Origin of the sequence: Psychrobacter sp. UBA3480 (assembly GCF_002377945.1) — a bacterium.
Taxonomy (GTDB): domain Bacteria; phylum Pseudomonadota; class Gammaproteobacteria; order Pseudomonadales; family Moraxellaceae; genus Psychrobacter.
The window spans coordinates 98,750-156,420 of sequence record NZ_DFQV01000002.1; the positions used below are offsets into that span (position 1 = coordinate 98,750).

At 43.8% G+C, this 57,671-nt stretch carries 41 protein-coding genes, 1 tRNA gene and 1 pseudogene (2 of these 43 running past the window's edge); 19 read left to right on the forward strand and 24 right to left on the reverse strand.

Annotation, left to right across the window (positions count from 1 at the left end):
* The 8 genes from B2863_RS01015 to B2863_RS01050 all read left to right on the forward strand — a co-directional run.
* Positions 1-1,045, forward strand: the 3' end of a protein-coding gene (locus B2863_RS01015) for a hypothetical protein (RefSeq protein WP_296206896.1). It extends 1,481 nt beyond the left edge of the window; 1,045 of the gene's 2,526 nt are visible here — the last part of the coding sequence; the start codon falls outside the window, past its left edge; the stop codon is at positions 1,043-1,045.
* Positions 1,045-1,278 (forward strand): hypothetical protein, encoded by a 234-nt coding sequence (locus B2863_RS01020; RefSeq protein WP_296206898.1) that lies wholly within the window; start codon positions 1,045-1,047, stop codon positions 1,276-1,278. Before B2863_RS01015 ends, B2863_RS01020 begins: the two co-directional genes overlap by 1 nt.
* Before the next feature lies 1 nt (position 1,279).
* Positions 1,280-1,702 (forward strand): hypothetical protein, encoded by a 423-nt coding sequence (locus B2863_RS01025; RefSeq protein ID WP_296206900.1) that lies wholly within the window; start codon positions 1,280-1,282, stop codon positions 1,700-1,702.
* A 2-nt stretch (positions 1,703-1,704) separates the two neighbouring features.
* Complete coding sequence (locus B2863_RS01030) at positions 1,705-1,839, forward strand: hypothetical protein (RefSeq protein WP_265089082.1); 135 nt, start codon at positions 1,705-1,707, stop codon at positions 1,837-1,839.
* 302 nt (positions 1,840-2,141) lie between these two features.
* Positions 2,142-2,435, forward strand: coding sequence for a hypothetical protein (locus B2863_RS01035; protein ID WP_296206901.1), 294 nt, complete (start codon positions 2,142-2,144; stop codon positions 2,433-2,435).
* 72 nt (positions 2,436-2,507) lie between these two features.
* The gene (locus B2863_RS01040; RefSeq protein ID WP_296206902.1) at positions 2,508-6,323 is read left to right on the forward strand and encodes a tape measure protein; all 3,816 of its coding nucleotides are present in this window, start codon (positions 2,508-2,510) and stop codon (positions 6,321-6,323) included.
* Between the two features lie 46 nt (positions 6,324-6,369).
* Positions 6,370-6,762 carry a hypothetical protein gene (locus tag B2863_RS01045; RefSeq protein ID WP_296206903.1) on the forward strand — a complete coding sequence of 131 codons (393 nt, stop codon included), beginning with the start codon at positions 6,370-6,372 and terminating at the stop codon, positions 6,760-6,762.
* Between the two features lie 63 nt (positions 6,763-6,825).
* Positions 6,826-7,407: a M15 family metallopeptidase gene (locus B2863_RS01050; RefSeq protein ID WP_296206904.1), complete on the forward strand. Its 582-nt coding sequence runs from the start codon at positions 6,826-6,828 to the stop codon at positions 7,405-7,407.
* Positions 7,408-7,833: 426 nt separating this feature from the next.
* Here B2863_RS01050 and B2863_RS01055 read toward each other — a convergent pair whose 3' ends face one another.
* The 4 genes from B2863_RS01055 to B2863_RS01070 all read right to left on the reverse strand — a co-directional run bounded on the left by B2863_RS01055 (position 7,834) and on the right by B2863_RS01070 (position 10,763).
* Complete coding sequence (locus B2863_RS01055) at positions 7,834-9,039, reverse strand: tyrosine-type recombinase/integrase (RefSeq protein WP_296206906.1); 1,206 nt, start codon at positions 9,037-9,039, stop codon at positions 7,834-7,836.
* A 174-nt stretch (positions 9,040-9,213) separates the two neighbouring features.
* Positions 9,214-9,289: transfer RNA gene (locus tag B2863_RS01060), tRNA-Arg, on the reverse strand.
* A gap of 73 nt (positions 9,290-9,362) precedes the next feature.
* Positions 9,363-10,169 (reverse strand): hypothetical protein, encoded by an 807-nt coding sequence (locus B2863_RS01065; protein WP_296206908.1) that lies wholly within the window; start codon positions 10,167-10,169, stop codon positions 9,363-9,365.
* Positions 10,170-10,235: 66 nt separating this feature from the next.
* Positions 10,236-10,763 carry a hypothetical protein gene (locus tag B2863_RS01070; protein WP_296206910.1) on the reverse strand — a complete coding sequence of 176 codons (528 nt, stop codon included), beginning with the start codon at positions 10,761-10,763 and terminating at the stop codon, positions 10,236-10,238.
* A 440-nt stretch (positions 10,764-11,203) separates the two neighbouring features.
* Here B2863_RS01070 and B2863_RS01075 point away from each other — a divergent pair, with 440 nt between their 5' ends.
* The 3 genes from B2863_RS01075 to recD all read left to right on the forward strand — a co-directional run bounded on the left by B2863_RS01075 (position 11,204) and on the right by recD (position 22,597).
* Positions 11,204-15,694 carry an exodeoxyribonuclease V subunit gamma gene (locus B2863_RS01075; protein WP_296206912.1) on the forward strand — a complete coding sequence of 1,497 codons (4,491 nt, stop codon included), beginning with the start codon at positions 11,204-11,206 and terminating at the stop codon, positions 15,692-15,694.
* 76 nt (positions 15,695-15,770) lie between these two features.
* Complete coding sequence (locus tag B2863_RS01080) at positions 15,771-20,312, forward strand: UvrD-helicase domain-containing protein (protein WP_296206913.1); 4,542 nt, start codon at positions 15,771-15,773, stop codon at positions 20,310-20,312.
* Between the two features lie 74 nt (positions 20,313-20,386).
* Positions 20,387-22,597 (forward strand): exodeoxyribonuclease V subunit alpha, encoded by a 2,211-nt coding sequence (gene recD, locus B2863_RS01085; protein ID WP_296206916.1) that lies wholly within the window; start codon positions 20,387-20,389, stop codon positions 22,595-22,597.
* A gap of 105 nt (positions 22,598-22,702) precedes the next feature.
* Here recD and B2863_RS01090 read toward each other — a convergent pair whose 3' ends face one another.
* Positions 22,703-23,266, reverse strand: coding sequence for a hypoxanthine-guanine phosphoribosyltransferase (locus tag B2863_RS01090; protein ID WP_057760160.1), 564 nt, complete (start codon positions 23,264-23,266; stop codon positions 22,703-22,705).
* Positions 23,267-23,368: 102 nt separating this feature from the next.
* The gene (locus B2863_RS01095) at positions 23,369-24,037 is read right to left on the reverse strand and encodes a hypothetical protein (protein ID WP_296206918.1); all 669 of its coding nucleotides are present in this window, start codon (positions 24,035-24,037) and stop codon (positions 23,369-23,371) included.
* Between the two features lie 302 nt (positions 24,038-24,339).
* Here B2863_RS01095 and B2863_RS01100 point away from each other — a divergent pair, with 302 nt between their 5' ends.
* The 3 genes from B2863_RS01100 (at position 24,340) to B2863_RS01110 (ending at position 27,539) form a co-directional block, all read left to right on the forward strand.
* Positions 24,340-26,022 carry a carbon starvation CstA family protein gene (locus B2863_RS01100; RefSeq protein ID WP_057760164.1) on the forward strand — a complete coding sequence of 561 codons (1,683 nt, stop codon included), beginning with the start codon at positions 24,340-24,342 and terminating at the stop codon, positions 26,020-26,022.
* Positions 26,023-26,137: 115 nt separating this feature from the next.
* Positions 26,138-26,449 carry a cory-CC-star protein gene (locus B2863_RS01105; RefSeq protein ID WP_179799197.1) on the forward strand — a complete coding sequence of 104 codons (312 nt, stop codon included), beginning with the start codon at positions 26,138-26,140 and terminating at the stop codon, positions 26,447-26,449.
* 73 nt (positions 26,450-26,522) lie between these two features.
* Entirely contained in the window at positions 26,523-27,539 is a 1,017-nt protein-coding gene (locus B2863_RS01110; protein ID WP_296206920.1) for an ArsA family ATPase, read from the forward strand.
* Positions 27,540-27,564: 25 nt separating this feature from the next.
* Here B2863_RS01110 and B2863_RS01115 read toward each other — a convergent pair whose 3' ends face one another.
* From B2863_RS01115 to B2863_RS01125, 3 genes are all read right to left on the reverse strand, one after another.
* Positions 27,565-29,040: a DUF3482 domain-containing protein gene (locus B2863_RS01115; protein WP_414706864.1), complete on the reverse strand. Its 1,476-nt coding sequence runs from the start codon at positions 29,038-29,040 to the stop codon at positions 27,565-27,567.
* Positions 29,041-29,481: 441 nt separating this feature from the next.
* A complete protein-coding gene (locus B2863_RS01120; protein ID WP_296206924.1) occupies positions 29,482-30,453 on the reverse strand; it encodes a sterol desaturase family protein in 972 nt (323 codons plus the stop codon).
* A gap of 200 nt (positions 30,454-30,653) precedes the next feature.
* Positions 30,654-32,054, reverse strand: coding sequence for a DUF2868 domain-containing protein (locus B2863_RS01125; RefSeq protein ID WP_296206925.1), 1,401 nt, complete (start codon positions 32,052-32,054; stop codon positions 30,654-30,656).
* Between the two features lie 206 nt (positions 32,055-32,260).
* Here B2863_RS01125 and B2863_RS01130 point away from each other — a divergent pair, with 206 nt between their 5' ends.
* Entirely contained in the window at positions 32,261-33,052 is a 792-nt protein-coding gene (locus B2863_RS01130; protein WP_296206927.1) for an SDR family oxidoreductase, read from the forward strand.
* 38 nt (positions 33,053-33,090) lie between these two features.
* On the opposite strand, the gene B2863_RS01135 is transcribed toward B2863_RS01130, so the two are convergent.
* The 12 genes and pseudogenes from B2863_RS01135 to B2863_RS01190 all read right to left on the reverse strand — a co-directional run bounded on the left by B2863_RS01135 (position 33,091) and on the right by B2863_RS01190 (position 48,332).
* The gene (locus B2863_RS01135) at positions 33,091-34,617 is read right to left on the reverse strand and encodes a bifunctional 2-methylcitrate dehydratase/aconitate hydratase (protein WP_296206929.1); all 1,527 of its coding nucleotides are present in this window, start codon (positions 34,615-34,617) and stop codon (positions 33,091-33,093) included.
* 143 nt (positions 34,618-34,760) lie between these two features.
* Positions 34,761-35,387 carry a GNAT family N-acetyltransferase gene (locus B2863_RS01140; protein WP_201568970.1) on the reverse strand — a complete coding sequence of 209 codons (627 nt, stop codon included), beginning with the start codon at positions 35,385-35,387 and terminating at the stop codon, positions 34,761-34,763.
* Between the two features lie 71 nt (positions 35,388-35,458).
* On the reverse strand, positions 35,459-37,312 hold the full coding sequence (locus tag B2863_RS01145; protein ID WP_296206932.1) for an ABC transporter ATP-binding protein: 1,854 nt from the start codon (positions 37,310-37,312) through the stop codon (positions 35,459-35,461).
* 38 nt (positions 37,313-37,350) lie between these two features.
* Positions 37,351-38,604, reverse strand: a complete 1,254-nt coding sequence (gene prpF / locus B2863_RS01150) for a 2-methylaconitate cis-trans isomerase PrpF (protein ID WP_296206933.1) — start codon at positions 38,602-38,604, stop codon at positions 37,351-37,353.
* A gap of 80 nt (positions 38,605-38,684) precedes the next feature.
* Complete coding sequence (locus tag B2863_RS01155) at positions 38,685-38,945, reverse strand: Txe/YoeB family addiction module toxin (protein ID WP_037025847.1); 261 nt, start codon at positions 38,943-38,945, stop codon at positions 38,685-38,687.
* 119 nt (positions 38,946-39,064) lie between these two features.
* Positions 39,065-39,313, reverse strand: a pseudogene (locus tag B2863_RS01160) (type II toxin-antitoxin system Phd/YefM family antitoxin); the annotation flags it as partial.
* Between the two features lie 228 nt (positions 39,314-39,541).
* A complete protein-coding gene (acnD, locus tag B2863_RS01165) occupies positions 39,542-42,199 on the reverse strand; it encodes a Fe/S-dependent 2-methylisocitrate dehydratase AcnD (protein ID WP_414706858.1) in 2,658 nt (885 codons plus the stop codon).
* 269 nt (positions 42,200-42,468) lie between these two features.
* Positions 42,469-43,596 carry a bifunctional 2-methylcitrate synthase/citrate synthase gene (prpC, locus tag B2863_RS01170; protein ID WP_296206938.1) on the reverse strand — a complete coding sequence of 376 codons (1,128 nt, stop codon included), beginning with the start codon at positions 43,594-43,596 and terminating at the stop codon, positions 42,469-42,471.
* Between the two features lie 108 nt (positions 43,597-43,704).
* Positions 43,705-44,364: a DUF2059 domain-containing protein gene (locus B2863_RS01175; RefSeq protein WP_296206940.1), complete on the reverse strand. Its 660-nt coding sequence runs from the start codon at positions 44,362-44,364 to the stop codon at positions 43,705-43,707.
* A 100-nt stretch (positions 44,365-44,464) separates the two neighbouring features.
* On the reverse strand, positions 44,465-45,358 hold the full coding sequence (prpB, locus tag B2863_RS01180) for a methylisocitrate lyase (protein WP_114700000.1): 894 nt from the start codon (positions 45,356-45,358) through the stop codon (positions 44,465-44,467).
* Positions 45,359-45,729: 371 nt separating this feature from the next.
* Positions 45,730-47,016, reverse strand: a complete 1,287-nt coding sequence (locus B2863_RS01185; protein ID WP_413786743.1) for an NRAMP family divalent metal transporter — start codon at positions 47,014-47,016, stop codon at positions 45,730-45,732.
* A 284-nt stretch (positions 47,017-47,300) separates the two neighbouring features.
* Positions 47,301-48,332 (reverse strand): LysR family transcriptional regulator, encoded by a 1,032-nt coding sequence (locus B2863_RS01190; RefSeq protein ID WP_296206942.1) that lies wholly within the window; start codon positions 48,330-48,332, stop codon positions 47,301-47,303.
* Between the two features lie 241 nt (positions 48,333-48,573).
* Between B2863_RS01190 and B2863_RS01195 the strand changes: the two genes are divergently transcribed.
* Positions 48,574-49,524 (forward strand): hypothetical protein, encoded by a 951-nt coding sequence (locus B2863_RS01195; RefSeq protein WP_296206943.1) that lies wholly within the window; start codon positions 48,574-48,576, stop codon positions 49,522-49,524.
* 94 nt (positions 49,525-49,618) lie between these two features.
* A complete protein-coding gene (locus B2863_RS01200) occupies positions 49,619-50,062 on the forward strand; it encodes a hypothetical protein (RefSeq protein ID WP_296206944.1) in 444 nt (147 codons plus the stop codon).
* 107 nt (positions 50,063-50,169) lie between these two features.
* Here the strand turns inward: B2863_RS01200 and B2863_RS01205 are convergent, their stop codons facing one another.
* Entirely contained in the window at positions 50,170-51,081 is a 912-nt protein-coding gene (locus tag B2863_RS01205; protein WP_296206946.1) for a LysR family transcriptional regulator, read from the reverse strand.
* Positions 51,082-51,238: 157 nt separating this feature from the next.
* Here B2863_RS01205 and B2863_RS01210 point away from each other — a divergent pair, with 157 nt between their 5' ends.
* Together B2863_RS01210 and B2863_RS01215 are read left to right on the forward strand one after the other, a co-directional pair.
* Positions 51,239-52,429 carry an MFS transporter gene (locus tag B2863_RS01210; protein ID WP_296206947.1) on the forward strand — a complete coding sequence of 397 codons (1,191 nt, stop codon included), beginning with the start codon at positions 51,239-51,241 and terminating at the stop codon, positions 52,427-52,429.
* A 54-nt stretch (positions 52,430-52,483) separates the two neighbouring features.
* Positions 52,484-53,623 (forward strand): MFS transporter, encoded by a 1,140-nt coding sequence (locus B2863_RS01215; RefSeq protein WP_296206948.1) that lies wholly within the window; start codon positions 52,484-52,486, stop codon positions 53,621-53,623.
* A 142-nt stretch (positions 53,624-53,765) separates the two neighbouring features.
* Here B2863_RS01215 and B2863_RS01220 read toward each other — a convergent pair whose 3' ends face one another.
* Both B2863_RS01220 and ppc read right to left on the reverse strand, forming a co-directional pair.
* Positions 53,766-54,932 (reverse strand): TauD/TfdA family dioxygenase, encoded by a 1,167-nt coding sequence (locus B2863_RS01220; protein WP_296206950.1) that lies wholly within the window; start codon positions 54,930-54,932, stop codon positions 53,766-53,768.
* 257 nt (positions 54,933-55,189) lie between these two features.
* On the reverse strand, positions 55,190-57,671 hold the 3' portion of the coding sequence (gene ppc, locus B2863_RS01225) for a phosphoenolpyruvate carboxylase (RefSeq protein WP_296206954.1). Its footprint extends 299 nt past the window's final position; 2,482 of the gene's 2,781 nt are visible here — the last part of the coding sequence; its start codon lies beyond the right edge, outside the window; its stop codon occupies positions 55,190-55,192.

Genomic DNA, 57,671 nt, shown 5'->3' on the forward strand with positions numbered 1-57,671 from the left:
TAACAAGGGAGTTATATTCGTGACAAACAGTGTGTCATTAGTGCGCTCAGACGATGGGCGTGAGATTAAGATGTTAGGCTTTAGCGTGGGCATTGATAGTAACAGTTATACATGGTCGTTTAGTGCGACTGTGCCGCTGTCTGAGCTGTCAAAAGTCAATACGGCATATGAGCAGCAGATAGGCGTAGAGTTTACCTGTAACGGCAATCTGTGGCGATTTATACTTGATAGCTGTGATGATAGCGTGTCGTTTGGTGAAAGTTCATTAACGATCAAAGGCAAGTCACGCGCCATGCTATTAGCGCACCCATACGCTACGCATCGTGGCTTTAAGTACGACACAGCTATGAGCGCAAGACAGATTGCTGAGGATGAGTTAAACCGCTTTGGCGTACCGTCAGGGTTTACGCTTGATTGGCAGCTTGCAGGGGTTAACGGTTGGAATATACCTGCCAATACTTACAGCTACTCAAATAAAACGCCTATTAATTCACTGCAGTGGATAGCCGAAGCAGCAGGTGGGTTTATCAATGCTCATATGAGTGAGGATATTATCCATGTACTGGCTCATTATCCAATACCATCATGGGAATGGGCAGCGCAGACACCTAGTATTGAGTTGCCAATGTCGCTTATCACCAGTCGCAGTCGGGGCCGTGTCAACAAGCCTGCATACAATGGGGTGACAATATACGGTGAGAATGACGGCGGTATCGCCGCTCTAATCAAGCGTACAGGTACGTCAGGCGGTTATCAGCCGCCAATGGTTACGAGCGACTTAATGACTGACCAAGACGCTGCTATTAGCCGCGGTAAGATGATACTGAGCGATACTGGTGATATTGGTAATATTGATATATCAATGCCGCTAGTTGCTGATGTAGGTGTATTATTGCCTTCCACGTTGGTTGGTGTTAATGATGGCGAGTCATGGATAGGTAAGGTTAGCGGAACGACCATTACTGGCAGACTCAATAGCAATCGAGCACTGGAAATTGAACAGGTTGCTGGGTTTGAGCGTCATTTCGATAAGGAGTCTGTCTAATGGCTAGCGGTAACCTATGGCAGTTATTCAAAAACGTGACAGAGCAAGGTGCTAAGCAATTGGCCACTGTCATTGATCGTAATGGCTCAAACTATACCGTCACCATGCAGGGCGGCGGCAACACCATCGTACAATCAAGTGCAGCTTACGAGCTGCAATCTAAAGTATTCATACGTGATGGGCAGATAGTCAGTGAAGCACCTGATTTACCCTTTGTTGAAATAGAGGTTTAGTATGACAGACAAAACAGATAAAGTGATCCGCGTCGCTGATACTGATATTACTATCAAGCGCGTCAAAGTTAAAAACTTAAACGAAGTGACACGGGCATTTACACCTTTTGTCGCTGAGTTTGAGCGTATTGTAAAAGCAAATAAGGGACTGCCTGAGAGTGAGCTACTAGCACTCATTGGCAGCTACACGGATGAAACGGTCATACTGGCATCGGTACTAACAGACCAAACGCCTACCTTTTATCGAGAGCTTGAGCCGCTTGAAATGCTCACAGTGATGCAGGAGGTCGTCGCCCATAGTGGCGATTTTTTTATGCGTCAGATTTTCATACCCCTAAAAAGTCTGGGAGCACAGTTAGCCTTACTTGGTTCGACAGCTTACTACCATTCTACAAAATCGGACTCAGAGAGCACGATGTCTTAGATATGGCGTTTGGCGAATGGTGGGAGTTATCCAAGGCGCTAGCCAAAGATAAACAGCAAAGCATTAAGGATATGGCTATTGCAATGCGAGTATCACAAGCAGACGCGAAAGGTTGGAAAGAGTTTATGAAAAGCTAGCGTAACAATGCTTAATCAACTAAAATTGAGTAAATTAATAATATGATGTAGGCGGAGAACATGGCTAAGGTTGTCGAGCAGAGTCTGGCGTTTTGTCCGAACTGTCAAAAGAAAACAATGCACTACAAAGAGACTAAGAAGTTAAGTTGGCTCATGCACCTTGTTTTAATAATTATTACGGCTGGTTTGTGGCTTGCGTTTCTTGTAATAACAATGATTTGGCATATGTTTACTAAAAAGATTGGTGGTAAGAGAACTTGCTCACAATGCGGTTTGGATCACTGAATAAAATAGAGGTAATTATGATAGACATAAACCGCATGACGTTGAAAGAATGGCCTAAAGCTCACGAAGTTTGGGGTGATGATGGCTTTGAGCGCATCAATAAATTGCTAGATAAAGCTGTGCATTTGGTTGGCAGAAAAGCACCAAATGAGGTTGCACATTATGCTGGACTATCTGAAAATAAAAGTAAGACGGGTAAAACACCAGTCGTTTTTATCGATTGCGATAGTTTGAACCGCTACCACATTAGCGAGCGTCATATTAAAGATGGCAAGCTGCCAAAACCTGATAGGGCAAGCGCCTTTAAATAACAAAACGAATAAATCAACAAGCTCACTTTAATTAGTGGGCTTTTTTTATGCCCAAAATTTGAGGTGCGCCGTATGGCAAGTGATTTAGATTTTAACGTGCAGTTGCGCGTACTCAACGAAAATTTTAACGCGGGTATTAACCAGGCGCGTGATAAGTTCACAGAATATGCCCAGTCGGTTGAGCGCAATATTTCTCAGATGGTCACCGATACTGAACGCGCTGACAAGATGCTTACTGATCTAGGTAATGTTGACGCCAGTCGCTTAACGGCTGAGCTAAAAACAACAGCCGATCAACTAAGACAGATGGGCGCAGGTGCCAATTTATCAGGTGACCAAATTGAAGCAGCAATGCGTACAGCAGCGCAGCAAGTAGGTAAACTTGATCAAGAATTGGTTAATGCAAGATTGGAAGCGACAAGGCTTGGTCAGACTGATGCATCACCTGAACAGATAGAGCAAGCAACAGCTAGCGTTGCTCGACTTGAACAAGAGCTTAACGAGGCGAAATCAGCCAGTACAAGCCTTGCAGGTGAGTTAGCAGGTGCAATGAATCGCGCTAGTACTACAGCTGACGGTGCTCGCAATGCTATCTATAAAATGGCTAACGTGCGAGTGCCCGAAACCATACGCGGTGAGATTGACCAGATTAGTCGCTCATTAACCAACTTTCAAAACAACTCTGGTCGCCCTGCCGCTGAAATTGAAAGAGTAACAAGATCCGCACAAGAGCAAATCAGACGGCTTGAGCAAGAGTTGCGCGGTGTCGACGATCAAGTACAGCGCACAGAGGCGGGAACCAAGAAGCTAAGCGGTGGTGTTAATAACCTTAAGGGTGCATTTGGTAGTTTGCAGGGGATATTGGCAGCGGCTGGGCTTGGTATCGGGGTTGCTGAAATTATTCAGGCAGCTGATGCGTTTGTATTGCTTGAAGCTCGTATCAAGATTGCTACTGGCGAGGGTGTCAACTTCATCACTGGCTTTGAGGGTGTTAAGCAGATAGCTAACGAAACATTCTCAAGCATTGCCAATACGGGTGAATTGTTTGCACGTATTACGCAAGCATCTACCACATTGGGCTTGGCTCAGGGCGAGATACTGTCAGTTACCAAGACGATTAACGAAGCAATTAAACTATCAGGTGGAACGGCTGCAAGTGCGGACGCGGCTATCATTCAGCTTGTGCAAGGTTTGCAGTCAGGCGTATTACGTGGCGAGGAATTTAACTCTATCATGGAGCAGTCACCGCGGCTTGCTCAAGCAATGGCTGATGGTCTTGGTGTGACTCGGGGCGAACTACGCAAGATGGCAGGTGAGGGCAAACTGACATCAGAGGTTGTCATTGATGCTGTACGTTCGCAGACCAAAGTTATTGAGGATGAGTTTGCGACACTGCCTGTCACGTTTGGCGACTCCATACAGCTACTTAAAAACACCATGTTTGAATTTGTTGGCAGTTTAAATGAGACCGTCAATCAATCTGGTCGAATGGCTGCAGCTGTTCAGTATATTAGCGATTCAATCAAGGATATTGACCCATCGACAATTGCAGCGGTAGAAAATCATTTTGATTCGCTATTGGTAACGCTTGGAGATACCTTTTCGGCAGTCAAAGATATTTATAGCGCTATTAGTGATATGACCAGTGCGTTAGCTGGCGGCAATGAGGATGTAGGTTTATTTACTCGACTATTAGGCATAGCCTCTGTTAGTTTGGGCATTATGAGTGACGGCTTTAAAGGCATATCTATTCTAGCTAACAGTGTTTTTGGCACTATATCTCAAATAACAGGTGGTATCTTAGAAGGTTTCTCAGCGCTCAAAGGTCAGACATCGCAACGTGCTGCTGAGTTATACCAGTTAGCCGATGAGCTGCACAAAAAGTCTGAACAGCAGATGATGGATTTTGAGTCATCGTCTAGCAAAGCATGGACTGCGATGAACAAGACCGCTCAAGAAAAATCTGAGGAGACAGTCGCAAAACTTGTCGCTGGTTACGACGAAATGCAGGCCAAAGGCTCTTATACGGCAGAAGCCCTAGAAGAGCAATTTATTAAGATTGCTGCTGCTAAGATCGCCCAAAACGATAACATCATTAGCGATGATATGCGCCTTGAGCTAGCGCAGCGCGAATTACAAGCTACATTCAGTGAGACTGGTGAGTTAATCATTGCATCAGCAAACGGTGTGCAAGCGGCATATCTTGGCGTTGGCGAGAGCTTTGCAGAGGTAGCAAGTGCAGCAATAGCTACAGGTAAGAGTGTTGCTGACTCTTTAGCGGATGCGGTGCCAAAAGCGCAGACGATAGGCGCAGTTGATGACATTATCAACTCGCTAACAGCGATGTCAGCGACAGGTAAGATCACAGGGCAAGAATTGGCGGCAGGTATCAATCTTGCTAACGAACGCTACAAAGAGATTGAAAACAACTTTGCAAGATATGCAGCTAAAAGCATCGCAGATAACGGTGGTATCGTAACGTCTGAGCTTGAGAAAGCAGCAGCATTGCAAGGCTTGGCAGTGCAAGCAGATGAAACAGGTAGCGTGTTAGTCACACAGCTTGATAGATCTACTCTTGCAAGTAGTCGCACCAAAGAGCAGATTGACGAATTAGCAGGTGCGGTGGGTATTGGTCTATCTAAGGAGTTTATAAAATCCAGTGCTGGACTTGACGAGCTGATCGATGGCTTTGATGACTTAACCGATGCGGGTTATGACGCAGGCGATGCGCTAGTTGGTGCACTGACTGAAATGTCTAACAAGGCTAGCAATACAGCCGAGATAGAGTATGTCATTGAAAAATGGAATGAGCTAGGCAAAGAAGGCAAGATAACTGGTCAAGAGCTTGCAGACGGCCTTGACCTATCGCGCAATAAGCTTGATGAACTGACCGATGGTATTAACAGCGTTGCAGAAGCTTATGGTGTACTAGGGCTGAAAACTCGTGAGGAGCTGGCTAAGCAAGCAGGTGCCTTCACTGAGTCATACGATATCATCAAGAAAGATGGTAAGGCCACAGCGCAGCAGTTAGAAGAAGCTTTTGAGAAAACAGCGAAATCAAACATTGCTGCCAATGGCAACGTAGTTGATGCTGTCACTAAGCGTATGGCAGCTGAGCGCGGTGTTACTGTTGCAGTTGACGAGCAAGGCCGCGTCACATTTGAAAAAATGGGGCAGGCAAAGACGGCAAACGATAATGTCACTCGCTCAGTCAACAACATTCGTACAGCCTATGACGGCATATCTAGCAGTGCAGGAGGCGCAGGTAATACCATGGTGCGTGCTGCAAATGAAGCAGCGTCCGCTTATGACAAGCTACAACAGAAAATCAAAGACGTTAAAGAGGCGCAAGCGGTTGCCAATGCTGATGAAACATTAAACAACCTCCGTATTTATGGCCAAGAGGAAGCACCAGTTGAGGGCAATCAATTTGGTAGTCGTTTAAGTGTTGAGAACTTCTTGAAGTCGCAAGGGTTGTCAGAAGCTCAAGCGATTGAAGAGGCAAGAAAACTGTACTCCAAACAAGGAGCATCAAGCGGTGCTCTAGACTTCGGCAAATTACAAGGTTTTACTGAAGGTCAAACACTGACAACAGCCGACCTTAATCGCTATAAGTCAGCATCAATGTATTTAGCTGAGATTGCTGAAAAGGCCCGTCAAGTCGGCCGTCAACAGGACGGTTATGAAGCGGCAAGGACAGCGACGGCTCAAATCACAACGCAAGAGTACAATCGTTTTGATAGCCAACCGAGCTCAAGCAAAACAATTCATGTTAATTTTCAACTTGGCGGTGCAACGGCATCGATGAGTATGCCAGAGAGCCAAGAAGCATCACTTACAGCTCTACTGCAACAACTACAAGACAGCAAAGCAATAGCAGGTTACTAGCCACTCACTGAGTGGTTTTTTTATGTCAAAAATTTGAGGAGGCGTTATGCCACAGAACACACCGTTTCTAGAACTAATCATACTAAAGCTGATGGTATTCCTTCCAAAGGTATTCGCAGCTGTCATCGGTGCAATATTTGGATTGATGCTGTCAGGCGACATCGGCAAAGACGGCAAGATACAAGTAAATATGTCAGTGATAGTCAAGTTTACTATCGCTGTTACAATCTCACTATTCGGTGGGGCAGCGCATATTGAATTTATGGGCTATCAAGATTATAGCGTGATGACGCAAGGCGCAATCATGCTAGTCTGGGCAGTGTTTGGGATGTTGGCAATCGGCATTGTTTATCAAGCGATTGCGCTATGGCAGGGCAAGACACTTACAGAAGTGATCAGAGAAGTAAAAGACGCAGCGTTTGCAATCTTCGGTAAATAATAATCAACACTAAATACGGCCCCAATTTGGGGCTTTTTTAATGTCTGAAATAAGGTGAGATACATGCAAGAATCTACAATCAAAAACCTACAAGCGACAATGAAACTGCACGGTTTCTATAACGGTGACGTTGATGGCACATGGAGCAATCAAGCTCATGCAGGATTTTATGCCATGGCGGAAGCTGCTATTCATTGTAAAGCTCATAGCGATAAAGACGCTGTGAACAAAGAGGATAAGCCAGTTGAGCCGACAGGTAAATACAATTTGTCTGCAAATTCACTAGATCGATTAATAGGCTTGCATCCTGATTTGGTAAAAATCGTTGAACGAGCTATCGAAATTACAGATATTGATTTTAGTGTAGGTGAAGGTCTGCGCTCAATCACACGGCAAAAAGAGCTATATCAGCAAGGTGCTACCACGACAATGAATAGCCGTCATTTAACTGGACACGCTGTAGACTTAATTGCACTTGATGAAGACGGCAAAGTTTCGTGGAATTGGAAATACTATCATCTGTTAGCCGTGGCAATGAAACAAGCTGCCAAAGATGTAGGCGTGTCGATCGAGTGGGGTGGCGATTGGAAGACTTTTAAAGATGGTCCGCACTACCAACTACCGTGGTCAAAATATCCAAAGTAATCATATATAAGCCCCGTCATTAATTTGGCGGGGTGTTCTTTTGTGTCTATAGTTAGCACATTACACCATAGCTTGTGATAAGAGGTTGAAACAACTCAGCGCCACAGAAATTACTGATCATAAAAAGGACTGTTAGTATAATGATTGATAGACATACAGCCCACATAGTTAAAGTTAATGGCCAATTTGTTAAATCTGAATGTCCGCAGCGCCTACAACTTAAATCAGAGCGTCTTACCCTAGTGTCGCACTTTGGACATTTTTTATAATCAATAAACAATTTAGCCTCCCTTTTAAATACTTATTTCATGATAGTATATACGGGTTATTTTAAGTAGACAAATGTTTGTTTAAAGTATATATGGTACTAATGGCTGGATTCGAATTAAAGAATTAAAAATATAGTATTAATGCTATTTATCGTATCTAGCCTTTTTTGAGACTATCTAAATAATCAGCCCACGCCTGCATCATTTCACGACGCTCATCTAGAAAGATGGTCCTATTATAAGCCCGACCATGCATGTCTCTGACATTGTGACCTAACTGCATCTCAACCAGGTTCTCAGGATATTTGAGTTTCTCAACAATCAGCGTCCGCGCAGTTGCCCTAAATCCATGTATCGTCTGCTTGGTCCCGTCATACCCCAGTCGCTTTAAAGCCTGATTCATTGTATTTTCGCTCATCGGTTGTACGGTTGTATGAATAGCAGGGAATAGATATTTACTGCGAGCGTGTAGTGATAGATCGTGTATTATCTCAATGGCTTGTGCCGGCAATGGCACTATTAAGGATAGACCAGTTCGTCTTTGAGTTTTACGAGGTGTAAAAGTCCAAGTCCCTTCATCAAGATCGAAGTCATCCCATAGCGCATAACGTAACTCGCCAGCGCGCACAAATAGCATCGGCATTAATTTGATGGCTGTGCGTACTTCAAAGCTACCCTCATAAATATCAATGGCGTTCAGCAAAATTCCTAATTCTTTTGGATCAATAATAGTAGGGTGGTGCTTTGTTGTTGGAGCCTGTAATGCTCCTATTAAGTCTTGAGTTATATCACGCTCACATCTGGCAGTCTGCACACCATACCTAAACACTTGGCCCGCAATAGTTCGCATCTTAATTGCTGTCTCATAGTACCCTTGCGCCTCTGCGGTTCTACATGCCTTCAATACGTCAATCGGCTTGATATCAGTGATAGGTATTTCACCAATGTGCTTATTCAGACGTTTAAGCTGTCTATTGTTATTTGTGATAGTGGCAGGGCTTACGTTACGCTTACGGCTCATATAGTCCTCTGCTACGGCCGCAAACGTATTATTAGATAGCAATTCTTGCTCGCGTTCATCATCAATTTTCTGTTGCTGCGGATCGATACCTTGTGCCAATAGTGCGCGTATTTCTGATCGTTGCTGTCTCGCTTGTGCCAAGGTAACGTCAGGATAAAGTCCTAGCGTCATAGTCGCGTGTTTCTTGGTAATTGGCCTAACATAGTTCATTCGCCAAGATTTAGCCCCTAGCTTTGTGACATACAAATACATGCCGCCACCATCTGCAAGCTTGTAAGCTTTGTCTTGTGTTTTCGCTTGCTTGACTTGCGTATCAGTCAAAGCCTTAATGGTTTTGGCCATTTTAAAGGTATCCTGTTTAAAGGTATTTTCGGATACCTGCTAGAATACCTTTAAAACAGTGTTATGGAAAGGTATCCTACGTTGTGTAAGGTTATGATGTGATATGTTGAGACATCAAAAAACCCCACAGCGTATAGGCTATGGGGTTATATGATAACTTATGATAATAATTGATGGTGCGCCCACCAAGACTCGAACTCGGATCGATCGCTTAGGAGGCAACTGCTCTATCCTGTTGAGCTATAGGCGCATTATGGAGTGACATTGTAGAAAAAAGCAGTCATAAAAGCAATCAACAAAAGATAAATAAAGACAATTTCTTCTTACTCACCATTGCTAAGCGCGTCAGTGACATCTACAGCATGATCGCCTGATGCATTTTTCGCCTGTGAGGTTGGTTTAAATAAGTCATTTACACTGTTCTTATAACCACTAATGTTCTGATAATCATATTTTTTTAGTATATCTTGACCTGTGCTCGATAGTAAAAAATTACGGAAGTTAATAGCAGTTGTATCGTCTGTCAGGATGACACCTTCAAGCGCTTGTTCATCTTTTAGCGCATAGTTAAAGGGATTTAGAGTGTGTATCTTTTTATCTTTGTTATGCGCACTATTATCACTATTTTTATCAGAGGCGTCATTTGTACCAGCATCCTCAGTACTTTTTTGACTTTGACCATTTCTATCTTGTGCCTGTTGCAATTCTGACTGTAGGAGTGATACCCGTTCTGTAGATAGGCTATCGTCATTGGTAATAATCATATCTGTATCAAAGACAAAGTCAGAGAGTTTGTCTTTGGTAGAAACACTACTTGGTACTGTAAGAAGGTCGTGAGAGGGGACATAGCTCGCTAGCACTTGCACGTGCGGATAACGAGATTCAAAGCTCACAATGATATCGTCCAAAGGTATCTGTAACTTCTCCTCTGCTCGAATGTATAAAACACTGTCAGCAATCTCTCTTGATTCATCACCTTTCGTACTAGGGTCTGCTTCACTTTCACTTGCCATGATTGGCAATGGGTCTGTGTTTTTTCGATTACTGGTCCACAACCAAATAAAGACCGCGATAAAGATTGTGAGCAGTAGCATGATTAGCCCAGCCAGCAGTAGTTTGTAGTCTTTCATATATTACTGCTCTTTTATTATTAGTTGATTCATAGCAAAGTTTATATACAGGGTGGTATCTAGTTTTTAAAGCTTTTGTTCTAGTACTTCATCGGTTAATTCAGCCAACATGTCTGCAAAGATATCCGTGTCTGCAGAAGGGGTAGATACTTGTTCTTCATCGACTTCACCATTTTCATCAGTATGACCACTGGTTTGGCGATCTGTTAGAAGATCAGATTGGTCGTTTAATACCTTTGCAGCAGGTGTAGTAGTTTGATGCGCTGCTAACGGCGATTCACCGGTTAATAATCTGTCTTTTAACCATCTAAACCCATGTGCCTCCCACCATGCTTCGAAACGTGGCAACGTGCTACCACGTACTGCTACAGGTAGATCTAGCGTTCTCAGTTTCTGCGCAAGGATAGGGTCGCTGATAGCTTGATGGATGCTCAAATAAAGTGAGCTGCTATCATCCGTATAGGGTCGTCTGTTTTGCCATGATCTGTCATCGATTTTCATACGTGGCAGTTGCCACAACTCACCGCGATAATACACGACGTACAAGCGTTGTTTTGGATGGACAAAAATGGCATCAATGGGACGCAAGGGCATAATATTAAGTAATCCCGTCAATAGAAAGTATTATTTAGATACAGGTTGTAAAGGCCAATTTAAAAACCACAATGAGATTATTTCATAGTAAATATGAATGATAGTATAAAACGACACTAAATGTCGCAAGCTTATTATAATATCGGCATTTACACTAGTAAACGATAACCATCAATGGCACACTGATAGCAAATTTGGCAAGTCAACGTTATCAATGGATATGCAGAGTTTGCTACTATAATTGTTTTTGTTTACGGCCCTCATGCTAGCAGAAATGCATCATAGTAACGACCATCAAACATGGATTGATGAGTATCGATTTTTGTTTTGTATTGACGTTTTATAGCGTTTTTGACATTGGATACAGACATCTCATCTATAAGTGAAGCCTTTTTTATCAATCCTAATATCTCACCTTTATTGCAATCAGATTATTGTCTATGTTCACTATTATTCAGTCGCACCGTACCGAAAACCTCGTTGATCAATTGCTTGTACAATACCAGTCCAAGGATCAGCCGGTTTTTGAACCCTTTATTGTCATTGTACCGTCGATGGTATTGGGCGATTGGTTGGACAAAACTATTGCTAGCCGTGCTGGTATTAGTACCTTGGTGCGTACTAAATTTTGGGGTCAGTATCAATGGACACTGATGCAAGATGTATTGACCCGCCATAATGCATACTTACTGGCGCAAAACCCTGAAGCGACAACTCTAAATGTACCCGAAGTGGCGGTGTTATCACCGACAGTAATGCAGTGGCGATTATTTGGGTATTTGACTTATTATCAGGAGTCGATTGTTGCAGATGAAAAGCATCCAGTTCATCCGTTGTTAGCGTCTTTGATTGATGACCCACAGGCAATTGCTCAACAAGACAGTTTACAACAGGATAAGGCGCAACAAGATGCTCGTATTTGGCAGATGGCAAGCGATTTGGCTAGGGTGTTTAACCGCTATTTGACTCACCGTGAGGATTGGTTGGCATTATGGTCGCAAAATAAGCCGTTGAACGTAAGTGAGTTGATAGCGGATAAAGATGCATTGTCACTGCGCTTTGATAAGTATGCGCGCGGCACACCTGAGTGGTTGGTCGACCATTATGTTGAGTTGGAAATTGCCCAACGATTCTTGTGGTCGCATTTGTTTGCCGATGTCCATCTACACCGTGTAGCACTAGAGCGTGCGTTTTGGTCAGCTTTAAAAGGTAATAAGGCGAACGAACGTGCTCAGTTGCCAACCATACTGCGTATTTTTACCATCCAGCAACTGCCACAGACCGAGTTAGACTTTCTACAGAGTCTGTCGCAATACATGAATATCACGCTATTGCATTACAATCCATCAAAGCTGTTTTGGGCGGATATCGTCGATAAATCTTGGTTACAGCGTCAGCAGATTATCAACCCTGAAAGCGTGTTTTTGCGTGATTATGGTCATAGTTTGCTATCGCGTTTGGGCAAGCAGTCGCGCGATGCGTTTGCCATGCTTGCCAACTTATCAGGTAATGAGCAATACGACGATGCGCTAGTCGAATGGCAAGATAACTTTGATAATGGTGTAGATAATGTGCTCGGTCATTACGAGTATGAAAGCGTAGATGCTGCTGATGACGCTGTTAGTACTCAAGATTCGCAAGGCAACCTGAGCTTATTAAAACGTTTGCAAAATGATGTGTTGATGCTTGATGAGCAATCGACCCAGCAAGCAACGGCCGCTACAGTCTCGCAAGCAGTAAGTAAGCAGATAGAGTCAAGCTTTGATGAAGAAAAGCCAGAAACGGCTTGGTATGAAGATGAAGCATTAGAGAATAAGCGCTTTGAGAAAGACCGTTTTTGGGCAATCTCTTCTCAAGATAATAGCCTAAGCATTCATTCGTGTCATAGTTTGCAGCGTCAGCTTGAAGTATTGCGTATTATGATTGGTCGTTGGCTAAATGAACCTATCAAACTAGGTGAAAAGAAACGCCATATCTCTGACATTGTGGTGCTGCTACCTGATGTTGAACGTCATCATGCATTGATTGGGTCTATCTTCGTCAATGGTAAGGGTCAAGACGGTTTGACTTTGCCTGCTAAAGTGACTGGTGTTGTTGACGCCGATATTCGCCAGTTATGGGAAGCGATTATCGGTTTTTACAAACTATTGGGTAGCCATAGTGCCCGTTTTGAAGCAGCTGAAGTCTTAGACTGGCTCATGTTACCGCCTTTATTTGAAAGCTTTGGACTGACTCATGAGCAAATGAGCCGTGGCTGTGATTTATTGGTAGAGGCGGGCTTTATTCGCGGCTTTGACGAGCTTCATCTTAAGCAAACTTTAGACAGCAATGATTACGACTATCGCTTTAGCTTTGCACAGGCATTAGACAGATTAACTTTAGGTCTGGTCATGCCAGAGGCTGAATTGAGCGACTGCTTATATGATCTAAATGACGATGAATGGCCAAGTACAGCTTTACCAGAAATGACCTTGCCGTTACCACAAGTGAGCCTGAATGATGCGCTGATTGTTGAAGCGCTTTGCCGCATTTATACTGGTTTGGTTGCACGACGTGATGATCATATACAAAAAATGAAAGCGGAAGATTGGCTCGACCAGATTGAGACACAAGTTATCCATCGCTACTTTGGCGATGTGGATCAAACACGTACCATGCGCGCCATTTACAATGCGATGAATGGTTTTAAATCAAGTCTACGAGCCAATCGTCATTATAGGCAGTACGCTAGTGGTGATATCGATAACAGAGAAGTAGAGCAGAGGCTGGCGGGTGTGGAGCAATTGCCGCTCAAGCTGAGCTTTATGCTAGACAGTATCGAAAACGAGCTTGAAAGTCAGCAAGTCAGTGCGGAGCCGACGGGGGTGATTACCTTTGGTCGATTCGGTGCACTAAGAAACGTGCCGTTTGAGCTGGTGGTGATGCTCAATATGGATCTTTCTGAGTTTCCTGGGCGTGACCGAGATAACCGCTATGATTTGATGAAAGCGACCAATGCACGCCGCGGTGACAGAGTTAGTGAAGATGATGACAACGGCGCATTTTTAGATGCGCTACTGTGCGCGCGCAGTGCATGCTGGATGTTCTACAATGGCCAAAGCTTGACGGACACCCATGAGCATTTGCCAGCCAATCCAGTGAGTGAGCTATTGCAGTTTTTGCAAGGCGAGGTGCAATGGCAGGTGAACTCGCTTGAGACATTACCCGAGAATATTGATCCTACCACGGAAAGCCTTAAGCGCTATTTGCCGAAATTGATTAAGCAGTGGTTGGTGACTGAGCATCCTGCACTACCTTTTCATGAGAGTCTGTTTGAGACAGAAATCGAAGGCACTGATGTTTCTGAGCAAGCGTCTCCTGATATTGATGACAATGCTAATGTTAACATCAATGCTCAGGATACCAGCCCTGTCGATATGATTGATGAGCTGGATACTTTACTAAGTACAGCCATGCGCAAAACCAAACTGGCTCAGAAAAAGCAGTTTCCGCCTGCGCCGCTTTGGCAAGCGGTGTTTGACACATTAAAAGGCCGAATATCTAGTGAGCATAAAGAGTTGGTGGGCTTACCCACGAAGGCGCAGTATGAGTCAATCGCTCAGGTGTTGGGTCAAGGCTTAGGTCAGCTAGGTCAAGTAGACAATCAAACCTTGTATGCATTGGCTAATATGCTAGCGTTAGCTACATTTGTTGATGCTAACGATGTCAATGGCATGACAGAGGTGCTATCTGATAGCATATTTAACATAGGAGAGATAGATATTGAAGGGGCGTTGGCTTACCAAGTGCGCCATCCTGCCAAAGCATTCTTACGGTCTCAAAAGGTGCATGTGGTACAAGGTGAAGAAGCACTATCGCATCAAGAGCCGCTATTCTTAGACAGTTTAACTACCTATCAAATTAAAGATCATTTGATTAAACAGTTGGTTACTGATGAGAATAAGAAAAATGGTAGTAGTGCAGTGACTGAAACTACTACTCCAATCCTAATGTATCAAAAAATTATGCCTGCTGGTGTCGCTCGCCAAACCACGCTACCCAATCAACAGAAAAAACTACAACAGCAATGTCTAGAGTTTAAAGAGCAGTTAATGGCTAATGGCTTTGACGAAAGCAGTATTCTCAACGAGAGTACGGCAGATATCAGCAGTGTATTACAGCTACTGACCCCAACCGCCGAATATCCTGTTCAGATAGAGCTAAAAAATATACTGAATAATACTGATAATGATTCAAAAGACCAGACAGATATAGAGGGTATAGAAACACTGCTTAAGCTGATGCCGAAAATCATTAAGATCAAAGGCTCAGTACCAATATTAGCCCCCATATCAATTATTCAGGCGGGCGTGCCTTATGCTCAGCAATCACCCAAGCAGTGGTTAAACATATTGCCCAATTCTGCCAGTCCTAGGCATTTACTCAAGTTTTGGTTGTCACATTTATATTGGCAAGTGGCTAGACGTACCACTGCCGAGCAAGTAGCATTAAATGATGGCGTAAGTATTTGGCGTTTTAATAAGCCTAGCTCACAAGTCAAAAAGTATGACAAGGTCATCGCATTTACACTAAGCCCAATCGTGTATGAAGACGCAGTCATTGAGCTGATAAAATGGGCAGTTTTTGGCAAGTTAACGGGTCAAGTACCCATTACGTTACTGCCAGAATATGCACTGAATTACCTTGATAAGTATCTAACCGCTGAAGAAGGTGACAGCAACCGCTACTGGCCAAAACGAGCCGATTTCTCGGACTGGTTAAGGCCTAACTATAACTCAGACACGGTATACGATACTTGCTCGCAGCATGCTATTTGGCAGTACGTGCTACGTGACCAAGATGCATTCAAAGCGCTATCGGCAGCGTTGACTACATTAGCCCAGCCATTATATGAGCCGATGTTTAATGCGTTAACTAACTTAGATGGTTAGCCCATTATCTAGAACAGCCTCTAATTAGTTTTTGCTATTTTGTTTTGATAAATAATAATTAAAAGTATGCGCCCATATGACAGACCTTACCGACCCAACCAATACCATTGACTCGTCTACACAACCGAATTTACTTGATGAATATTCAGATGAACTGACTTTATCTGCTGTGTCTGAACGTAAAAATGATGTCATACCGGCAGTCGATGTTGATCTAACGGGTAAACACCTAATCGAAGCTTCAGCGGGCACGGGTAAGACTTGGACGTTGACCGGTATTGTACTGCGCCTACTGATCGAAGCGCGACGTGCGCCAGAGCAGATCATTGCCACGACCTTTACTCGAGCTGCCGCTGCCGAAATGCGTCAGCGTATCCATGATCGTTTGGTAGATTTCTATCAGCTATTACAATGGGTCAATAGCCTAAGTGCTGATACTGGCAATAAAGAAAGTCTCTATTCCAACATACTACAAGTCATGCCTGAGAGTAATAAAGACGCACAAGTAGGCAGTAATCCAGATGTAGATGCAAACGTTGAGACAGGCATTGACGATTTAAATCAAGACCTTGCTGCTGATAAGCAAGCGGCGGCTGAGCAACGTAAACAAGCAAAAAAAGATCGTGAGGACTGGCTGGTGAATCAGGCCAAATATGTGCGTTTAGACGGCATTATGCAAGATCCTATTAACTTGCATCTCGTCGGTTATTTGCTGGATCACGTGTACAGTTACCCCATGGCGGAAGCTATCAGGCGTACGGCACTGGTACTCACCACATTGGATAAGCTATTTGTAGGTACGCTCGATAGCTTGGCGCAAAAATGGTTGACGGAGTACAGCAGCGAGACTGGTCACCAGCAGGGTATGGGGATTATTGAAGACAGCAGTATTGAGCAGGTTACTGATAGTATTATCCATGATGAGCTGCGTCAGTTTCAAAGCCGTTTGTATTATGAGCAGCCTAAACTTTACGCGCTAATGGATCAGCAAGGTAAGCTGTCTGCGGTAGGCGATCATAAGAAATATGTGACACGATCGCTTAATTTTATCTCTGCGCCGATTGATGAGATAAGGATTGAGAAAGGCTTTGACTTTGATGCATACGAAAAGCTAATCAATGAGTTCTCTCAGTTAGATTTAGTAGATATCCAGCCTTACTTAAATCCTGACTATAGAAAGTCTCAAGGGTTTCGTGGTGGTTCTAATCTAACCAAACAGTTTGATGCCATTATTGAGGTTCATCAAAAGATATCAGAGTATCAGCTGACGTTTAATAGCTATTTGAATGAGAGCGAGAATAAGATTTTGACATCATTGCAAGATGCCAGATATCCAGATGAAGATGGCAAAATTAAGAATTTTAATAAGAATAAAGAAAAAGAGCATCAGACGCTTTTTGAGCTAGAAACCATTAGTAAGTTAATGGCTCTCTTAGACATGCTTGATAGTTTAAATCAGCATATATTGTTGGTATTGGCCGATCTTAACCGCCATATTGTGTTGGCTGTGCGTAATAGGCTGCCAGTTATTTTAGAAGAGCGTGGCGAGACGACTTTTAGTTTACAAATGGTACGCTTAAATCAAGCGCTAACTGGTCGCCAAGGAGATAAGCTGGCGCGTTATATTCGTCATCACTATCCTGTGGCATTGATTGACGAGTCGCAAGATATCAATGGCGAGCAAGCCATTATGATTGAAAGTATTTATTTGCCAAAGAATAAGCGTAAACAGTCGGACAGTGATAAGCAGTCAACCACTAAGAAAACCAATCATGAGTTTCTGCTATTGGTTGGTGATCCCAAACAGGCTATTTATGGGTTTCGCGGTGGCGATGTGGCCAACTATAACTATATGAAAGCCCAGTTTGATAAAAGCGCCCTTTGGACGCTTGATATCAACCGCCGTTCTAATGCCGGTGTGATTAACGCATTGAACTGTTGGTTTGGTATGGCGAGTGCAACAACTACTGAGAACAAACTGTCGCAATTGGGTACTGGTATTCATTACCAACATATCAAAGCAGCAAAACCGGAATATGAGCTGTCTTGGTTTAATGCGTCAGATAGTCTGGATGATGTGCTGGTGACAGAGGTGCTTTCTGCTCAGCCAGTGAGCTTATTGCACCTGCCTTATGACAAGGACAAAGAGTTTGATTATGATGAACATGAGATAACAGCTCGCCATATAGCCACTTTGCTTAATAGTGGTCAGACACTTAAAGGTAAGCCGATTCAGCCCAGTGATATTGGGGTGCTGGCACGTGCCAAAAAAGATCTGAAAAGGGTCGAAGATGAGCTGGTAAAACTTAATGTGCCGACCTTGACTACCAGTGATGTCAGCATCTTTGAGACTATTATGGCAGAAGATGTGGCGGCGCTACTAAGTGCCATGCTATACCCGTATCGTCATGACATGATTAATCGGGTGTTGACCAGTCACCTATATGGACTGAGTATCAAAAACATCAAAGCCATGATGACGGACCATGAGTCAGGCATTACCGAGGGTAGCAGTACGCCAAGCGCCCGTTCAAATAATTCTAATTCGAAAGACTTCTCAACTAATGAAGCTACTGATATTAAAAAGAGCTATCAAGACTTTATTACTTATCTAAAAGAAGGTGCACAGCGTTGGCAGCACTTTGGCATCTTATCGGCGCTACATTATTTATTAGATAAAAGCCCTGTACAGCCGCAAGGCGTTTGGCAAGCCCTAGCTGCGCATCCGGAAGGTGACCGTCATATTATGGACTTGCGTCATGTAATGGACATCTTGGCGCAGTATGGTCTAGGTATGGGTGAGCATGAGCTACTGGCGTGGTTCAGGCAGCATATAGATGCAGCGCCTAACAGTGACTGGGCTAAGCAATATCCGCTACCGACAGAGTCTGGTGTGCAATTGATGACTATTCATAAGTCAAAAGGGCTTGAGTTCCCTATTGTCTATGTATTGGGAATGGGTGATGCCAGTAGGAAGTCTGGTAATAAGGAAGACTATGGGTTGTACCTATATAACGCGCAACAAGCGCCTTCAGCGCTAGTGCGGCAGTCGATAGAAGTACAGCAGTCGACAGATAATCAATCGACGGGAAATCAGCGCCGCTTCTCACCATTGCAAGGCTCTGCCACGGATGAGGGTTACTATACGAATATCGAGACACAAGAAGGTTTTGATGAGATAAGACGGCTTGGCTATGTGGCATTTACTCGAGCCAGTGAGCAGCTTTATGTTGTGCTACGAGATCCGAGTAACAAAACAGGGTTTGAGCTAAAGCCAGTGTTTTATTGGTTTGAATCGCCAGAAGCAAAGTTCGAGCTACCTGACAGGCTCAAAGGTATCGTAGGCATGCTTAGAGGTCATAAAGTTAATGAGTTCTATGACAATAATTACGCAAGCAATTATGCTAACTCAGCAGGCGTAAATGATAGTGCTCAGCTAGCCGCAACCAAATCAAGTGCTCATAAGCCTACAAGAGAGGCTATTGAGTACGCGCCCTTTGCCGAGGTGATGAAAACCAATTATTTTTATGGTTGGGCCAAGACCAGTTTTACCGCCTTAGCGCGTCAGCTCGATGAATCTACACAAGCAATGGCGATAGTGGATGAGCGTATTGATGATGCGATAGACATTGATATGACAGAGTCCTCTGTTTCAGACCTCTCTTTACTTAATAACGACGAGTCTCTCGAACAAGACAGTGAACTAAACCTCAAGGTAGAAGATGATATCCGCTTTACCTTTGTAAAGGGTGCCAATGCCGGTACGTTTTTGCATGAGATATTTGAACAAATAGACTTTACCAATAAAGCCCAGTGGCCTCAGGTTATTGATAGAGCGATTAATAGCTATCAGTTGCCGCTGATATATAGCAGTGCTGAACAGCAGAGCCGCAGATCCCAAGGCAAAAAACAAAGAGATAGCGATGGGTTTGATCTTGAGTCAATAGATACAACCAAGCATGAGGCGTTAGTTAATTGGATTGAAGAAGTGCTGCATGCGCCACTACTGGCTTCCAATCAACCCTTGATTGCTCTTGACAAAGGTAAGCGATTTGCCGAGTTAGAGTTCAACATGGGATTGTCAGAGAATTTCAAAGCACAGGATATTAGTAAGCTTTTCCAACAGTATTTACCTGACGAGACAGATAAACACGTCACCCTAGTGCCACAAAATAAAGCGCATCTGTATCGTTATTTGCGTGGTGAGATTGACTTGGTGTATGAGTATGCTGGCAAGTATTATGTGGTTGACTATAAGAGTAACTTTCTAGGAAATAGCCTAAGCGATTACAATGAAGATACCCTCAAGAAAGCAATGTCCAAGGCGGGGTACTGGCTACAAGCAGCAATCTATCAAGTAGCATTACATCGGTTCCTTGCTATGAGAATCAGTGATTATACGGGTAACGAAGATAAGTACTTAGGCGCTGTAGAGTACGTGTTTTTACGCGGTGTGTATGATCCGAATGCTCAAGCAGCTACTATGCCTACATCGCAAGATAGGGCTCAGTCTAACCACGATAGCTTGAGCAGTAATAGCTGCTATGGATTGGTTACTTGGGATATTCCCATCGCCTTTATTAAAGGTCTAGATGCCTTGTTTGGCCTGCCGGATTAATAAACTTTATATAATACTTAAATGGACAAACATTGTTATAACATTTAATCAGATTAAAAAGAGACCAGCACACGATGAGTAATAATAACAACAAGAGCAAGTCAGCCATTAGTTTACAAGAGAGCTGGGCAAGTAATCTCAGTGATTATATTTTGCTGCGCCGTCAGCAAACACATGTAGCATATGACGCGGCAGATGCAAAGACAAACGATGAAAATAGAAGAATCGATAAGTCAAAAGATAGCGATTTATTTACGGCTCTATTCGTTATTTTAGCGGCTCATTTGGAAGAAGGGCATACTGTATTAACCATTAATGCAGCCGATCATGAAGCTCCCATGCAAGGTCAGATTAATGGGGAAGTGGTCACGTTATATGCATGGCAGCAGCAATTATTGGGGATACTGGCAACACCAATTTTTGCGCTGATTGATACTCAGATAAAAACACAAATAGACACGCAACTAGACGATGACACTATAACGGAGACATCGCTATTTGTATTACTGGACACTTTGTTTGGTCAGCGAGATTACCTATGGGCGCAGCTAGCACTGAGTAATCATGGAAAAGAGACGTTGATCAAACGTTTTGATGCGATAACCACGTTATATCATCGCTTGAAGAATAGCGACTTAAATACTTTCGTTCATTCAATCCATGAGCATGCTTTATTTTCTAATATTGAGGCGAATAGTGATAGTAATAACTATCAAAATAGCCTAAGCAAAGATAATCAACCAATTATTTATAACATAACTAAGAATAAAAAGACCCAAAGTTCGAAAATCACATTTTGGCTACACCGCACATGGCAAGCAGAATTTAACTTAGCGCAGCATATTAATCATATTTTGAATCAGCAGATAGTACCTTTAGACATTACCATGCCTGAGAACTTAAATAACCAACAGATAGCCGCTATCAATGTGGCGAACAGTAATGCATTTAGTATCATTACTGGTGGCCCAGGTACAGGTAAAACCTACACCGTTGCTCAGTTAGTTATCGCGTTACAACAGACGACAGAGAGTAGAGGGGATGAGTCTGAACATATTAGGTTTAGCACAGACAGTGCTAGTCTAGCATTAGCAGCGCCAACAGGTAAGGCAGCCCAACGTATGCAAGAGTCTCTGCAGGCGGCTTTAGACGACGCAAATGTAGAGCTGCAGTTGCAAGAGGCAAAAACCATCCATCGTCTACTAGGCATCGGTCGAACGGGTAGACCGCGCTACGATGCCAACAACCCTCTAGGTGAAGATATTATCATCGTTGATGAGGCATCTATGCTCGGAGTTGAGTTGGCCAATTACCTTGTAAGCGCTGTAAAGCCAGGTGCAAGGCTAATATTATTAGGCGATGCTAATCAGTTAGCAGCCGTCGATGCAGGAGCAGTATTGGCTGATCTCTGTCGCATTCCACTATTGCAACCTATTCACGCAGAGCTAACCGAGAGCCGCCGATTTAGCGCTAAGTCAGGTATCGGTAAACTGGCCACTCAAATCAATAAAGCAGAGACAAATATTCAAGCTATTTGGCAATTATTAAGGCATGACGCTGCCTTGAGTTTTCAATATGTTAATACGTTACAAGCAGAGTCCCTATCAAATAACAAGATAGAAAATAGCCTAAGCAGAGGGAAAATTGTTTCAAGAATCTCCAGTAATTACCAATCATACGTAAATAAAGTTAAAAATTTACTGAAAAATCCGATAGAAAAATCCGTGCCAGAATCAGTTAAAAATACTACCACTTCGTTAATGGAAGTATTTAATCAATTTAGAATCCTCACTGCTGGCCATAATGGTGAATGGGGCGACCACTATATCAATAACTACCTTACTCAATGGTATCTTGCTGAGTTAAAGTTACCATTGGGTCAAAATACATGGTTCCATGGACGTCCTGTTATGGTGCTACAAAATAACTATGAGCTTGGGCTATTTAATGGGGATATTGGTTTCTGCTTACAAACATCAGATGAAAGGAGTCAGTTAGAGGTATTCTTTGAAAATAAGACACAAGGGATAGCTGTTAATTTGCTAAATGAAGAGGTGATAGCCACGGCATATGCAATGACCATTCACAAGTCACAAGGATCTGAATTTAATCATGTTGCTATTACTTTTGATAATAGTCATGCACGGTTACTGAGCAAAGAGCTTATCTATACGGCAGTGACTCGTGCTAAGAAGCAGGTAACGATATATAGTACCAAGCACGCCTTAGAAAAAGCAGTTCAAACACCAACTGAGCGGCATACTGGTTTGGCATTACAGTTTTAACGATTCATTCAAGTTGTTGTCGGCGCAATAAGTCAGCGCAATAAAAAAGCATCCAAATTGGATGCTTTTTTAGGACTTAACTATTTCAATCAATTAAGTCTAGAATTAAACTTTGTCTTCTTTGATTGCATAGATACCTGGTAGGTGACGCAAGTAACCATGGAAATCCATACCACAACCGTAAACATAGCGATCTGCAACATCAATACCCACAAAATCTACGTCAAAATCTGCAACTTTGCGATCATGTTGCTTGTTAAGCAAGACACAAGACTCAAGTGATAGAGGCTTTTCTTTGCTTAATTCTTCAACAACTGCTTTTAGGGTAATACCTTCGTCAAAAATGTCGTCGATTAACAATACGTGCTCACCTTCGATACTAACATCAGGCTTGAATTTCCAATCAAGCTCGTTAGTACCTTCGTTATCGCGATAACGAGTCGCATGGATATAATGCATGCGATGGTAGAACGTAAGATGTGTCAGTAGTTGACCAGCTGGGATCAAGCCGCCGTTCATCACGACCATAACAATTGGGTTTAGACCAGCATAATGTAGATTGAGCTGAGCGGCCAAACGCTCATAAGCAGCAGCTACTTCGATACTGCTAATAAGGCACTCTGAGTTGCGTAAAGTTTTTTCAATTTCTTGGTTACTGATTTGGGTCATCGGGTGCGCCTTTGGTAAAAAGTGCCGCTTATTTTAGCAAATTTTAGTGAATTTGCCCAACGTCATATGACTTTTGGGACAAAATTAATCCAACTTTTGGGGTTATTCTGGCTTTTCTATAATAAATGGACGGTAATAATTGGCCAATCTATTCAATGAGTCATTTGGTAGGTCAGGTAATAGCTTATTAAGTGCCATACTCATGCCTTTATCAATTACCGATTTGGCAACTGGAACTGACTTACGTTTGATCATGCCTAGCTTTAATGTCTCGGCATAACGACTGATAAAATGGGTCAATGTTTCTTCGTTCATGGTTTCGAGTGCTGTTTTAAATTTGGCTCTATCTACATGTTCAGGCGTGATAGCAGCAAACCCTTCAGTGATGGTATTGGCATCTTTTTCTGACAGTTTAAAGCCGACACGTTTAACGCCTTCGTTATCAATAAAGGTTGCATGATCTCTTAGAAAATGAAAACTTGGTAATACGTCTTTGTTGTTTTCTTTACCCAGTAAGATATTGAGCAAAGTATCTGTCGCGCGTTCAATCGTTCCAACAATTTTACGCATAGAAGCTTGGCGCTCAGGGTTAGGAATAATCTCTACCAAACCAACCAATAAATTATCAGTAAGATCGCGCGCCGTCTGATGCGTAAGAGCATCGCGATAAGGGTAGTACTCTACATTCTCATTTGAAGCAACGACTTGTTCGGCCTCACTGATTAAAGCTTTTAGTTTATCTGAGGGTACGAATCCAAAATAATGTGCCATTGCACTTCCTTTATTTGTTGTTTTTTATGTCTTACTTGCGTTACATTGATCACCAAATCGGTTATTATTTAAACAAAGTTTTAGTCTCAGGCTCATCACACCAAATGTTGATTAGTGACATGCCCTAGTTATAAGATAAATGACTTTGTTGATTGGTAATAATTTTGCAAATTGCTAGAATTTACCTAAACGATAGATGAGCTGAGTCACTCATCGCACACTAATTTAGCATATTTTTTATATTTTAATTCAAAAAGCTTGAACTTATAAGGCTATTGACTACTTGTCTAGGGAGAGATGAGATGAATAGTGCTATCGTACTACTATTCGCCGTTGCCGCTATGCTCTGCGGCTACGTGTTTTATTCAAAATTTATCGCCACCAAAATTTTAGCATTGGACAACAGCCGTCCTACACCCGCACATACGATGAAAGATGGGATCGATTATGTCCCTACCAATAAGTATGTATTGTGGGGGCATCACTTTACGTCAGTGGCAGGGGCTGCACCAATTATCGGTCCTGCCATTGCGGTTATTTGGGGCTGGGTGCCTGCCATTATTTGGGTAGTGGTAGGTACTATCTTTATGGCTGGCGTACATGATATGTCTGCTATTTGGGCAAGTATGCGTAATAGAGGTCAGTCGATTGGCTCTATCGCTGGTACTGTCATGGGCACACGTGTCCGCAGCTTGATGATGGTTGTTATCTTCTTATTACTACTGATGGTCAATGCTGTGTTTGGCGTAGCTATTGCCAATATGATGATCAAGACGCCATCTGCGGTATTGCCAGTTTGGGGTGCCTTGGTGGTTGCCTTTATCATCGGACAGTGTATCTATCGCTACAACATGAATTTGGTCTGGGTGTCCATTATCGGGGTAACTGCCTTGTACGGGCTTATCTATCTCGGCCCTATGTTCCCGATTGTGTTACCTGAAACCGTGATGGGCTTGCCTGATAACGCAGTATGGATCTTGATATTGTTCGCCTATGCGGCGATTGCGTCGTTGTTGCCTGTATGGATGCTACTTCAACCTCGTGATTATATTAATGGCTTACAGTTATTTGTCGGTTTGATTTTATTATATGCCGCTATTTTTATTGGCACGCCTAATATTGTCGCGCCAGCCGTTAACACTGCATTACCAGCGGATACACCGTCACTGCTGCCATTGTTGTTTGTGACAATTGCTTGTGGTGCTATATCAGGTTTCCATGGTTTAGTGGCCACAGGGACTACTTCTAAGCAGATTGATAAAGAAGAAGACGTTCGTTTCGTTGGTTACTTCGGTGCATTGGGTGAGGGTATGCTAGCGCTTGGGGCAATCCTTGCAGCAACCGCAGGTTTTGCGACTCTTGGTGATTGGCAAGCGGTCTATCAAAAGTTTGGTGATGGCTCTATTGGTGCGTTCATCGACGGCGGTGCAACCATATTGAATGCTGGCGTTGGTATCGACATGGTGCTATCACAGACCATGCTTACGGTAATGGCCGCATTGTTTGCTGGTACGACGATGGATACTGGCGTACGTTTACAACGTTATATTTTCCAAGAATTTGGTGAATTTTATAATTTACCCGTACTGAATAAGAGTGTCGTTGCAACGTTACTTGCTGTTGGAAGCTGTTTGTTATTAGCGTTCGGTGCTGGTGGTATCGATGGCGCGGGTGGTATGATTATTTGGCCGCTATTTGGTACAACCAACCAGTTAATGGCCGCCTTAACCTTGATGATCGTTACCATTATCTTGTTACGTAAGGGCAAGCCAGTTTGGTACACCTTAGCACCATTGTCGTTCTTGTTGGTTATGACTGTCTTTGCACTATTGATTCAGCTCAAAACCTTCTTTACTGATGGTAATTGGCTACTTATTATTATGGATATTATTATCTTAATCGCGACCATTTTGGTGACGTTTGAGAGTTTGTCTGTACTACGAAAAGAGTGGTCACTACATAAAGGTAAAAGCGGTGAAGTTTAAACATTAACCCATATTGAGTGTCTGTTTAATAAAAAACGCTAGCAGCAATTGCTGGCGTTTTTTGTATCATATAGGCATGATAGATCATAAGAATTAAGTAAAATACGAGCACATTATGGAAAATGAAAACACATCGAATGATATAGAAAACGTTCAACCATTAGAGAACACTCAACCATGGTGGCAACGGTTTAAGAGTGGATTAAATGAGTTTTATCATGCGCCTTATCGTCAGACGATGGCACGCGCGGCACGTGATGAAGAAGATTTTTTTATGTTGCTCATGTTTGCTGAGAGCTTGGGTATTGATAATCCCGCCAGCTTTTATACATTAGAGCTACAGCCATTATTTTTAGAGAACTTTCATGAGTGGCATACACGTATGGGGATGGATAGATGTCCATTTGACCATGTTGGCTGCTGCTAACAGTAGTGGATTGACTATATAAAAAAGTAACTAAGCATTTATTAGATAATGAGACAAAATACGAGATAACAATATGGCATTACACCCTTTACATGGATTGGTAGAGCAGTTGGAGACACAGCCGATTATATTTATCGGCGGCAAAGGCGGTGTAGGGAAGACCACAACTGCTGCAGCCCTAGCCAGCTACTATGCAAGCCAGCAGCAAAAAACCTTGATTGTCTCAACCGATCCGGCACATAGTTTGGGCGATGTATTGAATGTACGACTCAATAATGAGACAACGGTAATATCACCTTATCTAGATGCGATTGAGTTAAATCCTGACGTGATTGTCGATGAACATTTTGCTCAAGTTGAACGTACAATTAAAGCTTATGCCAACCCAGATATGATGCCAAAAATTCGTGAGCATCTGAGGTTATCGAAGTCGGCACCTGGCGCTCAAGAAGCTGCGATGCTCGAATCCATGTGTCACCATTTAGTCGAAGCGGCAGATGCTGGGTATGAACACATCATCTTTGATACCGCACCGACAGGTCATACTTTGCGATTATTGGTATTACCAGAAATGATGGGGGCGTGGACGGATGGGCTGCTTGCACAGCAGCGACGACAGGCCAAACTACGTTCGGTGGCGACACACTTGGATAGTCACAATCAGCAAAACAGCGCTCAAAAGAACGATGTAGCCAATCCCTTTGCAGCAAAAAAATCAGATCGCTGGGAACAAGCTGTATCCGTATTAGAAAGACGTAAGCAATTGTTCCGCCAAGCAGGGTTGCTACTACATGACCGTACACAAACAGCGATTGTGTTGGTGATGACCGCTGATGTTTTACCATTGGCTGAGACCAAGCGCGCTATCGAGCAATTAGAAGACAGTAAACTCATGCCAGCAGCAATCGTCATCAATCAATTGATATCAACCAACCAGTCGGATGAGTTTTGGCGACGCCGTGCTGAGCGTCAGCAGCATCTGCTGCAGGATATCGAACAAAGCTTTACCAAGTACCCGCTGTATCCAATCTATCTGCAACAGACAGATGTACGTGGTACTGATGCATTGAGTGCGTTGTTAAGTGCATAGGGTGCATAGATAGTTAGCTAGTAATTTATGACTCACGCTTATACGACTGTAGTTTACCTGACAGCGACCATGCCATGTCTGTGCGTAATAACTGAGCTTGTTCAGACTTGCCGCTGCTAAGCGACGACCATTGCGGTTTACCACGCGCTTTTTTGAGCTCACTTGGTAGTTTGTGTGCTGGCCATACCGTAATTGGATTATTGTCTTCATCTGCATGGTCACTGTCGTCAGTTAACGACGTTCCAAGACTACTGTTTTCGCCCTTATATAATAACTGAGTGGCATCTGTAGCAGCATGACCACGATGACGTAAGGCCGTAAGTAAGTCTAATGCTCGCGTGGCTAGCAATGTTAATGTTGCAGGATCGATATATAAGCGTTTTACCCCAGTAATCCTATCGGCAATACTGCTGGTGTTTGATAGCAACCCGCCTGCGATACCACCTATTGCGGCACCCAATCCCAGTGTCGTACCTAGGGCTGCTGCATCGATACCTAATCCTAGAAGCGCACCAGCTGCTGCACCAGAAGTGGTACGAATACCGTAGCTCTTGAGAAGTTCAGGGTCAAAAGGGTCTTGTTGATAGGCTTGTAGTTCAAGCGGCGTTGCTGCGACGGCATTGTCATAAAACTTATAAAGGTTAAGTAAGTTATGCTGCATCGCACGCTCACTTTGCCTAACCGCTTCTTGCATTTGCTGTAACACAGGAAGTGGGTCGTCATCTTCATTGATCTCGCGTACAAAAGCAGCAACATTCAATAAAAAATCAGCGATGATGATATTGGCCTCATCATACAGCTGCGCCCAGTCTTCCGTTCGACGTTGCATCAGCTGCTCAAGCATCTCAGAGTGGGTGAGCATGGTGGCTAGGTTTTTCCATAGGCGCATCTCATCCTCAAACTCAAACGCGACCGAATCAAAACGCGTTGAGATATGCAGATTGCGTCTTGCCAGCATCGTTTGCCAGTCGTCGATATTGGCATTCTGACTGTCGGTAAAATTAAAAACAGGCATCACAGGAATCGCAGCCCAAGACAAAATCGCTAGCTCGTCTTTATATTTACCCAATACAGGCTCACGAGCATCTACCACGTAAATGGCCATATCACTTGTCAGTAGCTGACGAATTACTTTGGCTTCTTGACTATAATCATAGGGCAAGTCATAGCTGTCTGAACCTTGAGCAATATCCGCCGCCAAAAACTGCTGTAATCGTTCAATACCATCACGGCGACTGGCAGTGTTGTCCTCTAGCCAGTCCATAAGCCCTGAGGCGTCTTCCAGACCAGGTGTGTCGTATAATGCCACTAGCACTTCACCAGTTCGACTGTCTGTCAGCTGTGCTTGCTCGACGTGACGCGTGGTTGCCGCTTCGTTTTTGACTTCGCCAAAATATACGTCTCGCAATAACGTGCGCAATATAGAGGTCTTGCCCGTATTAGTATGACCGACGACCGCCAATTTGAGCGGTTCGCCACTGGCGATGGTTTTCTTTGTCATTCTTGGTGCTGGTGTTGATGGCTCAGTTGATACAGGTTGATTATCCTGAGTAGCTATTGACTGAGCTACTGTGGATTTTGAGGTGTTGTCTGAAGGATGATTTGAGACATCAGGGGTCGGCTCATAAGCCTTGTCCGCAAAGAGACCCGCAGGCTTGTCATTCTGGTGATTATTTTTATTGTCATTATTCATAGTAACGTCTTATATTTATTAATGGCCAAAAAATACAGTAGCCATTTATTGTAAAACAAATCTGATTGAGTATCGGTTATCAATGCGTATTGTCCCTATCATAAATCGTAGTCCACGCATTTTTGATCATGCTATAGTCGGTTCGATATACTTTGGATAACTTGGATACAAGGCAGCCGAGTGAAAGTACGACAAGTAGTAGGCTAAGCAAGACTGACACCGTATCCAATTTATAGAGGATTGACTATATTAGACTGCGCTAGGTGGACGCAGCAGTACCTTTAGCTTTTTCTTAAACCCTTTAGCACGAAAAAACCGCTGCCACATACGGTAAAAGACGCCAAATATCAGGCTGATGATATTGTCATGGCTGGTTTCACCAACGGCACCATATTTGACAGGGTTGTTGACCGTATCTTCTTCTACATAAGTGCCAAACCAGCGATCAAAAATAATGAGTACGCCGCCATAGTTTTGGTCAATGTATTCGTCGTTGGTACCATGATGGGCACGGTGATTGGATGGGGTATCAAAGGCATACTCAACCCATTTGGGAAATTTGCCCACGGTTTCAGTATGAATAAAGAACTGGTAAATCAAATCTAACGCATAAAAGAAGAATACCCAGACAGGATGAACCCCTAGCATCATAAGCGGCACAAAGAACAACCACCAACCCGTCACTGAGTACAGTAGGCTTTGGCGCATGGCGGTGGACAGATTCATATGGTCATCTGAATGATGCACGACATGCGCTGACCAAAACCAATTCATACGGTGTGACGCACGATGGAACCAATAATAGCTAAACTCAACCGCGACGAATATAGGGATGGCGGTAAGCCATGTCACCTCAATAGTAAATAGGCGATATTGATATAACCATAAGCAGATAGGTATGACGATAAGCGCTTGGACAATCAATTCAAACCCTAGATAAGAGCCGCCCAAGCTAAAATTGGTCATCGCACGGCGCCAACTAAAGCTTCTACTATTGCCACGCTTGGACTGATACAGCCATTCTGCCAAAAATAACAAGAAAAATGGACCGCCAGCCAGCGGTAGCAGCCACTCTTGCCAATACGCAGGCAGAATGCTCGCCAGCATTGGCTGCCACGCCTCTGGCGCAGCCGTTAAGATACTTTGGTTTAACGCCTCTCGGTAACCATCCAATAGTTGACCATACTGACCTAGGGTCATGAGGGAATTGTCTGCTGCCATCTTGGGCTCCTAGCCACTATAAAACATCCTTGTCGTCTTGATATGACGTCACAGCTATTAAAACGTATCTTAACAACTGTTATATCAATAAGTCTTTAGACCTGCTTAAGGTGATAGACCTATAATATTTATTTATTGTATATCATGCGAGTCATAATGATAAGTTCATACTTGAGTAACAGGTTAAAAATTAGAATGTATTAAGCATCTATATCAACCAAGCCAATTTTTCGTGCAGAGAGCGCTGTTTGCCACTGCTGATAGCGAACTGCTTGTTTGTCTAATAGCTCATCATCGGTACGTGCATCAGTCAAGCCTGTAGAAACGCTGTTATCACCCAGCAGTTGTACGATAAGCCCATCTTTGGCGTGAGCAGCGATTTGATCGAGCTTACGTAGCGTACCGCGGTCAGGTAGCGCTTTGCTATGAATGCCAAGCAAGACCTGTACAGGATGCGCATCTAAATAGTTTTTGAGTCGTGCCATATCATCACGGTCATCGACGATACCAAAATTCTCAATCTCGCTTAATTTTTCAAGACTATGGCTGCTGCCATCAAGCCCTGACTGCCACCATTTGTCCTGATCTGCAGGGTATTCAAGTAGAGCAACTAACTTCTTGCCCGCACTGACCGTCGCTTTTGGAGCGATAAGGGCTGGTGCCTCAGTAAAGTCATCAGCATCCACCACGTGCCGCTGCCAAAAGTTTAGGATTTTTTGATAATAGGGCTGTTTGATATCCAAACGCATTTTTTTGCGGCGGAACATCAATGCACAGAATGCCCATGCTATCGCTCGCGGTACAATGCCGTACATCAGCAAGCTACCGACTAGTAACCCCGCCCATTGCCGTGCAACAGACAGCGGCATGGCTTCGGTGACAAGCCTGCTCTGTGCGATCGCTGTACTGTCTGGCACACCAAATCCCAACATATTAGGTAGCCAGCCTAATACTTGAGTCAAGCTCACAAGCGCTTGATCAGAGAGTAAGGTTGACTCCCAGCTAAAGCTATACTGACGTACAACCAACAAGAATATAATCGCAAGCAGCATACCGGTCAATGTCGCGAGCCACAACTGATGGCTAAACCGCCCCAAATACCAACGCATGCCGCTATGCTGCAACTGGCGCTCATACAGATCGACGGCCGCCTTGGTCACATCATCCTTACCACGTATGAGATAACTCGGACTGACAAAGCTCGCAAACCAACTGGGCGATTGCTGATCTCGATTGATAAGGGTCATGACGAGCCACCCACCAAGCATAATGGTATGAAAACCAAGTAGGCAGACCAACACATAAAAGAAATTCACAACATTAGACTGCAATAGCGTGAACAGTCCCAAAAATCCGGAGATACACCACACCACGCTCATAACAATCATAATGCCCTTTATACGGCCGTCAATCTTACCCAGTACACGCGCAAGCGCCCCGTTGCTGTCTATACGTGACGCTCGTCGATGCAGCTTTTGGATAGGCGTACCGTCCTCGCCCTGTAGCTTTTCCGTGATTAATAACGGGTCAGTGGCAAAGACGTGCTGATCGGTCTCTAAGGCTCGTACCAGCTCGGTCAGTTGATCTTGGGGTGATAGCATAATGCGATAATATCCGTATGAAGGCGTCAATATAATAAATAGCAATCTAAAAACAGTCGCTTTAATCGTTATAGATTATTGTAGCGTATATAGAATGAGGATGACTTGTATTATTTTTATCATAGTAAACGCTTATAAAGTCAGCCAAAATGAATAAATGAGACCCAATCGTGTCAAAAAACGTATCAAAAAAAGGAAAATGCCATATGAATAACGAAATGAATAATAAAACCTATCTTATCATCGGTGGAACAGGCGGCATTGGTCAAGCCATGGTACAACAGCTAATACAAAAAACGACTACTAATCAAACGGACAGTCAATCTAATCAAAGCCATCGCACACAAGTATTTGCTACTTATCATCGAAATAAGCCGAATATTGAAACGGAAAACCTGCACTGGCTACCGATGAATGTCAGCGATGAGGATAGTATCAAAAAAGCTGCCGATACCATTAAGCAGACAGTCGGTCATGTGGATTGGGTAATCAACTGTGTGGGATTACTACATACGGAGACAGCGCAGCCGGAAAAGGCCTTGCGACAGATGGAAACGGAGTTCTTTTTGCAAAACATGCAAATCAATGCGCTAGCCAGTTTGCTGATAGCCAAACACATCAAACCGTTACTCGCCAAAGCTAATCGCAGCGCCAACCATCCTGCTATTTTTGCGACCGTATCAGCCCGCGTCGGTAGTATCACTGACAATCAGCTAGGCGGCTGGTATAGCTATAGAATGAGTAAGGCGGCGCTCAATATGGGGATGAAAAACCTTAGTATTGAATGGGACAGATCACTTAAAGATGTGTGTGTGGTGGTCATGCAACCAGGCACTGTCAACACTCAGCTGTCCGTGCCATTTCAAGGCAATGTCGCTGAAGGACATCTATTCTCGCCAGCGTATAGCGCGGAATGCTTATTGGAGGTTCTCTCAGGTATGACTGCAGCCCAATCAGGCAGTTTTGTCGATTGGTCTGGAGAGTCAATACCTTGGTAATATAATAAGTGATGCTATGATAACGTCAAAATACTAGACTAGTGAGCCATAAATAGCGCCATAAACTCGTTAACGGGCGTCTGCTCCAGTCTTTCTTGATCGTCGCATAACTCAATGATCTGCTGACAGCGACTTTCGATAAAACGAGTGGCTAGACTGGCGTGGAACTTGGCTTCCAGTACAGGGATGCCCTCAGCGCGGCGGCGTTTATGCCCGATAGGATATTCAACAGCCACTTTTTCTGTACTGGTGCCATCGTTAAAAAATACTTGAATGGCATTAGCGATAGAGCGCTTGCTTGGGTCATGATAGTCTTTTGAATACTGCGCGTTTTCTTCTACAAACATCTTGCTGCGCAGCTCATCGATTGACAAATGCTGTTCGTGATAGTCATCCTCGTAGTTCTCTGCCATCAGATCGCCTGTCAACAACGGCACAGCCACCATATACTGCAAACAGTGATCTCGATCGGCTGGATTGGCAAGTGCGCCTTCTTTTGAGATGATGCGAATCGCTGAGTCATGGGTAGTTAGGACAATTCTCTCAATATCGTCGATTCTGTCTTCGATGTGTGGGTGCAGAATCACAGCGGCTTCACAAGCAGTCTGCGCATGAAATTCAGCTGGAAAGCTTATTTTAAATAAGATATTTTCCATCACGTAACTACCAAAATCCCGCTGGAATTTAAAACGACGTTCGCCTTCAGGCTTTGTCGCTAGATCCTTGTTGGTATGGCTAAATAGCACATCATAAAACCCCCACTGCGGTGCAGTTAATGCGCCAGGGATGCCCATTTCACCACGCGCCGTTATATCGACCAGACGTACCGCACGACTGGTCGCATCGCCTGCTGCCCATGATTTTCGGCTGCCAGCATTGGGTGCATGCCGATAGGTGCGCAGTGCTTGACCATCGACGATGGCTTGTGAAATCGCTGCCATGATGCGCTCACGGGACAGCTGATATAGCTTGGCGACGACGGCTGTTGATGCCAACTTGACCAAAAATACATGATCGAGCCCCACACGGTTAAATGAGTTTTCGAGTGCCAGTACGCCTTGAATTTCATGCGCCATGATCATGGCTTCAAGCACTGCTCTCATGGTTAATGGTGCTTGTCCTTGGCTGATATTTTTTTGACTAATATAGTCGGCGACTGCCAAGATACCACCCAGATTATCAGAAGGATGGCCCCATTCAGCAGCAAGCCACGTATCGTTATAGTCAAGCCAGCGCACCATGCAGCCAATATCAAAAGCGGCCTTAATGGGGTCTAGTCTATAGGAGGTGCCAGGGACGCGAGCGCCATGCGGCGTTATTTGATCGGGGCAATCAGGCCCCAAGTGCTTGGTGCACTCAGGGAAGCGCAGCGCCAATAGACCGCAGCCAAGCGTATCCATTAGACAGTGGCGCGCGGTATTCCACGCATCAGTAGGGTTTGGGGATTGCTCGTCTATTGAATAGTTGAGAACGTAATCGGCGATTTTTTGAATTTCATTGTCATATTCTGGACGGACATTACTCTCTACCGTCGCATCGTTTGTATTTGAATTGGTATTTGACATGGTTGGTTCCTCATCCTGAGTGTACTACTTCCTTGACTGATTATCTCAGCCATCCTTTTAAAGGAATCATCATTTAAAAGTAGCATACTCAATATGGAACAACCAATTTGAATTATGTTAAGAATTAAGACGTTAGCAACGGTCTAAATCATTAAGTACAACAGACCTAAAACAAACAAAGCGGCCATGATAAACAGCAAGAAACTTAAAACTTTGGTCGTGGTTGACGCATTGTCCGTACTCTCTTTTTTGATTTTGTTTTTCTTAGCAACGTATAGCACCATTTTTACATGCTCGATATTGTCCTCGAGATAATGCTCGCCTTCAGGTACAAAACCTAACGACTCATAAAAACTCAGTAAGTAAACCTGTGCCGAGATGATAATCGGACGCTTTTTACCATACTTTTTGCGGCACTGTGCAATAGCCTGATTCATCATTTGCCGTGCTAGACCATCACCTCTATGCTCTGATAGCACAAGCACTCTACCGATAGCAGGCATCGCAGTGTGGTTGGTCTTAATCGCAGGATCAGCTACTGATAGGTTGGATTTTAGCTTATTAAACTCAGGTGGAATGATACGGCAATAGCCCACCAATGCTGCATTTTGATGAGCGATTAGGTGCAAGCAATCAAAATCCACTTCATCCATATCTTGATAGGCACAGTTTTGTTCGACGACAAACACTTGCGAGCGCGCCTTTAAAATATGGTACAAATCAACTGAGGTCAGCTCGTCAAAGGTTTTTAAAGAAAATTCACAAGTCATAGTGGGCTAGCTTCTGGCAATAGGCAGTAAAAGATTGGCATTATAACGATTTAGGCAGGCATTAACCATTCCTAACCGTTTAGGGTCTGGCTGATTTTATCTAAGTTTAGGCTATCAGACATAGCGCTAAAGATTTCAAAGTATTTGCCGCGTTGGGCATAAAGTACCTCATGTGTACCTGTCTCAACCACTTCGCCATTTTCTATCACCACGAGATCGTCGGCATCGATAATTTGGGCGATATTGTGCGAGACCATAATGACGGTACGGTCTTTTTTGATCAGATCTAGGCTTTTTTTGACCTGTTGACTGGCTATAGCATCTAGACTGGCTGTCGGCTCGTCCAAAAACACAATAGGTGGGTCTTTTAAAAACATCCTTGCCAGCGCAATCCGCTGCTGTTGACCACCTGATAGGGATTTGGCAGTACTCTCATAGCCATCAGCTAACCCTATGATCTGCTCGTGGATAGAGGCTTTTTTTGCAGCCACGATGATGTCATCTTCGCTGGCATTCATGTCCCCATAGCGGATGTTTTCACTAATCGTACCCGAAAAAATATGATTGCTCTGTAGTACTAACCCGATGCGCTGACGCAATTCGTGGGTATCACAGTTAGCCAAATCATGCCCATCTAGGCAGATCGTGCCAGCATCTGGGGCATAGAACTTGACCAATAGATTGATAATTGTGCTCTTGCCCGCGCCAGAAAGGCCAACCAACGCGGTGATACGATTGGGCTTGATAGTAAAGCTGACGTTTTTTAGCGCTTGCGTACCATTAGGATAGGTAAAATCGACATTTTTAAGCTCGATATGACCCTTTAGATTGTTGCTACTGATGCCATCGATGTTTTCGACTTGTTTATCATCTTCTAAAATATCAAAAAACCCTTCGGCATAGGTCAATGCATTATTTATCTGGTCGTAGATGCGGTGTAATTGACGGATAGGCGCGGCGACGTTCTGAAACAGCATGACATGAAATAAAATCATGCCAATGGTCATCTCACCTTGTAGGACAAAATAAGCGGTGAGAAGGATGATAACCACCACACCAATCTGCTCGATAAAGGTTTTGATGGCATCATAAATAAAGCCAATACTACGAATGCGCAGTTGATTGTCCGTCATTTCCTTTTGAATGGCTAGGTGTTTCTCAGCCTCAATGGACTCACGGACAAAGGATTTCACCACGCTGATCGAATTAATCAAAGAGATCACCAAACCGCTTTTGGCTTCTCGAAACCCACGCATCTGCCGACGAAACCCTTGCAAACGGCGTGCTTGCTTTTGGCTGATAAAGAAGTAAATGGGTATGATAATAAGACCGACCATGCCAACCCAAAAATTGGTCGAAAACATGATAATAAGTGCCACAATTGCATTGGCAAATAGCGGTAGCATGTCGATAAAGAAGTTTTGCACGAGGCTGGTTAAACTGCTGACCCCGTAATCAATACGGGTTTGCAATTTACCACTGTCGTTCTCACTACTGGTATAAAACGCCATGCGATAGGTAAGGATGCGCTCAATGATTTTTTGGGACAAGTCACGAGATAAGTTGATACGAATCTTTTCACCAAAAAAACGCTGACCAAAAGAGATGAATATCGACAGGATCTCTTTGGTCAGGAGGACCGCGCTAATAATACCTAACATACGCAGACCTGCTTGCCATGGCTCGGCAAGCGTAGCAATTTCGGTTAACGTATCAACGGTATAACGTAGTACAAACGCATTGACCTGCGCGGTAAAGGAGCCTAGGGCGGTCAGCACTAAGGTAGCAATAATAAGCAGGCGATAAGGTTTAGCAAATACCGCCAGTTTTTTTAATATATCCCACAGCAGTGCCCGCCGTTCTTTCTTTTCGACTGGAGGCTTTTTGTCTAATTGCACACGGCGTGGCTGGGGAGATGTTGGCATAAAACTCTATCGCAAATTGAAATAAGCCATGGCTACGCTTAAAATGCATCCGCTGGCACAAAAACTTCACCAACCATAATACGCCTTGCTGAGCGGCTCATCGACACTTTTTTGGCTTGCCAGCGCCCATCGACCAGTTCGGTTTTTCCGCCGACGAGCAATGTGCCTGATGGGTGGCCAAAACGCACCTCTGTCAGCTCGCCAGCGCCTGCTGCTTGATTGACGAGCGTGCCTTGTGTGGTTGCTGCAGCGGCAATAGCGACGGCTGCTGTACCCATCATGGCATGATGCAGTTGACCCATACTCATGGCACGTACCACTAAATCAATCTCATTTGCATCGACCGACTTACCACTAGAGGCGGTATAGCTCTGTGCTGCGCCAACCCAAGCGACTTTAGGAATGTGTTGGCTGGTCTGTGCCTCGCTCACGTCTTTAAATAATCCCATCGCAACACCGCCTGTGGCACGGATTTTCTCAAGTTTGGCAAGTAGCTCACCGTCGCTATTGATGTCGCCTTGTAATTCAGTACCGGTAAAACCTAAATCTTCTGCTTTCATAAAGATGGTTGGGATGCCTGCGCTAATAAAGGTCGCTTTGACGCTATCGGTATTTAAACCGCAGCCAGTTACATCGAAGTCATCGACCAAGTTGCCAGTAGGGAACATGTCGCTGGTGGCATCTACAGGATCGATAAACTCAATTTTGACTTCAGCCGCTGGGAAGGTTACACCGTCTAATTCAAAATCGCCCGTCTCTTGAACCTGTACTTTATCATCTGCATCTTTATAGACTGGGACATAGGCAATAATCGTTTTACCGATATTTTCTTGCCAAATGCGTACTTCACAAATACCGCTATCTGCATTGTCATCGATGCTATGAGCAATCTTGTCAGCATCGACCAAACCCATATTAATGGCACAGGCACCGACGGCCGCGGTTAAGTTGCCACAGTTACCCGCCCAGTCAATCATAGGTTTGGCGATATTAGCTTGTCCAAACAGATAATTCACATCGTGGTCTGGTCTGTCAGAGGCCGATAAAATAACCGTTTTTGACGTGCTAGAGCTACCATTGCCCAAACCATCAATCTGCTTGCCGTAAGGATCTGGACTACCGATGACCCGTAATAGGAAGTTATCACGTGACTCGCCAGCGACTTGGCAACGCTCAGGTAATTCAGATAATTTAAAGAAAGTGCCTTTTGAAGTACCACCGCGCATATAGGTAGCAGATACGGATAGTTGCGGGGCGAAAGAGAGTTTTGATTTAGTATTGGTTTGGGCCACTGTATTAAGTCCTTTTTATATTGTTATAAGAATAGGTATGGTGCCATCAGCAAGTAAATATGCATGATTAAGAGCGCTCGTTAATAATGATAGCGGCAAGAGATAATCGTCAGATAGTTATCATCGACGGCATATACCAAACGATTGGCGTCGTCGATACGTCTTGACCAAAATCCGGATAGGTTTTCTTTTAGGGGTTCAGGTTTGCCAATGCCTTCAAACGGATTACGCTTACATTCGGTGATGAGTTTGTTAATACGTTTGAGTGTTTTTTTGTCTTGCGTTTGCCAGTACAGGTAGTCTTTCCACGCAGCATCTGTCCATGCTAGTTGTTCACTCATTGTTAGACCCTTTTCCTTTGGATGGATTACAGTCTTTGAGTTCAAGCACTTTCAATATCGCCATCCGTATGCTCATTATTATCGTTGCTACCATCACCTTTATCACTATCTTCTACCGTATCTATTAGCTCACGCGTAACCGTCTTGCCAGCTTTATATTGGGCAATAGAGTCCGCTAAGTGCGCTGCATTGGCAGGAGATTTTAGCAGATAGACGGTTTCCATCAGGCTATTGTAATAATCAAGTGACATAACGACTGCATCATCAGCGTCACGGCGGGTCACGATAGTGGCATTGGCATCATCGTTTACCGTGTCTAGGACAGATTTTAGGTGCTTTCTGGCTTCTGAAAAACTCACGACTCTCATGGATTACTCCTTTCATGATATTCTGCATGACTTGTACAATATATAGTACATATTACGCCATTGGTTAAGTAAACTCAATATTTAGCTACTATCTAGTACTTAGGAATAAGTCACAAAAATCAGTGTATAGAACGTAAAAGCAAATAAAAGCCGATGTCATATAAAGTTATACAACATCGGCGACTTTTATACTTTATTGCTTATCACGCTAAAACCTACAGGATAGCCTTAGACAATATCTAAAGTCCCTTCGATAAACTCTTTAGCAAAGCGTTGTAGCATACCGCCAGCATTATACATTTTAACCTCATCAGCCGTATCTAAGCGGCAGATAATCGGCGTCTCAGTGGTACTACCATCGGCACGATGGATCACTAAAGTCATCAACCCGCCAGCCGAGACTTCACCTGTGACATCAAAGGTTTCCGTACCATCGATATTTAGCGTATGGCGAGTCGTGCCTTCTTCAAACTGTAAAGGCAGCGCGCCCATACCAACTAAGTTTTGACGATGAATACGCTCAAAGTCCTCAGCGACGACGGCTTCTACGCCAGCGAGACGCACACCTTTGGCAGCCCAATCTCGGCTTGAGCCTTGACCATAGCCATCACCTGCGATGATGATAAGCGGCTGCTCACGGTTCATGTAGGTTTCAATCGCTTCCCACATGCGCATGACTTGACCTTCTGGTTCGACGCGCGCCAGTGAGCCTTGGACAACTTCGCCATCTTCATCGCGTACCATTTCGTTCAATAGTTTAGGGTTGGCAAAGGTGGCGCGTTGCGCGGTTAAATGGTCGCCGCGATGGGTTGCGTATGAGTTATAGTCCTCAGCAGGCAAGCCCATAGTATCGAGATACTCGCCAGCTGCTGATGAGCCAAGAATAGCGTTTGATGGTGACATATGGTCGGTTGTGATGTTATCACCAAGGACTGCAAGCGGACGTAAGCCTGTCAGTTTATTTTTCTTGGCCATTTTTCCTTCCCAATACGGCGGACGGCGAATATAGGTCGTCATTTCACGCCAGTCATACAATGGGCTTAGTGCCTTACCTGTGTCTTTTTTGGCTTCATCAAACATTGGGATATATACCGCATTGAATTGCTCAGGCTTAACAGCCGCTGCAACAATGGCATCCACTTCTTCATCATCAAACCAGATGTCTTTTAGATAGACGTCATTGCCGTCTTGGTCTTTACCCAATGAGTCTTTTTCGATATCAAAGCGGATGTTACCAGCGATGGCATAGGCGATAACCAATGGCGGCGATGCCAAAAATGCTTGCTTGGCATACGGATGGATACGGCCGTCGAAGTTACGGTTACCAGATAGAACTGCTGTGGTAAATAAATCATTATCGATGATTTCTTTTTCGATATCAGGGTCGAGCGCACCGCTCATGCCATTACACGTGGTACAAGCGAAGCCGACCACATCAAAGCCAATTTCTTGCAATTCTGGCATCAGACCTGCTTCTTCTAGGTACATTTTGACCGTTTTTGAGCCAGGTGCTAAGGATGACTTCACCCAAGGTTTACGTAATAATCCTTTGGCATTGGCGTTACGAGCAACTAAGCCTGCGGCAACCATGTTGCGTGGGTTTGAAGTGTTGGTACAGCTGGTGATCGCAGCGATAATCACTGCGCCATCTGGCATTAGACCATCTTTTGGCTCTGGTAGTTTTTGATCGGGCGCATGGGCGATACCTTTGGCAACCAAATCATCAGTTGATACGCGGGCATGTGGACGCGACGGGCCTGCCATATTACGACCTACTGACGACAAATCAAACTCAAGCACACGTGCGTACTCGGCTTTTTCCATGCCGTCAGCCCATAAGCCAGTTTGCTTGGCATACTGCTCAACCAATTTGATTTGTTCTTCAGAGCGACCAGTCAGTCGTAGATAGTCAGTGGTTTGCTCATCGATATAGAACATCGCGGCAGTGGCACCATATTCAGGCGTCATATTAGAGATTGAGGCACGGTCACCAACGGTCAGCTGACGGGCACCTTCACCAAAGAACTCAATATAAGTAGAGACCACACCTGCATCACGTAAGAATTCAGTCATCGCCAGTACCAAGTCCGTACCGGTAATGCCTTTTTGTAATTTACCCGTTAATTTAACACCAACGTAATCAGGCAGACGCATATATGATGGGTTGCCTAGCATGACGCTTTCAGCTTCTAGACCGCCGACACCGATTGAGATCACACCTAGGGCGTCGACCATCGGCGTGTGACTATCAGTACCAACTAGCGTATCGGCAAACGCGACTTCTTCACCTGCTTTATTGTGCACAACTTGTACGACAGGTGACATTTTCTCTAGGTTGATCTGATGCATGATGCCGTTACCAGGCGGTACGACGTTTACATTGTCAAAAGCATACTGACACCAGTTAATAAAGTGAAAACGGTCATCGTTGCGGCGCTCTTCAATCGCACGGTTTTTCTCAAACGCATCTTCTTCAAAGCCTGCATGCTCAACGGCCAAAGAATGATCAACGATGAGCTGAGTTGGCACAATAGGGTTTACTTTAGACGGATCACCACCTTGCTCAGCGATGGCGTCACGCAAGCCTGCCAAATCAACAAAGGCCGTCTGACCCAAGATATCATGACAGACTACGCGGGCAGGGTACCAAGGAAAGTCTAAATCTTGCTTACCCTCGATATGCTGTTTTAGGGCATCGGTTAACTCTTCTGGTGGGCAACGGCGTACTAGGTTTTCACACAATACTTTTGAGCAGAATGGTAGCTTGTCATAAGCACCTTCTTCGATACGCTCGACCGCTTCACGGGTGTCAAAGTAGTAAAGGTCAGTATCGGGAAGTGGTTTTTTGAATTCATCGTTCATGGGTTGTACGAGGGCGTTGTCCATAAGTCACCTTTGGCTGTTGGCTAATTTTCATAAATAGTTAAGCGTTAATATCAGGTAAAAATTCATTCCTTTAGCAAAATCATCGTTCGTTATTGCAGGCTTTGCTAAAGAAGCGATATTGAAAGTTAAGATGGCATGATCTATAAAAAATAGCGTATGACGATTAAACCTAAAAAGATCATAGTAAGGCTCAATCGACATACCTGTATCAGCTAGCACTGCCGCTAGCTGATGGTAAGTACATAACAATAGCTACTTAAAAAACCAACTTAACGCGCACTCATATCTGGTACAGGGCGTAGATCTTCACCCGTATATTCTGCGCTTGGACGAATGATACGGTTATTGGCACGTTGCTCAAACACGTGAGCTGCCCAGCCAGTCAAGCGTGAACAGACAAAGATTGGTGTAAATAGCTTGGTTGGGATGCCCATGAAGTGATAGGCAGATGCATGGAAAAAGTCAGCATTACAGAATAGCTTTTTCTCACGCCACATCACTTCTTCACAGCGTACCGATACGGGGTATAACACTTCGTCGCCAACATCAGCAGCCAGCTTCTCAGCCCAGCCTTTGATGACTACGTTACGTGGATCTGATTCACTATAGATGGCATGACCAAAGCCCATAATTTTGTCTTTACGAGCCAGCATGCCCATCATCTCGGTTTCGGCTTCATCAGGTGAGCTAAAGTCTTCAATCATATCCATCGCCGCTTCATTCGCGCCGCCATGCAATGGACCACGTAGTGAACCGATTGCGCCCGTGATACAAGAATGAATATCAGATAAGGTAGAGGCACAGACACGAGCAGTAAAGGTCGAAGCATTGAACTCATGCTCTGCATACAAGATAAGCGAGACGTTCATGACTTTTTCGTGTAGCTCGTTTGGTTTTTCGCCTTTGAGTAAATGCAGGAAGTGTCCGCCAATAGTGGCATCATCTGTATCAGTATCGATACGCACATTATCATGGCTAAAACGATACCAATAGTTGATGATCGACGGGAACGCTGCCAGCATGCGGTCAGTTTGATCATTTTGCTGAGCAAAATCAGTCTCAGTCTCAAGGTTACCGAGCATAGAGCAACCAGTACGTAGTACATCCATTGGATGCGCGTCGCTTGGAATGCGCTCAAGCACATCTTTTAATGCTTGTGGTAGCCCGCGTAGTTTTTTTAGCTTGGCTTGATAGGCATCAAGCTCGCTCTGAGTAGGCAAGTTACCGTATAGCAACAGGTACGCTACTTCTTCAAAAATACACTTGTCGGCTAGCTCTGATACGTCATAGCCGCGATAGGTCAGACCAGAGCCTGATTTGCCGACGGTAGATAGAGCGGTTTTACCAGCGACTTGTCCGCGTAGACCTGCGCCTGAAAGTTCTTTCTGTGCTGCCATGGTTACATTCCTTTTGTAGGTAGCTTTTTTGGGTGAAAACGGTGTTTCTAACAATGTTTCTGATGAGAAATTTATTGATTAATGACTGACTATAGCGCCAGTTGAGCGTTATGCAGGCTGTTCAGGCTGTGGACCGTCTAAGTCGACATTACAGCGCTTAAACTCAGCTTCAATAGGGCCATTCAAGACCTCCATTGCGCTGCCTTCGCCTTCTGCATTGTTGATCTTCATATATTTGGCACCCAGTGGTGACTCCATGAAGGTCTGGATTTCAGTCATTTCTTCTGGGGTAGGGTCAGCCATCGGGGTTGCGACTTCTTCGCCATTCATGACACGCAATTGCTCATTGCCAAAAGCAAGCAGCTTTTTGCCAACGTCTGACGTATAAAAGCTATCTAGCTCTTTTAACTCTGCATCGGTGAATTGACCTCTATAAAAGCTATCAACTTCGGCTTTACCCAAGTCCTTATCACGCGATTCAAGGCAGCTGACTTGCTCTTCACTGAGCGCACCACTATTGATAATTGGCGCAAACAGTAGACTGTTAACGGTATCTAACGTAATTGTCGTCATGACCAAGTCGTCTTGAGAGACAGCATCTGATGGCACAGCTTGGGTCGCAACTGTATCGGTTGCTTCACTGGTAGTCGTGTCAACGTTATCGACGGTTTCTGGCGTGTTATCACAGCCAGTTATGAGTAGTAGTGCCGCCAGCGTACTACTGAGTAGTGACGCTCTAAAAGCAGTATGAGAAGTAAGCAATGACATAAATAACCTAAAGGTAAATAAAGACGGGTTTTGAAACAATAAAGTCCACAGAGATGGTTTATCGTTTCGGCGTTGCTACTTGGCAATTATTAGTTATTAACTACTTATTATCAGCAAATAGCTTGTCTAGTGTCTGCTCAAACTCATGGTAGTTCAAGAAATCATAGAGCTCCATGCGAGTCTGCATGGTATCGACGACTTTATCTTGTGTACCATCATCTAACAAATGCTGATAAACGTTCAATGCCGCTTTGTTCATAGCGCGGAAGGCAGATAGTGGATATAGCACCATCTCGACACCCACACTATACAACTGATCAGTGGTATATAGATCTGTCTGACCAAACTCTGTCATGTTTGCTAGTACTGGAATATCCAATACATCAGTGAACTTACGATACATCTCGATATCGGTTAGCGCTTCTGCAAAGATCATATCTGCGCCCGCTTCTTGGAAGGCAACGGCACGTTCCACAGCAGCGTCCAAACCTTCTACTGATAGGGCATCTGTACGAGCCATCACTACAAAGTCAGGGTCAGTTTTTGCGTCCAATGCCGCCTTCAGACGGTCGACCATCTCTGAGATACTAACGATTTCTTTGTTAGGGCGATGACCACAACGTTTTTGTGCTACTTGGTCTTCGATATGTACTGCCGCGACGCCTGCTTTTTCCATTTTTCTGATGGTCTGGGCGATGTTAAACGCACCACCAAAGCCCGTATCGATATCAACCAATAATGGTGTATCAACGGCATCGGTGATACGGCGAGCATCTTCTAGTACGTTATCAAGGCTGGTCATACCGAGATCAGGCAAGCCAAATGACGCATTGGCCACGCCAGCACCAGAGAGATACAACGCTTGATGACCAACTTGGGTCGCCATCATCGCTGTATAGGCATTGATAGCGCCTGCAATCTGTAATGGCTGGTTGTTATCATTTTTTTGAGTGAGAGCACTGCGAAAGCGCGCGCCTGCTGAAGATGAAGTCATGTGATTGTCCTTACATGGAGGGAAAATATTCTAATTGTTGTAGTTGATTATACTCAATTATTCATGCCTGAAAAGTTTGGGTTCTTAATTAGTAGTTAAAAATAATAATAACTAAATGTAGTATTTTTGATAGTATTCATAATTCAAATAGCATTATGCAATTATTGGTAATTTCCTATGATAAGTATTCATATTGCTTAAAATTACAGCTTTTAGAATCGTCTATTTTTTACATTTAGTTACAATTACTAAAGTTGCCTTGCTTTATTGATATAGTTACACCTATTAAAAAGCCCCAACAGCTAGGCTATTAGGGCTTCATTCTATTCGAATAGAATGATTAAGTGCTGAGTTTTAAATTAAGCAAAAGCTTAAGCAAATAAACCTGCCATATTGGCCAAGAACAATAACGCGAAACCTGCCAAGAATATCAAGCCCGCGATAGACAGAGCATTCATACCTGCTGACAGTTTTTTATGCTTTTTAACCAATGAGTAGTTTAACCAACCGAAAATAGGCGCAGAGACGAACGCCGATATCATGGCAAACTTAAGCATAGCGCCTAATTGTCCTGTGAAGAAAGTGATAATTACTAGCCCACCACCGATAGCATAGGTAGTCCAAAAAGCGATCTGCTTTTTATTGATTTCGCTTTCACCTTTTAGCAGGCGCCAGCATTCAGCATTAGCGCGTCCATAACCATCAGCACAGGTAATGGTCGTGCCAAACATACACATAAAGGCGACGAAAGCGACCAGCAATCTCGACCATTCACCAATGGTTGCGGTATACATATTGATCAACTGGTTGATATAAGCACCGCCGACCAACTCAATCTCTTGTCCTGATCCGTACTGGACAAACACACCTAACGATAAGAAGAACAACGCCAATATCGCTGAGACGGCATAGCCAACATTAAAATCTAACAAGCCTTGGCTATGCGTGGTGTGATCTGCTTTGACTTTGGCAGAGGTCCACATAGAGGTAATCGCTGCAAACTCTAGCGGTGCTGGCATCCAGCCCATGAGTGCTACGATAAAGCCCAACGTGGCTAGGTTCCAAGGAGAGGCCGCCACAAAATCTACTGCCATAACGGTTGGCTTGCCAGCAGCAATGATAACTGCAGCAACGGTGGCCGTGGTAAGCGCAATCATAATCCACTTAGTCACACCATCGAGCAATTTATAATGCCCTGCAATCAAAAAGAACCAAGAGACCGCGACGATAATGAGAGATAACGCCATTGTCGACAGACCAAGTGAGGCTGGCAACATAAAGCCCAAAATTACGGCAGCGATAAGTGAAACCGCACCCGTACTAATAACCGCTGACAAGATAGAAAGAATAAAATATACCCAAAGATATACCTTTGAGCGTTTGGCATAGCCTGCAATCAAACTCTCGCCAGTATCGTAGACGTAGTCAGTTGCAAAGCGAAAAAACGGATACTTAAACACGTTGGCCAATACAATCATAATAGCCAATTGCCAACCATAGATAGCACCCGCCTGTGTTGATGAAATCAAATGCGAACCACCAATGGCAGCAGTCGCCATCAAAATACCTGGGCCAAAGATGCGCCAGCTAAAGCCCTCTTGTTGCGAGGCAATGCTATCGTCAGGGGCACTTGGGTTGTTGAGTTGTTGTGTGGACATGAATACCTCGAAATGGTTAAAACAGCAAATTATCACTTACCTGTGTCAGCTTGCCAATGATCAGAAAAGAACGTCCTATAAACCGTCTAAATATAAAACGATTTACATCGTATCGACTTTATCACACCAACACTGTCTAGGAGAATGATTATTCTAGTTATTATTACTATTTGTTTGCATTGCTATTCTTGTTAGTTAGCATACTTATAAAATAATATCAATATTTAAAATGAATTATTTTTGGCGGTTCTTTATAACACAATATTCAACGGATATCTGCCCATTTAGGCCTGTGACACAAAATTTTGCTGCCGATAAGTAATGCCGCGCTGCTCGTAGACGTGATAAATGGCTGTGAGCAAGTCAGGTATTTTGGGATGTACAAAGTCTTTGAGGGTGTGTAAATAAATAGGGGAGGTGACATTTTCATGAACCAAACGTTGGTAGCTGATCTGTTCCGTACGTACGGTTTGCAAGCTGGCAGGCACCAATGTAATGCCTTCTCCTGCCGCGACCAGTCCCAATGCTACCTGCAAATCGCTGACTGTCGTGGTCATAAAAGGTGAGATGCCATACTGGGCAAAAAGATGTAGTAAAGGCTCAGTAATAGGCTCGCTAGCGCTAGATGATGCTTCATGAGTAGCAGCACGGTTGACTCTATTTGTAGATAACTTGTCGCTCGATTGGGTTCCTGTCTCTGTCGTCACCGTGGACGATACTGGCAAATGTGTTTGATGATATAAAATTAAGCGATTGTTCGCTAGATCTATCAAGCGCTGCTTACGTACATTGGCAAGCGGATGTGATTTTGGCAATGCCACCACGTAGCGTTCATGACGTAGCAGAATCTGCTGAATCCATGGGTCTTGATGGGCAAATCGGCCAAAACCAATATCAATCTCACCAGACTTGAGTGCATCTATTTGTTGATATGAGCTAATGTCTTTTAAATTAACGTCGATATCAGGGCTGAACTGTTTAAGCGTGGCAATGATTTCAGGCAACAGGCCATATAGTACTGAGGGCACAAAACCTATATTTAAAACGCTGCTAGGTGCTGATAGACGCTGAGTCATACTAGTCACGGTATCAATCTCGGTAAGGATGGTGCTTATTTTATCGTAGAAGAAACTGCCCGCTTCAGTCAGATGTAGTGGCCTGTGGTAGCGATCAATAAGCACCACGCCCATGTCAGTCTCTAACTGTTTTAGTAATCGACTCAGGCTTGGCTGTGACAGTCCTGTCTTGGTGGCGGCCGCGCTAAAGCTGCGCAAGTCGGCAACCGCAATAAACGCATTAAGCTGTTTTAAATCCATACTATTGAGCCTGTCATAGTCTATGTTGTCTTCATGATGTTTGTTTTTACTTCTTATTTATCCTGCAGTTGAAGACAATTTGCACAAATATTCATGACATTAAAAAAATTGTGCTTGAAGATAATGGTATGAGCAACTATATTGAGTGCTGATAACACTGTTACACTCTAGCAAGAAAAATCAAAACTTCATCTTAGCAGTCATTTAACGCCAGTAGAACAAACTGGTTTGGTATTATTCTATGAGCGACGAAAAAGAAGACATCGGTACTGATTTTGACGAAAAATTGGCTAAAATCGTTCACCAGAAGTCGCGTAAGCGTAACAACAATGATATCTATGAACGTTTTATTAGTCGTGTTCATAGCTCTGAAGATAGTAACAGAAAAAATTCGAAACCATTGGAAGGCGCACAAAAACTTCCTGCTTTTGAACCATTAAGTACAGAAGAGTTACAGCTGTTTGAAGATCAAAATATCGACGAAGGATCAAAAGTAAATGCAACTTTTGATTTTTCAAATCAAAATGTATCACAAACTCATATACCGAGCATAGAGGATTACGACTATAGTAGTGTTAGTGATGTCGGCTCACATACTGCAGATTCAGAATACACAGAAAATAGTAACGATACGGACTTGCCTGCTGCTACCGCCCATTACAGTGAACCTACGACAGGTATCATGTCTAACAATGACTCTATAAATATTGAAGACTTAGTAGAATCAACCTCTGTTGAGGAAGTAGTAACCAAAAGCAATGTAAAGAGTAACAAAAAACCTATCGTTATTGGTATAGTTGTTGGCTCAATAGTATTGGCTACTATCATAGTGATGCTTATATTTTCAGGAATATTATCAACTTCTGCTGTTGACGATAAAGGTAACAGTGCTGATACTCATGTAGAGAAAGACAGTACACCAGTTATTGACACTGAGACAATAACACCTGTCGAAAGCCAAACAGTTACTGATGACATTGACCTTATAAGTGAGCAACCAGCATCCATCCAGCAGAGTGCTTCAGATAATAGCAGACCAGACATGCCAGCTGCTAATGAACTAGAGTTGAATCCTGAAAACTCTACAACAGGAGACGATGTTGCTGTTTCGGAAACTGAGGAAGCTGCTATTACCTATGATGATTTTAGGCAAGAGTCACAAACCACATTGTATAGAGAAACTAACGATTAGAATGGTGATGTTTCGTTTAGTTTAACCCATTAGACAACACATAGGATACACGGTCATGTACCGTTGATAACGTGAGTTGAACTGGTACGTAGCTATGAGTAATTTAAATAACATTAGTAGCGGTAGTGCTACTAAATCAAAAAACATTAGACCACGCAGGCGTTTTTTCTTTATCGCCAGCATGGTCTTTATTGTTCTACTAGCTATGTATCTATTTGACCGTACTGCTTCTACGCTATCTCAAGCATCGTTCACCAATAACGGTTTAACGGCAAGCAATATTGCGACAAAAAGCAGTTTTAATAACATTCCATCACAATCGTATAGCCAAAGCGACTATGTAATCTCTGATATTTATCAAGAGAATGATATCATTAGTTATGATGACTTCAAACAAGAAGCTCAAAATGTACTATTTCGTGATGAAGGACAGTTTAAACAAGCTACCTATAGCACACATGGTATTACGCCTACCATTAGCATTGAAGACTTTAGAGTAGAAGCGCATAAAACCTTATATCGTGAATCCAGTTATTAGGGCTGCTATTAGCGCTATAAGATTATAATGATAACTATAAGTCAGTAAGTGAATAATATTAAGCCCCATTTTTCTATAAACCAGACGAATGGGGCTTTTTTGTGGGCTCAGTGCTCCATGCTTTGCTGTATGTCATCTGTCGCGCTCAACGCAACCGCTACGAAAGCGGCAGCCGTTGCACTGTGATTGGTCTGCTTGTATTGGATATGCACGGGTATGTGTGTGCTGACGTTGTTTAGCATCATAAAGTGACAGCCATCGCTATACAGTTTGCGTACGCAATAAGGCGCAATCGCTACTCCTAAACCGGTCGCTACCTCGGTTACCAATGTCTGCATGTGCTTGGGTTGACTGATGATATTGGGCGAAAACCCAGCTTGTCTGCATAGCATGATGGTTTCATCAAATAGACCAACTGCTTCATCACGGTTAAAAATAATAAACCTATCATCTTTCAGCTGCGCCAAATCAATGGTTTTTTGATTGGCTAATGCATGGCTCTGGTTCACAATCGCCACCAATTTGTCGATATAAATACTGTGGCTAACAAAGTCATTAGCAATAGCGCTCGGCAATGGTCTTGAGAAAGCAATATCGATGCGATCATTGTTAAACGCTTCTATCTGTTCGGTCACCGTCATCTCAAACAATGACACATGTACGTGCGGAAATTGGGCTTTATAACTGCGTACCAACGTGGCCATAAAGGTCAAACAAGCTGAGCTTAGATGCGCAATATTGAGTGTGCCGACTTGTCCATCATGGGCTCGTTTGACTTGTGTCTTCGCTTGCTCTGTCAAGGTCAAAATAGTGGCAGCGTCTTTCAGCAGTTGCTCGCCAGCTGGCGTGATAGTTACCTCACGAGAAGTACGATTAAACAGCACAACACCCAATTCTGTTTCTAATGATGAAATATGACGACTGATAGCAGGTTGTACGGTATACAGCTCACGCGCCGCTTCCGAAAAACTCTGGTGCTTGGCCACGGCCATAAAGCTTTTGAGTGTTTTTATATCCATACCATCAATCCCTTTTATTAACATCTTTCATCAAAATCTTGCTCAGTCTTATTTTTTATCTATACAGTATTTATATGGATTCAATCATATACTATCATTTTTGTTATGGTTTGATAGGTTCTATACTTGCGGCATGATTTATTAAGTCGAGATAACAATGGATAAGCCAGTACCAGTACTAAACCAATCGTCAAGCCAGTCATTAAGCAGATTTATTTTACTGTTAATGACCGCCGCTATTGCCGCAACCGCCGCCAACCTTTATTACAATCAGCCGATTTTACCGCTCATCGGTCATGAGTTTCATTTGACCAACTCACAACTGGGTAGTATTCCGGCATTGACACAGTTTGGTTATGCGTTTGCTTTACTGTTCCTCTCACCATTGGGCGATTCGATTGCGCGTAGACGCCTGATTGGTATTCTGTCGTGCTTATTAGTAGCTGCTTGTGTTTTTGCAGCGATATCACCCAGTTTACCCGTACTACTGCTATCGGTGTTTTTGATTGGTGTCAGCGCCAATATTACCCAGCAGCTCATTCCTTTTGCCACATCCATGGTATCTCCTGAAAACAAAGGTGCAACCCTTGGTACTCTGATGATGGGATTGACCATAGGTATTCTATTGTCCCGAACTTTAAGTGGATTTATAGGGGAGCAATTCGGTTGGCGCAGTGTATTTGTGATGTCTGCCGTATTTGCTGCCATATTTGGGATATTGTTACGGGTGTTTTTGCCAACCAATACGCCGCATACCACACTGCGTTACTTTCCACTTATCAAAAGTAGCTTAGCACTGTTTATAAAACATAAATCCCTGCAAAAATTTACCCTTGCTGGCGCATTTTGGTTTGCCTCATTCAATGTACTGTGGGCAACACTGGCGATTTATGTCAGCGATGCGCCTTTTAATTACAATGCACAGCAAGCAGGATTGTTTGGTGTGGTTGCGCTGGCAGGCGTGATAGGGGCCAGATCCTCTGGCAAATGGGTCAATAGATTAGGCTCTAAAACCTTGGTGATGATGGCATTGGCACTGGCTGCCACAGGCTTTGCTATTACAGGATTGTTCGCAGGTAATTTGGTGTCGCTGATTGTCGGTATTATCTTAATCGACTTTGCTGTATTTAGTGCGCAAGTGGCCAATCAGGTTTGCGTCTTTAGTATCGATCCCGCCGCCCAAAGTCGCATCAACGGTATTTATATGTTGGGTTACTACACAGGCGGGGCACTGGGGTCTATGGCGGGTGTCAAAGCTTTTGCCCTATACCAATGGCCAGGAGTGGTGGTGGTCAGCATCGTCTTTATTATAATCAGTGCAATATTCAATGCATTCGCCAAAAAATAAGTGATATCAGTACAGTTATATCCGTAATAGATATCGAAACGACTAGGGACACATATGAACCAATTAAAAACCGCAGGTAGTTTTACCTTACTGTGTATTGCCAGTTTGACCATTATGGTTGGCACGTTACTGGCACCTGGCTTGGTCAGCATTTCGGCAGGCTTGGGTATTACCGGCAACAGCGTGCTATTAATCACTTTGCCGTCATTGGGTGCGGTGGTATTTGCGCCACTAGCTGGCAAGTTAATCGATAAATATGGCGCGTACAAACTCTTGATGATTGGTTTGTTTTTATACGGACTTGCAGGTGCCAGTGCTTATCTTCTACATGGACCAGCACAGGTGTTTAGCAATCGGTTTTTATTGGGCGGTATAACGGCGGGCGTCATGGCGAGCTGTACGGTACTAATCTCTACATGGTATCAGGGGGAGGCTCGCTTAAAGATGATTGCCAAGCAAGGCATGTCCATTGAGCTGGGCGGGGTCATATTCTTATTTTTAGGTGGCTTGCTGGCCTCACAGTTTTGGGCATTACCGCTATCGATTTATTTGATTGCGTGGGTGTTTTTAGCCATGCTACTACTGTTTGTACCACGGCATCATGCAACTGCTGTAAACCATGAGCAGATTACCAAGGACGATAGTAAAACCATCATTAGTGGCTTATCGCTAAAAAATGTGTATCTTATCTCAACCTTAGCGATGACCATATTTTTCACCTCAACCGTGTTATTGCCCATCACTATGCATGAGTTGAGCTATAACGAATCACAAATTGGTCAACTGCTGGCCTTTATCTCTTTGGTGGCGGTCGTTACTGCAGGCTTTATGCCAAAAATAATCAAATGGTTGAATGAACCTAAAGTATTGGCACTGGCATTTTTAGCGTTTGCGTTGTCGTATATTTGCTTTACGCAAGCCAGCTCCCTGCTATTAGTATTAGGCGCACTATTGATCGGCATTGGCTTTGGTTTTAGTATTCCGCTGTTGAACCATATGACCGTCGAGCTAAGCGCTGCTAAAGTACGTGGCCGTAACTTATCTTACTTTACGATGGCGGTGTTTTCGGGTCAGTTCTTCACATCATTTATGGAGTACATGCCGGGCGGTGCGCACAACGTGTTTATTATGTGCAGCGTGTTCAGTGTCATCATTAGCATGGTTTTATTTGTGAAAGGTCGTAAAGCTGCTTGATAGAGCGTTTATACTTTCCATAAGAAAACATGAAGGAAGTAGCTTAGAGTCATCAACAGACACTGAGCCAAACACTGTTGCTGTTGCTCTTGCTCTTTATATTACAATCACAATCACAGCATCAGTTAGCTTGTGGGTCGTGTTAAGCCAGTTGCTTTTTAAGCGTTCTTAAACGGCTTTTAAATTCTGAGCGGTCAACATAACAGCCTTTGAGACGACGCTCACCGACGTTTTCATCAAATGCGTTACGCCCATGCAGGACTCGGCGGTTATCAAAAACCACCATTTGACCAGCCGCTAGTTTTAACTCAATCTTATAGCGACTGTCTTTTAGTCGAGCCATCAGCTCTCGATAAGCAAGATAGTAGTCGTACATAACGTCACTTGGCAAATCAAAAATATCTGCAAGATGGGCGTTGTATTTGATTTCCACAATATTGCCAAAGTTATCTAGATTGATGACGGGGTGGTGCTCACGGATATCATGGTCAGTGTCATGAAAACGAAAGGGGATGGCATATTCGGCCAGCAAGCGAAAATACTCAGGCTGCTCTTCTCGTAACCCTTCTAACACCTTTAATCCATCTACGAAAGTAGATTCACCGCCTATGCTTTCATTACTCAAAAAATGCAAAAATTGATAGCCTGGAGGCAACTCCTGATTTGGCAAGTCGGTATGCAACGGTAATGATAGCGAGGTATAAGCTAAATTAATCGGCGACTTTTCTGATATCACATCAAAGGTCATACCGAAATTAGTCTGACGTAAATAATCGACTCGCATAGCGGTCTGTACACCAGCTTCAGAGTCGTCTGGCATATTATCAATGATGGTAAGCCCATATTTATCCAGCGTACTCATCCACTCATATAAAGCGCTGTCACTGGTCATGATGCTCTGCTGATCATACATCGGAATGTGGTCAATAAACGTGCCATCCCAGCTTTCATAAGGACTGCTATGATCCTTGGCCAATGCACTAGAATACCCAAACTCACGTAACCAACTCTGATCAAAGTGGCTGATATGCGCTTGTTCTGACCATTCAATCGTTAGCGTTGTATCATCAAAAGAGACAGAGAGTGGATGGATATCTTTTGAGACACTCAGCAAATCAAAGCTACGCTCGCCAGTGTGCGGATGAAAAGCCGATGGGCAGTTATCACGCAGCCAGATATAGTGATACGTACTGTCGATACCATCATTCCAGCGTATTTGAATGGCGTGATCAATGAGCGCAACGGATTCTATTTGATAGTCAGTTGCTACGGCGATGTCTAGAGATGGTGTTGCTTGAGGCGTTTCCATTGGAGCAGACCCTACATATACATGAAGTAAAAATATATTTTACGGTATCTTGTTAGGATCGGTTATTCAAACAATGAATTACGAATCACCTAATGGGCAATATCAATCAACGCAGTACTAAACTGCGATTGATATCTGGCGAGATATTTTCTGAAGGGTTTTAAATAATATTAAGGCTTCGCGAACGAAGCCCTAATATTTGCGATGATTGGTATAAGCTTTTTGTTTATTCGAAAGCTACTTATCGAAAAGCTACCCTAACCAGTATTTCGTAACCCTGCAGCCAGCGCATTGATACTACGGATCAATGGATCTTCTACATTAAGGTCGCCATGTGCCAAATCGTTCGGGGTGTCCTGTTGTCTGGCACGCTTTAACAGCTCAATCTGGATATAGTTGATCGGATCTAGATAAGCGTCTCGCCACTGCAGGGATGAAGCAAGATTCTGCTGATTGGATAATAAAGAGTCTTGCTCAAGCAGAGAGTTTAATCCTGAATTGGTCAGCGTGTATTCATCGGTGACCGCTGTCATAATTTTTTCGCGTAACGGCTCATCATCACATAGTTGGCTATAGGCCTCGGCAATATTCATATTGGCTTTGGTAAAGGCCATCTCGATATTACTGATAAACACGCTAAAAAACGGCCAGTGCTTATTCATCTCTTTCATCAATGCTTCGTCTTTTTTGACGCTATCTAGCGCACTACCAACGCCATACCAAGCAGGTAAGGTAAAACGTGCCAGTGACCAGCCAAATACCCAAGGAATCGCTCGCAAGGTGGTCTTACTTGGCAGGCCTTTTTTGCGATGGGCTGGACGTGAGCCAATATTTAATAACGAGATTTCTTGTACTGGGGTGACCTCGGAGTAGAATTTATAAAACCCTTCAGTATGATCGGTCAGCTCGCGATAACGCTGTTCGCCAGCATCTGCCAGCTGTGCAAACAAGGATTCATACTCTGGCAACTCAGTCGGTTGCACCACAAACCTTGAAGAGCAGGCTTTGAGTGTACCCGTGATTGCCATGGTCAGCTCAAACACAGCAGTATCTGTATTGGCATACTTGGCATAGAGCACTTCGCCTTGCTCAGTTACTTTAATCTGACCATGTAGCGTGCCAGCTGGCTGTGCAGCAATGGCTTTGTGTGTTGATCCACCACCACGGCTCACAGAACCGCCACGACCATGGAACAAGCGTGTTTTTATACCATATTGCTCAGCAATGTTATTAATGGTTTGCTGTGCACTATAAAGCTGCCATGCAGAGGTGATAATACCGCCGTCTTTTGATGAGTCTGAATAACCCAGCATAATCTCTTGCGTGTTATCCGTGTTCCGTAGCAGTCCACGATATAGTGGATTATCTAATACGGCAGGCAAGATTTTATCGATATTTTTGAGATCTTCGATGGTTTCGAACAACGGCGCAACTGGCAAATCAGCAGACAATTGACCTTCGTCATCAATTCTGCATAAGCCTGCAAACCGCATGAGCAGCAATACTTCTAGTAGCTGGCTAGCATTATTGGTCATCGAGATCACATAGCTACCAAAAGTAGCCTGTCCCACCAGTTTGCGTAGAGTGGCGACCGAATTCATCAGTGACAATTGCTCACGCGTTTTGTCTGTCAGGTTATCAGTATAGATAAGCGGCGTGCCTGGTTTTTCTAGCAAGCGCGTCAACCACTCTTGACGTTCGGTTTCGCTTAGCGTTTGATAATCAGGCAGGTTGGAGGCACTAGCAAAGATATCGGCAATCACTTCGCCATGATATGACGACTCTTGACGGATATCGAGCGCCGCCAAATGAAAGCCGCAAGTTTTGACCAAACGAATGACATCTAGTAGTAATCCTTCTGCGTGTGCCGTATCGTGTGTATTGACACTTTGGCGGATAATGCGCAGATCTTCTAGTAACTCTTCTGGATTGGCATAGGCATCCTTTTCGGCTTCGATATCCGTACCTTTACTTTGGATGCGGCGATTGGTGGCTTTAACTTTAGTCAGAATGATAGAGAGCAGGCGACGATATGGCTCATTGCCATAGTCATCGAGGTTATAGTCAAACACACGCTGATCGAGCTCATCATAACTTTTGATTTTGGCATATACGTCAGGTGAGACGGTGACAATGGTGTCACTATGAATCAGCTGTCGGCGCAGTTTTTTGAGTAGTACTTGATAGTGACGCAGCACGGTATCCGCATGCATCAATACAGCAAGTTCTGTGGTCTCAAAAGTCACAAAAGGATTGCCATCTCTATCGCCGCCAATCCATGAACCAAAGCTCATAAATGCAGGCAGTGGATAGTCTGTGAGCTCTGGATAGATATCGACAATGGCTTTTTTGATATTACGATATACTTTAGGAATGGCATTGAACAAACTGGCGTTAAAATAATGCAGACCGTTATTAATCTCATCATATACCAATGGCTTACGGGTGCGCACTTCATCAGAAGACCATAATAGATCAATCGTTTGCGCCGTTTGCTCTTTGGCTTGTTCATAGGCAAAGCTGTTTTCAGACACGTTGTTTAAAGCATCACTATGTGTGAATAGACTTTGTAAGATATTCATCGTGGTACGGCGACGCGCTTCGGTAGGATGCGCCGTAAATACAGGTGTAAATTTTAGCTGATCAATCAGCTCTTGCATTTGAGCAGGCTCAATATTGCGTTCACGACACTCAAGTAAGGTACGACGAAATGATCCTTCCCAGCTTTGCTCAGACTGC

Excerpts from the sequence above, each read along its gene's own strand:
- B2863_RS01175 (WP_296206940.1), bottom strand. The coding sequence starts at position 44,364 with ATGTCATTGCTTACTTCTCATACTGCTTTTAGAGCGTCACTACTCAGT.
- B2863_RS01215 (WP_296206948.1), top strand. The coding sequence starts at position 52,484 with ATGAACCAATTAAAAACCGCAGGTAGTTTTACCTTACTGTGTATTGCC.
- B2863_RS01045 (WP_296206903.1), top strand. The coding sequence starts at position 6,370 with ATGCCACAGAACACACCGTTTCTAGAACTAATCATACTAAAGCTGATG.
- prpB (WP_114700000.1), bottom strand. The coding sequence starts at position 45,358 with ATGACTTCATCTTCAGCAGGCGCGCGCTTTCGCAGTGCTCTCACTCAA.
- B2863_RS01080 (WP_296206913.1), top strand. The coding sequence starts at position 15,771 with ATGACAGACCTTACCGACCCAACCAATACCATTGACTCGTCTACACAA.
- B2863_RS01025 (WP_296206900.1), top strand. The coding sequence starts at position 1,280 with ATGACAGACAAAACAGATAAAGTGATCCGCGTCGCTGATACTGATATT.
- B2863_RS01065 (WP_296206908.1), bottom strand. The coding sequence starts at position 10,169 with ATGAAAGACTACAAACTACTGCTGGCTGGGCTAATCATGCTACTGCTC.
- B2863_RS01120 (WP_296206924.1), bottom strand. The coding sequence starts at position 30,453 with ATGGCAGCAGACAATTCCCTCATGACCCTAGGTCAGTATGGTCAACTA.
- B2863_RS01135 (WP_296206929.1), bottom strand. The coding sequence starts at position 34,617 with ATGTCAAATACCAATTCAAATACAAACGATGCGACGGTAGAGAGTAAT.
- B2863_RS01095 (WP_296206918.1), bottom strand. The coding sequence starts at position 24,037 with ATGGCACATTATTTTGGATTCGTACCCTCAGATAAACTAAAAGCTTTA.
- B2863_RS01035 (WP_296206901.1), top strand. The coding sequence starts at position 2,142 with ATGATAGACATAAACCGCATGACGTTGAAAGAATGGCCTAAAGCTCAC.
- B2863_RS01145 (WP_296206932.1), bottom strand. The coding sequence starts at position 37,312 with ATGCCAACATCTCCCCAGCCACGCCGTGTGCAATTAGACAAAAAGCCT.
- B2863_RS01020 (WP_296206898.1), top strand. The coding sequence starts at position 1,045 with ATGGCTAGCGGTAACCTATGGCAGTTATTCAAAAACGTGACAGAGCAA.
- B2863_RS01210 (WP_296206947.1), top strand. The coding sequence starts at position 51,239 with ATGGATAAGCCAGTACCAGTACTAAACCAATCGTCAAGCCAGTCATTA.
- prpC (WP_296206938.1), bottom strand. The coding sequence starts at position 43,596 with ATGGCAGCACAGAAAGAACTTTCAGGCGCAGGTCTACGCGGACAAGTC.
- B2863_RS01195 (WP_296206943.1), top strand. The coding sequence starts at position 48,574 with ATGAGCGACGAAAAAGAAGACATCGGTACTGATTTTGACGAAAAATTG.
- B2863_RS01140 (WP_201568970.1), bottom strand. The coding sequence starts at position 35,387 with ATGACTTGTGAATTTTCTTTAAAAACCTTTGACGAGCTGACCTCAGTT.
- B2863_RS01130 (WP_296206927.1), top strand. The coding sequence starts at position 32,261 with ATGAATAACGAAATGAATAATAAAACCTATCTTATCATCGGTGGAACA.
- B2863_RS01100 (WP_057760164.1), top strand. The coding sequence starts at position 24,340 with ATGAATAGTGCTATCGTACTACTATTCGCCGTTGCCGCTATGCTCTGC.
- B2863_RS01155 (WP_037025847.1), bottom strand. The coding sequence starts at position 38,945 with ATGAGTGAACAACTAGCATGGACAGATGCTGCGTGGAAAGACTACCTG.
- B2863_RS01205 (WP_296206946.1), bottom strand. The coding sequence starts at position 51,081 with ATGGATATAAAAACACTCAAAAGCTTTATGGCCGTGGCCAAGCACCAG.
- B2863_RS01030 (WP_265089082.1), top strand. The coding sequence starts at position 1,705 with ATGGCGTTTGGCGAATGGTGGGAGTTATCCAAGGCGCTAGCCAAAGAT.
- B2863_RS01185 (WP_413786743.1), bottom strand. The coding sequence starts at position 47,016 with ATGTCCACACAACAACTCAACAACCCAAGTGCCCCTGACGATAGCATT.
- B2863_RS01090 (WP_057760160.1), bottom strand. The coding sequence starts at position 23,266 with ATGACCCAAATCAGTAACCAAGAAATTGAAAAAACTTTACGCAACTCA.
- B2863_RS01055 (WP_296206906.1), bottom strand. The coding sequence starts at position 9,039 with ATGGCCAAAACCATTAAGGCTTTGACTGATACGCAAGTCAAGCAAGCG.
- B2863_RS01110 (WP_296206920.1), top strand. The coding sequence starts at position 26,523 with ATGGCATTACACCCTTTACATGGATTGGTAGAGCAGTTGGAGACACAG.
- B2863_RS01075 (WP_296206912.1), top strand. The coding sequence starts at position 11,204 with ATGTTCACTATTATTCAGTCGCACCGTACCGAAAACCTCGTTGATCAA.
- B2863_RS01200 (WP_296206944.1), top strand. The coding sequence starts at position 49,619 with ATGAGTAATTTAAATAACATTAGTAGCGGTAGTGCTACTAAATCAAAA.
- acnD (WP_414706858.1), bottom strand. The coding sequence starts at position 42,199 with ATGGACAACGCCCTCGTACAACCCATGAACGATGAATTCAAAAAACCA.
- B2863_RS01040 (WP_296206902.1), top strand. The coding sequence starts at position 2,508 with ATGGCAAGTGATTTAGATTTTAACGTGCAGTTGCGCGTACTCAACGAA.
- B2863_RS01105 (WP_179799197.1), top strand. The coding sequence starts at position 26,138 with ATGGAAAATGAAAACACATCGAATGATATAGAAAACGTTCAACCATTA.
- recD (WP_296206916.1), top strand. The coding sequence starts at position 20,387 with ATGAGTAATAATAACAACAAGAGCAAGTCAGCCATTAGTTTACAAGAG.
- B2863_RS01125 (WP_296206925.1), bottom strand. The coding sequence starts at position 32,054 with ATGCTATCACCCCAAGATCAACTGACCGAGCTGGTACGAGCCTTAGAG.
- B2863_RS01220 (WP_296206950.1), bottom strand. The coding sequence starts at position 54,932 with ATGGAAACGCCTCAAGCAACACCATCTCTAGACATCGCCGTAGCAACT.
- B2863_RS01070 (WP_296206910.1), bottom strand. The coding sequence starts at position 10,763 with ATGCCCTTGCGTCCCATTGATGCCATTTTTGTCCATCCAAAACAACGC.
- B2863_RS01190 (WP_296206942.1), bottom strand. The coding sequence starts at position 48,332 with ATGGATTTAAAACAGCTTAATGCGTTTATTGCGGTTGCCGACTTGCGC.
- B2863_RS01050 (WP_296206904.1), top strand. The coding sequence starts at position 6,826 with ATGCAAGAATCTACAATCAAAAACCTACAAGCGACAATGAAACTGCAC.
- B2863_RS01115 (WP_414706864.1), bottom strand. The coding sequence starts at position 29,040 with ATGACAAAGAAAACCATCGCCAGTGGCGAACCGCTCAAATTGGCGGTC.